Genomic DNA, 57,671 nt, shown 5'->3' on the forward strand with positions numbered 1-57,671 from the left:
GCCACCGAGCCCACCGCTGAGCCCACCGCTGAGCCCACCGCCGAACCCGCCGCCGGGTCGGCCGCCGGACGCAGCCCCGTGGCGGGCGGTGGGCGGGCGCCGCGTACCGAGGTGGAGCGGCGGATCGCGGCGGTCTGGGCGGACGTGCTCGGCGTCGCGCGGGTCGGGCGCGACGACGGGTTCTTCGCACTCGGCGGCAACTCGCTGCAGGCCGTACGGGTGGCCGCCCGCCTCGCGGCGCAGGGTCTGCCCGCCACCGCGAGCCACCTCTTCAACGCCCCCACCGTGGCAGAACTGGCCTCCGAGCTGGCCTCGGAACCGGCCCCCGAACCCGCCGCCGAGCCGGGCGTCCCCGGAGCCGCGCGGCAGGCGCGGACAGGCGAGGAAGCGGACGCCGTGGCAGCGGCCTCGCCAGGGCCGGGCATCCCCCGCCTGCCCAGAATCCCGCGCACCCGCCCCTGAGGAGGAGCGCCATCATGGATCTCAGCGTGATGTTCTTCGGCGCGGACGACGCCAGCACCGTCGGCCATGCCACCAAATATGACGACATTCTGGCGATCACGAAGGCCGCCGACCGGCTCGGCTTCACCGCCGTCTGGACCCCCGAGCGGCACTTCCAGCAGGTCGGGCAGGTCTTCCCCAACCCGGCCCTGCTCAGCGCCGCCCTCGCCGTGGCCACGGAGCGCATCCACGTGCGGGCGGGCAGCCTCGTGCTGCCGCTGCACCACCCGCTGCGCGTCGCCGAGGACTGGGCCGTCGTGGACAACCTGTCGCGCGGCCGGGCCGGCGTCTCGGTCGCGACCGGCTGGCACTCGAAGGACTTCGTGCTCGCCCCCGGCGCGTACGGGGACCGCAGGGAACGAGCCTTCCGCGACCTCGCCGTGCTGCGGCGGCTGTGGGCGGGTGAGGCCGTGGAGTTCACCGACGGCGCCGGCGAGCCGGTGACGGTCACGTCGCAGCCGCGCCCGTACTCCGATCACCTGCCGCTGTGGACCACGACCTCCGGCAGCCCCGCGACGTGGGAGGCGGCCGGGCGGATGCGGACGAACATCCTCGGCGCCACCATCGGCCAGACCCGTGAGGAGCTGGCCGGGAAGATCGACGCCTACCGCGACGCCTACGACGGCGCCCCCGAGCAACCCGGCTCCCCGCCCAGGGGCACCGTCACGCTCATGGCGCACACCTACGTGGGCGAGACGGACGAGCACGCCAGGGAGCGGGCGGGCGGGCCGCTGAAGGACTATCTCAGGTCGTACGTGGCGCAGACCGCGGCGAACAGGGGCGGCGCCGGCCGCGCGGCCGCGCTGAGCGACGAGCAGCTCGGCACGCTCGCCGAGTTCGCCTTCCAGCGCTACCTGACCTGGGGCAGCCTGCTCGGCTCGGCCGGGACGTGCCGCAAGAGCCTGGCGGACCTGGCCGACCTGGGCTGCGACGAGGTGGCCTGCTTCGTCGACTTCGGGCTCGGCGTGGACGAGGTGCTGGCCGGGCTGGAACGGCTCGCGGAGCTGCGGGAGGACATGTGACAACGGCAGGGGGACCCACGAGATCCGCGTCACGCGGCAGTAGCGCGGAGCGGTTCGCCGCCCTCGACGGGGAGCGGCGGGTGGAGCTGCTGCGGCGGCTCGTCGCGGCGGGCAGGCTGGAGGCGATCCCCGACGTCGTGCCCCCGCGCGACCCCTCCGTGCCGGTGCGGCTCAGCCCGGCGCAGGAGGATCTGTGGGTGTTCGAGTCGCTCTATCCGGACACGGCGGCGCTCAACCTGTGCTGCTCGTACCACTTCGACACGCCCGTGGACCCCGCCGACCTGGAGGCGGCGCTGACCATCATGCAGGACCACCACGACGTGCTGCGCATGCGGATCAAGGGCGAGGTCGGCGACCTGCGGGTGGAGTTCCCTCCGGCGGAGCCGTTCGAGCTGGAGCGGCTGGACCTGCGCGGCACGGGTGTCGGCCTGCGGGAGGCGCTGCACACGTTCAGCCGCCGCACGTTCGACCTCGACGGCGGGCGGCTGATCAGGGGCCGGTTCATCACCGTGGACGACACGCGCTCCACGCTGGTGCTGGCGCTGCACCACATCGCGACCGACTGGTGGTCGTTCGACGTGCTGCACGGCGAGCTGACCGAGGCCTACCGCGCCGTACGCGACCGCACCCGGGCGCGGCCAGGGCCGCGCCTGAGCCGCCCCGCCATCCAGTACGCCGACTTCGCCGGCCGGCAGCGTGAGCTGGAGGCGGCGGGGGTGTTCGACGCCCAGCTCGCCTGGTGGAAGCGCTACCTGGCGGACCCGCCGCGGCCGCTCACCGTCGGCTCGGCCGTCCCCGGGGGCGAGGCCGGTGGCGAGGGCGGTGGCGAGGGCGGTGGCGAGTTCGGCGTCGAGCAGATCGCCTTCCGCATCGGCCGGGACACCGAGGCCGCCGTACGGGCGCTGGCCAGGGAGCGCGGGGCCACCGTGTACGGGGTGCTGATGACGGCGTTCGCCGTGTTCGCGCACCGGATGACCGGCGAGCGCGACCTGATCACGGGCACTCCCGTCGCCAACAGGTCCGCCAAGGGCCTGGACCGGGTCATCGGCTACGTCATGAACTCCGTGCCGATCCGCTGGCGCTTCGGCGAGGACACCACGTTCGCGCGGCTGCTGTCGGAGTTCACCGTCGGCTTCCCCGAGGTGCTCGCGCACGCCGACGTGCCCGTCGGCAGGATCGTGCAGGCGGTCGACCCCGAGCGGGTGGCCGGGCGTTCGCCGCTGTTCCAGTGGGTGTTCATGCACCTGCCGCGCCAGGAGAGCGTGGCCAGGCTGCGCGAGATCGCCGACCCCGAACGGGTGCACACCGGCGGGGAGCACGACCTCATCGGGATCGTGCGCGACGCCGACGACGGGTTCGAGGCGAGCCTGGAGATCCGCACCGACCTGTACGCGCCCGAGGTCGTCAGGGCCTGGGCGGAGGCGTTCACGACGCTGCTCGCCTCGCTGGTGGCCGAGCCGGACGCACCGGTGGCCGCAGCGGACCTGGTAGCCCCCGGCCGACTGCCGTGGCCCACACACCCCGGCGACACCCCAGCCGACACCACGGGCGGGAGAACCGGCCGCGCAGGCGGCACCGCGTCCGGCCCCGCGTCCGGCCCCACGTCCGGCCCCACGTCCGGCCCCACGTCCGGCAGGGCGGGCGGCAGGGCGGGCGGCACCACGACCGGCGGCGTGATCGGCAGTGTGGGTGGTTTCCTGGCCGGTGGGGGTGTGGAGCTGCCCTTCACGAGCTTGCCCGAGCTGGTGGCCGGGCAGGCGGCGCGCACGCCGGACGCGGTCGCCGTGGAGTCGGACTCCGAACGGCTCACCTACCGGGAACTGATGGAGCGGGCCGACGGCCTGGCGGGCGCGCTGCGCGAGCGCGGAGCAGGAACCGGGTGGGTGGTGGCGCTGGCACTCGGGCGTTGCGTGGACCTGGTGGTGGCGATCCTGGGGGTGCAGCGGGCGGGCGCCGCGTACCTGCCGCTCGACCTGGACCATCCGTTCGAACGGCTCGCGTACCTGGTCGCGGACGCGGACGCGAGGCTGCTGGTCGCCGAGCCCGGCGTACTGCCGAACCTGACGATCGAGCGCCTGCCGCCCAGAGCGTCCGCACCGAGCGGGACGTCCACGCCCGGTGGGACGACCACGCCCGGTGGGACGCTGCCCGCGGTCCGGCCGTACGACGCCGCCTGGGTGATGTACACCTCCGGCTCCACGGGCCGTCCCAAGGGTGTGGTGGTCGGCCACGCGGGCATCGCGAGCCTGACCCACACCCTCGTGACGGCGTTCGGGCTCGACGCCGGCAGCCGTGTGTTGCAGCTGGGAGCGCCGTCCTTCGACATCTCGGTGGCCGAGCTGTGCATGGCGTTCGGCTCGGGCGGCACGCTCGTCGTCCCGCCTCCGGGGCCGCTGGCCGGCGACGACCTGGCCGAGGTGCTGCTGCGGCGGAGGGTCACGTTCGGGCTGATCCCGCCGGCGGTGCTGGCGACCGTGCCGCCCGGTGACTATCCCGACCTGCGCGGGCTGGCGTCCGGTGCCGACGTGTGCCCGGCCGGGCTGGTGTCGGCGTGGGCGGGCGTACGGTTCTGGAACGCGTACGGGCCGACGGAGACCACGGTCGCCGCCAGCGTCAGCGACCCGCTCACCCCCGGCGGGGGGCTCCCGCCGATCGGCCGTCCCCTCGCCGGCTACCGCCTGTACGTCCTGGACGCCCGCCTGCGGCCGCTGCCCGTGGGGGTGCCCGGCGAGTTGTACGTCGCCGGCCCTGGCGTGGCCAGGGGCTACCTCGGCCGGCCCGGGCTGACCGCCGAGCGGTTCGTCGCGGACCCGTACGGCCCGCCCGGCGAGCGCATGTACCGCACCGGGGACCTGGCGCACGTGCGGGCCGACGGCCAGCTGCAGTTCCTGGGCCGGGCGGACGACCAGGTGAAGGTACGCGGCCACCGGATCGAGCCGGCGGAGATCGAGGCGGTGCTGGCCGGGCACGAGTCCGTCGCCAGGGCGGCGGTCACGCCCCGCGGAGGCCGGCTCGTCGGCTACCTCGTACCCCGCGAAGGCGGCTCGTGCGACACCGCGGACGTCCTGGCCCGCGCCGTGGCGTCGCTGCCCGCGCCCATGGTGCCGGCCGACCTGGTGGTGCTGGACGCGCTGCCGGTCACGCCGCAGGGCAAGCTGGACCGGGCCGCGCTGCCCGACCCGCCCGCGCCGGGGTCCTCCCGGGCGTCGCGCGGACCGGCCACGGACCGCGAGGCCACGCTCTGCGCGCTGTTCGCCGAGCTGCTGGGTGTGCCCGAGGCGGGGGCGGAGGACGACTTCTTCCGGCTCGGCGGCGACAGCATCACGGCGATCCAGCTCGTCAGCCGGGCCAGGGCGGAGGGCCTCGGTCTCACGCCGCGCGAGGTGTTCGTCGCGCGGACCCCGGCCGCGCTGGCGGCCGTCGCCCGGGTCAGCGCGGGAAGCACCGTGACCGACCGCCCCGAGGGCCGGTTCCCGCTCACGCCGATCATGCACTGGTGGCGCGAGCACGGGGGCTCGCTCGGCACGTTCACTCAGTCGCTGACCGTGCCCGTACCCGCCGGGGTGGACGAGGAGCGCATCCGGGCGGCGCTGCGCACGCTGACGGTCAGGCACGCGGCGCTCCGCACGCGCCTGCTGCGCCACGCGGACGGCGGCTGGGAGCTGGAGGTCCTGTCCCCGGAGGAGGCACCGGAGGTCCCGTTCAGCCGAGCGGACGGAAGCCGAGCAGACCGAAGCCGGTCCGATCCGGACCCTGCCTCCGGTACGGATGCGGTCTCCCGGCCCGACGCGGACTCCGGTCCGGGCGCGGTCCCGCCGGTCGACCCCGGGAGCGGCCGGATGTTGGCCGCGGCCTGGCCCGCGCCGGACCGGCTGGTCGTCACCGCGCACCACTTCGCCGTGGACGGCGTCTCGTGGCGCCTGCTCGGCCCCGAGCTGGAGGCACTACTGCGCTCCCCCGGCTCCGGCGGGCCGGCGCAGGGCACCTCGTTCGCCCGCTGGGCCCGCCTGCTGGCCGCCGAGGCACGGCGTCCGGAGCGGGTGGCGGAGCTGCCCTTCTGGGAGGCGACGGCGGCGGCCGGCGCCACGCTGCTGGCCCCGGGGTGGAAGGGACGCGGCGGCCCGCGCACGACCCTGACCACCCGCCTGCCCGCCGACCTCACCCAGCAGGTGCTCACCCACGTGCCCGCCGCGTTCGGCTGCGGGCCCGACGAGGTCCTGCTGACCGCGCTCGCCCTCGCCGTCGCACGCTGGCGCGGCGGCACGGACGTGCTCGTCGACGTCGAACGGCACGGCAGGGACGCCTTCACCAGCGACTTGCCCCGCGACCCCACCGGTGAGGTCGATGTCTCGGCCACCGTCGGCTGGTTCACCGTCCAGCACCCCGTGCGGCTGGACGCCTCGGGAGAGCCCGCCGCCGCGCTCAAGCGCGTCAAGGAACGCCTGCGCGCCGTCCCGTCGGGCGGGCTCGGCCACGGGCTGCTGCGCCACCTCAACCGGGACACCGCGCCGAGGCTCGCCGCGCTGCCCGCGGCCGACCTGCGCTTCAACTACCTGGGCAGGTTCGACGGCGAGCTGGCGGGCATGCCGGACGCGCCGATGGCGTACGCGGTGGAGCTGGACGCCGTCGCCCAGCAGGGCGGGGACGGCGTCCGGCTGGTGGCGAGCTGGTCCTACGCCGCCGAGGCGATCAGCGAGGAACGCGCCGGGGAGCTGGCCGGGCACTGGTCAGGCGCGCTCGCCGAGCTGGCCGGCAAGGTGGGCGAGGGCGGCGCGACCAGCTCGGACTTCCCGCTGGTCGAGCTGACACAGAGCCAGATCGAGGCGCTCGAGGCCGACCTGGACGGCGACTGGTGAGCCGCGCGCTGGCCGACGTGCTGCCGCTCTCCCCCGCGCAGGAGGGCCTGCTCTTCCACGCCCTGTACGGCGGCGACGACGTGTACGTCATCCAGGCCAGGTTCGCCGTCGACGGGCCCGTGGACCCGGCCCGGCTGCGGGCGGCCGTCGAGGCCCTGCTCGACCGGCACCAGAACCTGCGCGTCTGCTTCCGGCACAAGGGCCTGGACCGCCCGGTGCAGCTCGTACCGCGGCGGGTGCGCCTGCCGTGGACGGAGGTGGACCCGCCGTCGGACGCCGAGCTGGAGCGCATCCTGGAGGCCGACCGGCTGCGCCCGTTCGACGTGACCCGGCCGCCGCTGGTCCGCGCCACGCTGGTGCGGCGGCGGGAGCTGGTGCTGACCCTGCACCACCTGCTCGTGGACGGCTGGTCGATGCCGATCCTGGCGCGCGAGCTGGCCGCTCTCTACGCGGGTGGGGGCCCGCTGCCGCCCGCGCCGCCCTACCGGGACCATCTGGCCTGGCTGCGCGCCCAGGACGGCGAGCGGGCGGCGCGCGAGTGGCGGGCCGCGCCCGCGGACCTGCCGGGGCCGACCCTGCTGCGGCCCGGCAGGTCCGCGAACGCCGGCGCGGCGAGCATGCGGCAGGGCGCGGTGGAGACGGAGCTGACGGCGGAGCTGAGCCAGGCGCTGCGCCGGCGGGCGCGCCGGTCGGGCGTGACCGTCAACACGCTGGCGCAGGCGGCCTGGGGACTGGTGCTGGCGCGGCTGACCGGGCGCTCCGAGGTGGTGTTCGGCACGGTGGTCTCGGGCCGCCCGCCGGAGCTGGCGGGCGTCGAGTCGATGGTGGGGCTGTTCATCAACACGCTGCCGGTCCGCGTCAGGACGGGCGAGCCCGGCCTGCTGGAACGCCTGCAGGACGAGCAGGCCAGGCTCTCGGCCTTCCACCACGTACGCCTCGCCGACGTGCGACGCGGCGGCGGCGAGTTGTTCGACACGCTGCTGGCCTTCGAGAACTACCCGCGCGACGGCCTGGACTCCTCCGGCGTGCGCCTGACCGAGGTGCGCGACGCCACCCACTACCCGCTCACGGTCACGGTCGTCGCCGGCGAGCGGTGGTGGCTGCGGCTCGGCCACCGCGCCGACCTGGTCGGCCGCGCCGAGACGGAGGCCGTCGCGGCCCGCCTGACCAGGGCGTTCGAGCTGCTCGCCGAGGGTACGGAGCACGGCGACGTGCTTCCCGAGCCGGAGAGACGGCGGCTGCTGGTGAGCTGGAACGGCGCCGCGCGCGAGCGGGCGGGCGGATCGGTGCACGAGCGGTTCGCGGCGCAGGCGGCCCGCACCCCGGACGCCGTGGCCGTCGAGCACGGCGGGCACACCCTCACCTACGCGGAGCTGGACGCCCGCTCCGGCCAGGTCGCGGCCGGGCTCGACGTGGCGCCGGAGACGCCGGTCGCGCTGCTCATGGAGCGCTCGCCCGACCTGGTGGTCGCCCAGCTGGCGGTGCTCAAGGCGGGCGGCTGCTACGTCCCGCTCGATCCCGGGCAACCGCGGGCCCGCCTCGACCGGCTCATCGCCGACAGCGGCGCCCGGATCGTCCTGACGAGCCCGCCGGCCACGGGCGGCGGATTCACGCCGAGGCCCGCGCATCCCGGATCGGCCGCCTACGTCATGTACACCTCCGGCTCCACCGGCGCCCCCAAGGGCGTCGTCGTCACCCACGCGAACATCGCGGAGCTGGCCGCCGACCGACGCTTCGCCGGGCACCGGCGGGTCCTGCTGCACAGCCCGCACACGTTCGACGCGGCCACGTACGAGGTGTGGGCGCCGCTGCTGAACGGCGGCACCGTCGTCATCGCCCCGCCGGGCCCGCTGCGGCCGGAGACGGTCCTGCACGGCCGGCTGGACGCGGTGTGGCTGACGGCCGAGCTGTTCCGCACCGTGGCCGACCTGGCGCCCGGCGCGCTGGCCGCGGCGGGCGAGGTGTGGGCGGGGGGCGACGTGCTGCCGCCCGACGCGGTCCGCCGGGCGGCCCGGCACGGCGTACGGGTCGTCAACGGGTACGGGCCCACGGAGACGACGACGTTCGCCACCGCCCATCCCGTGGGCCCGGAGCCCGGGACAGGACCGGTGCCGATCGGCCGGCCCCTGGACAACACCCGCGTGTACGTCCTGGACGCCCGCCTGCGCCCGGCCCCGGCCGGCGTCGTCGGCGAGCTGTACATCGCGGGAACGGGCCTGGCCCGCGGCTACCTCGGCCGGCCGGGACTCACGGCGGAGCGGTTCGTGGCGGACCCGTTCGCGCCGGGCGAGCGGATGTACCGGACCGGTGACCTGGCGCGGTGGACGTTCGACGGGGAGCTGGAGTTCGCCGGCCGGGCGGACGGCCAGCTGAAGATTCGCGGCCACCGCATCGAGCCGGGCGAGGTGGAGTCCGTCCTGGAGAGCTCGCCCGGCGTGTCCCGCGCGGTCGTGACCGCCGCCGACGCGCCCGGGGGCGGCCGGCGGCTGATCGCGTACGTGGTGCCCCACGGGACGCTGGAGCGGGTCCGCGCGTACGCCGCCGCCCGGCTGCCCAGGTATCTGCTGCCCTCGCAGTACGTGCCGCTCGAGAGCCTGCCGCTCACCCCCCACGGCAAGGTCGACCGCGCCGCCCTGCCCGCCCTCACGCCGCCGGGGACCCGCGTGGACACCTTCCCGCACGGCCGGTCCCAGCAGGGTCCCGCGCGGGAGAAAGAGCTGTGCGGCCTGTTCGCCGAGGTGCTCGGCCTGCCGGAGGCGCACGCGGGCACCGACTTCTTCGCCTCGGGCGGGGACTCGCTGCTGGCCATGCGGCTCACCGCCGCGATCGAGTCGGCGCTCGGCGTCCGCACCTCCATCGCCGCCCTGTTCGAGGCTCCCACGCCCGCCGAGCTGGCCGTCCGGCTCGATCGGGCGCCGGCCGAGCTGGACCTGTCGCCGCTGCTGACGCTGCGGGACGGCGGCGAGGGGACGCCGCTGTTCTGCGTGCACCCCGGCCGCGGCATCGGCTGGTCGTACACCGCGCTGCTCCCTCACCTCCCAAACGACCGGCCGGTGCACGCGCTGCAGTCGCCGGTGCTCGGTGCACCGGACTGGCGGCTGCCCGGCACCATGCGGGAGCTGGCCGACGACTACCTGGCGCGGCTGCTGGAGGTCCGGCCCGAGGGGCCGTACCTGCTGCTGGGCCACTCCTTCGGCGGGCTGCTCGCGTACGAGATGGCCGCCCGCCTCAGGGAGGGCGGCCGGCGGGTGGGGCTGGTCGCCTCGCTGGACGCGGTCCCCTGGCCGCCGGGCGAAGACCCCGACCCCGACGCCGTCGAGCAGGAGGCGCTGACCATCCTGCTGCGCACCCGCACGCTGCACCCCTACGCGCAGCCCGGCCGGCTGGAGCCGGAGCGGGTGTTCGCCGCCGTGCGCGGCAGCGAGGGCCCGCTGTCGGGCCTGACGGACGGGCACCTGTCGGCCGTGGCCGGCACGGTGGCCGGGCATCTGCGACTGGCCGTCACCTACCGGCCGCCGCCGTACGACGGGACGGTGCTGCTGTTCTCGGCCACCGCCCAACCCGGCGGCCTCGACTCGCCTGTCAAGGCGGAGCGCTGGAGCCGCTGCGCCCGCCACGTGCGGGTGCACGACCTCGGGTGCGGGCACAGCGACCTGCTCAGGCCCGGACCCGCCGCCGAGATCGCCCAAGTCGTCGAGCCGATCCTCCGGGAGTCGTGATGGAGCAGTACGAGTTCCCCGTGTCACCGGCGCAGGCCAGAATGCTGGTGCTCGACCAGCTCAACCCGGGCACCGCCCAGTACAACGTGCCCGCGGCCTTCGACGTGCGCGGGCCCTTCGACATCGAGGCGTTCCGCGCGGCCCTGGAGGCGGTGGTCGCCGCGCACGAGTCGCTGCGCACGGTGTTCCAGCCGCACGACGGCGGCTATGTGCAGGTCGTCGCGGAGCAGGCGCGGGTCGTGCTGCGCGTCGAGCGGGACGTGCCCGGGGCGCGGGCGCACGCGCGGCTGAAGGCCGAGGCGGCGCGGCCGTTCGACGTGGAGGCCGGGCCGCTGCTGCGCTGCGTGGTCCACGTCCTCGCCGACGAGCACCACCTCGTGCTGCTGACCGTCCACCACCTGGTGTGCGACGGCTGGTCGCTGCGGCTGCTGCTGGAGCAGGTGTCCGGCGCATACCGGCGGCTCACCTCGACGGGCGGGTCCCCGGAGGTGGAGGCGGGGCCTGTGCCGCAGTACCCCGACTACGCCGTCTGGCAGCGGGAGCGGCTGCACACCATGGACGGGTCCGTCGCGTTCTGGGCGGACACCCTCAAGGACGCCCCCACGACGCTCGCCCTGCCCACCGACCGGCCACGCCCCGCCGTGCAGTCGCCGGCCGGCGGCGTCGTGCGCGTCCCGCTGCCTCCCGGCACGCGCGAGCGCCTGGCCGAGGTCGCCGCCGAACGGAACGTGACGCCGTACATGGTGATGTTCGCGGCGTTCGCCGCGTTCCTCGCGAGGATCAGCGGCCAGCGGGACCTCGTCATCGCCGTCCCGGTGGCCGGCCGCGACCACCCGGACGTGCAGCCCATGATCGGTCTGCTGGTCAACACGATCGCCGTCCGCGCCGACCTGTCGGACGACCCGGCGTTCGCGGACCTGCTCGCCCAGGTGCGCGACCGCCTCCTCGCGGCCCGGCCGCACCACGAGGCCCCGTTCGAGGCCGTGGTGCAGGCCCTGGCCCCCGGCAGGCAGCTGAGCCACGACCCGCTCGTGCAGGTGATGCTGGCCTACGACGACGACACCGTGCTCGCTCTCGACCTGCCCGGTGCCACGGCGGAGCGCGTCGAACTGCTGCTGGACGACGCCAAGTTCGACCTGCTCATGAACGTCGAACGCCAGGGAGACGAGCTGGCCGCCCACCTCGTGCACCGGGCGGACCTGTTCGACCGGGAGACCGTGCGCCACTGGGCACGCGCCTTCGGGACGCTGCTCGACGGCCTGCTCGCCGAGCCCGGCGGGCCCGTGAGCACCGCCGGCCTCCTTCACCCCGCCGACCAGCGCCTCATCGTCGACGGCTGGAACCGTACGGCCGCCGCCACCGCCACCCGCCTGGTGCCCGACCTGGTGGCCGAGCGCGCCGCCGAGCGTCCCGGCGCCACCGCGCTCGTCTGCGGCTCCACCACGCTCACGTACCGTGAGGTGCTGCGGCGCGCCGACCGGCTGGCGGACCGGCTGCAGGCGGCGGGCGTCGGGCCGGAGATCCCCGTGGGGCTCTGCCTGCCCCGAGGCGCGGACATGGTGGTGGCGGCGCTCGCCGTGCTGCGCGCGGGCGGCGCGTACGTGCCCCTCGACCCCGGGCATCCGCCCGCCCGCCTCAAGTTCATGATCGCCGACGCGGGGGTGCGGCTGCTCATCGCGGACGGGCCCGTGGACCTCGGCGTGCCCGTCGCCACCCCGGGCGGCGAGGAACCCCTCCCGCCGGTCGGGCCCGAGCTCACGGCGCGGCCCCGGCCCGCCGACACGGCCTACATCCTCTACACCTCCGGCTCCACCGGCACCCCCAAAGGCGTCGCCGTGGAGCACCGGGCCCTGCTGAACCTGGCCACCGCCGTACGCCACCAGTTCCCCGTGACCGGCGACGACCGGGTGCTGCAGTACGTGTCGTTCGGATTCGACGTGGCCGTGTCCGACGTGGTCTTCTCCCTCGTCGCGGGCGCGGAGCTGCACATCGCCGCCGAGTGCGAACGGCTCGGCGAGGACCTGTACGCCCGCCTGCGCGACTCCCGCATCACCTACGCCTTCCTGCCGCCGTCGGCCGCCATGTCACTGCCCTGCCCGCCGGATGCCCGCGAGACGCTCCTGCCGGACCTGCGCACGCTGGCCGTCGGCGGCGAGGCGTGCCCGGCCGAGCTGGTCGAGCGCTGGGCGACGCCGCGGCGGCGGATCGTGGACGCGTACGGGCCGAGCGAGACCACCGTCTACGCGACGACGGCCGACCTGTCGCCGGGGCGGCCCGTGGTGATCGGGCGGCCGGTCGCCAACGGGCGGGCGTACGTGCTGGACGAGCGGCTGCGTCCCGTGCCCGTGGGCGTGACCGGGGAGATCTACCTGGCGGGGTCGGGCCTGGCCAGGGGCTACGCCAACCGGCCGGCGCTGACCGCCGAGCGTTTCGTGGCCGACCCGTACGGGCCGCCGGGCGGGCGCATGTACCGTACGGGCGACCTCGGCAGGTACGACGCCGAGGGGGTGCTGTCCTACCTGGGCCGCGTCGACACGCAGGTCAAGCTGCGCGGCTTCCGCGTGGAGCTGGGCGAGATCGAGACCGTGCTCGCGGCCCACCCCGGCGTGTCGGTGGCGGCGGCGTCCGTGCGCGGTGACCGGCTGGCGGTGTACGTGGTGGCCGGCGGCGAGCCGCCCGCCGCCGCGGAACTGCGGGCCTGGCTCGGCGACCGGCTGCCCGGCTACATGGTGCCCGACTCGGTGGTGTTCCTGCCGGAGCTGCCCGTCAACAGGTCGGGCAAGGTGGACAGGTCGCTGCTGCCCGAGCCGCCGCCGACCCGCCCCGACCTGGGCCGCCCGTACGTCGCCCCGGCCACGGGCACCGAGCGGCTGCTGGCGGAGGTGTGGGCCGAAGTGCTCGGTCTCCCTCCGGCGGGGGCGCAGGTCGGCGCGCAGGACAACTTCTTCGACCTGGGCGGCAACTCGATCAGGCTGCTGGCCGTCCTGGCGGCGCTGCGCGAGCGCGGCAAGGACGGCGGGCTCGGGCTGGTCGACCTCTTCCGGCATCCGACGGTCGCCGCCCTCGCCGACCGGCTCGACCACCCCGAGGGCACCCGCCACCCGGCGGACGCCGGCGAGGCCAGACGGCGCGGCCGGAACAGGCGCGAACGGCTCGCCGCGCGCAGGAACGCACAGAAAGGCGGTAACGCATGACCGACGCACCGGCCGTGGCCATCGTGGGGATGAGTGGCCGCTTCCCCGGAGCCCGCGACGTGGCCGGGTTCTGGACCAACCTGCGCGACGGCGTCTGCTCGATCACCGACTTCGACGAGGAGGAACTGCTGGCCGACGGCGTACCCGCCGACGAGCTTCGCCATCCCGGCTACGTGCCGTCCAAGGGCTACCTGGCGGACGCCGGCCGCTTCGAGCACGAGCTGTTCGGGTTCGGGGCGGCGGAGGCGCGGGCGCTGGATCCGCAGGTGCGGCAGTTGCTGGAGACCGCGTGGTCGGCGCTGGAGGACGCCGGGTACGACCCGCGCGCGGCCCCCGACAGGACCGGCGTGTACGTGGGCGGCGAGCCCAGCGAGCACGCGCTGGCCGCGCAGCTCGATCCCGGGCTGCGGGCCAGGCTCGGGCCCATGCAGGTGCGGATGTTCACCGACAGGGAGTTCATGGCCGGGTGGGTGTCGTACCGGCTGAACCTGACCGGGCCCAGCATGACCGTCCAGACGGCCTGTTCGACGTCGCTGGCCACCGTGCACCTGGCGGTCCAGGCGCTGCTGCTCAGCGAGTGCGACCTTGCGCTGGCCGGCGGCGTGTCGATCGACACGCCGTACAAGCGGGGATACCTGTACGAGCCCGGCGGCATCTTCTCCCCCGACGGGCGGTGCCGGCCCTTCGACGAGAAGGCGGCGGGCACCGTCGGCGGCAACGGCGTCGGGCTGGTGGTGCTCAAACGACTGGAGGACGCCCTGGCCGACGGCGACCCGATCCACGCGGTCGTCCGCGGCACGGCGCTCAGCAACGACGGCGCGGGACGGGTGGGGTTCACCGCGCCCGGCGTGGACGGGCAGATCGCCGCCATCGTCGAGGCGTGGGCGGCGGCCGGGCTGGAACCCTCGGACGCGCGGTTCCTGGAGGCGCACGGCACCGGCACGGACCTCGGCGACCGCATCGAGGTGGCGGCCGCCGCCGCGGCCTTCGCCGACGCGCCGCGGTGCGCGATCGGCTCCGTGAAGTCCAACGTCGGCCATCTGAACGCGGCGGCGGGCGTCACGGGGCTGATCAAGGCCGCGCTGATGCTGCGTCACCGGACGATGGTCCCCACGGTGAACGTCAGCCGCCCCCACCCCGACCTCGACCTCGACTCCACCCCGTTCCACCTGCTCACCGCCACCACGGAGTGGGCGCCACCCCCGAGCGGCCCGCGCCTGGCCGGGGTCTCGTCCCTCGGCATCGGCGGCACGAACGTCCACGTCGTCCTGGAGGAACCACCCGCTCGCCCCTCGAGCACGGGGACGCGCGCGGCCACCCTGCGGCGCTCGGACGATCCCGCCGTGGGCCACGGGACGGACGGACCCGGCCAGGATCGCGGGGACGGGCCGCCGCTGGTGCTGCCGCTGTCGGCGCGGACGCCCGCCCAGCTCGCCACGGCGGCGGGACGGCTGGCTCAGGCGCTGCGCGCGCCCGGCGCGCCGTCGCCGGCCGACGTCGCCTGCACCCTGGCCACGGGCCGCGCCGCCCTGGACGCCCGCGCCTACGTGACCGCCACGACCCGCGCCGAGGCCGCCGCCGCCCTCGACGCGCTCGCCGCACGCGGAGAAGCGGCGGCCGGAGGAGCAGCGGCCGGGGAAGCGGCGGTGACGGGCGGATCAGCAGCGGGAGGACTCCGTTCCGTGCTGGGTGAGGCGTGGCTGCGGGGTGAGGACGTCGTCTGGCCGCGGACGGGCGGGCGGCGGGCCCACCTGCCCACGTACCCGTTCGCGGGCGAGCACCACGGCGCGCTCACCGTCGGAGCCCCGCCGCCACCCCGACCACCGGAACAACCGCAGGACACGAGGACCGCGGTGACCGGCCTGTTCCTCACCACCCTGGACCTGACCGGCACGCAGGACCTGAGCAGGACGTACTTCGCCGTCGGCGGCGACTCCCTGACCGCCGTCTTCCTGGTCGGCGAGCTGCGCGACCGCTTCGGCCTGGAGGCTCCCATCGAACTGTTCCTCGAGGAGCTGCCCCTGGAGGAGCTCATCTCGCGCGTGCTCGCCAAACCGGACGACGACCCGCTCGGCGACCTCCTGGACGAGTTCGACGCATGAGACCCAGCCCCGACCCGGCCGGCATCGACGCGCTCGACCTGCTCGATCCCGAGCTGCACGCCACGCACGACCTCACCCCGGTGTGGCGCTGGCTGCGCGCCCACGACCCGGTGCGCAGGCACGAGCGGTTCTGGAGCGTGACCCGCCACGCCGACGTGCTGCGCGTCGTACGCGACCCGGAGACGTTCAGCTCGCTGCGGGGCAACATGCTCCGCACCCTGCTGCGGGGGCACGACCCCGGCGCGGGGAAGATGCTGGTCGTCACGGACGGGCCCCGGCACGCCCGGCTGCGCCGCCTGCTGACGCCCGGCTTCGGCCCGCGTACGCTCGGCCCGGTCACGCGCTCGATCGAGGAGGCCACCCGCGACCTGCTCGGCGCGTTCGTACGCCGCGGCGGCGGCGACTTCGTGGCGGAGGTGGCCGCGCAGGTGCCGCTGCGGGCCATCTGCGAACTGCTCGGCGTCCCCGAGGCGGACCGGCAGCGCGTGCTGGAGCTGACGGGCGAAGCCATGCTGGGCGAGACCCCGGCGGCGGGCCGGACCGGCAGGACACCGCCGGCGGCGATGGTCGCCCAGAGCGAGATCCTGCTCTACTACACGCGCCTGGCCGCCCGGCGCAGGACGGCGCCGGGCGACGACGTGATCAGCCTGCTCGTCGGCAGCGACCTGACCGAGGAGGAGGTGCTGCTCAACTGCTACAACCTCATCATCGGCGGCGACGAGACGGCCCGGCTGGCGATGGCCGGCGGGCTGCTGGCGCTGGCCACGTACGACAAGGAGTGGGCGCGGCTGCGCGAGGACCCGGCGCTCGTGGACCCGGCCGTCGAGGAGATCCTGCGCTGGACCACCCCGGCCGCCCACGTCGGGAGGGTCGCCACGCGGGACGTGGAGCTGGCCGGGCGGCGGGTCGCGGCCGGTGACGCGGTGGCGCTGTGGACGGTGTCGGCCAACCGTGACGAGGCCGTCTTCGACGCCCCCGACCGGTTCGACGCCGGCAGGACGCCGAACCGGCACCTGACGTTCGGGCACGGCCCGCACTTCTGCCTGGGCGCCCAGCTCGCCCGCGCCGAGCTCCGCGCGCTGCTGGCCGAGCTGCGGGCGAGCGTGTCGTCGATCGCGGTGACGGGCCCGGTGACCTGGCTGCCGTCGAACTTCGTCAACGGCGTCGGCACGCTCCCCGTGGCGCTGGAGTAGCCTGCGGATATGGCTGTCCACCTTAACCACACCATCGTGGCGGCGAAGGACAGGGACGCGACGGCCGCGTTCCTCGCCGATGTCCTGGGGCTGGAGCCGCCGACGGTCTACGGCCCGTTCCGCGTCGTCTCGCTCGGCAACGACGTCTCGCTCGACGTCGCCGAGGCCGGCGGGCCCGTGCATCCGCAGCACTACGCGTTCCTGGTCGGCGAGGAGGAGTTCGACCTGATCAAAGGACGCATCGAGGAGCGCGGCCTGACCTACTGGGCCGATCCCCACCACCGCCGGCCGGGCGAGATCAACACCAACGACGGCGGCCGCGGCCTCTACTGGGAGGATCCCAACGGCCACAACCTGGAGATCATCACGGTGCCGTACGGCGGCTAGGGCGCCAGCGCCTCCAGGGCCTCCTCCGCGCGCCGCATCGCCTCCTCGGGGTCGGCGGTGACGATCTCGCGGTCGAAGTTGAGATCGTGGAAGACGTCCGTCACCCCGCGGGCCGCCAGGGCGGCCACGTCGGCCCTGATCTTGTCGTACGTGCCCGTCAGCGCACGGTCCTCGTCGCCGGGCCGCACCTGGGTGACGCCCCTGCACACGAACCGGAACCCGCTCGCGTCGCGCCCCGAGGCCGCCAGCTCCCTCCTGATCAGCTCCACCCTGCCCGCGATGGCGGACAGATCCTCCCTGCTGGAGCTCACCCACCCGTCGGCCAGCCGGGCGGCGCGGCGCAGCGCGACCTCGGCGGTGCCGCCCAGCAGGATGCGGGGCGGGACCGGCGCCGGCTTGGGGTCGATGTGGGAGGGCGGCACCCGGTAGAAGGCGCCGTCGTGCTCTACCACCTCGTCGCGCCATGCCTTGCGCAGCACCTCGACGAACTCCTCACCCCTGCGGCCGCGCCCCTTCATGCCGGTGCCCGTGGCGGTGAACTCCTCGGGCAGCCAGCCCAGCCCGATCCCGGCGGTGAGCCGGCCGCCCGCGACCGTCTGCAGCGTGGCGAGCTGCTTGGCCATCAGCACCGGCGGCACGTAGGCGTTGACCACGGCCACGCCGAGGTCGATCCCGCTCGTCACCCCGGAAAGGTGCGCGAGCGTGATCAGCGGATCGTGCACGGCGCGGTAGGTCGGCCCCATCGGATGCCCCACGGGGTACAGCAGCCGCTGGAACGTCCACAGCTCGTGGTAGCCGAGCTCCTCCGCACGCGTGGCGATGCGGCGCATGTGGGCCGGGGTGGCCCAGGCCCCTGACTGGGGTACTGCGAAACCGACTCTCATGCCCTCTAGTCTGTACTGGTGACTCTGAAGGCGGAGCTGGCGGGCGTCGCCGCGGCGTACGGCGGCACGGGCACGCCCGAGTTACACCCGACCCGCACCGATGTGATGGTGTTACGCCGGGGCGAGGTCGTGGTGAAGGCTCATTCGGCGCGCGACGAGGCCGAGGCGTTGCGCCCGAGGGTGCGGGCCGCCGCCTCGGCCGCGCTGAGCGGCGTGATGCTGGCCCCGCTGGAGCCCGAGGTGCTGACGGTGGCCGGGCGCGCGGTCACGGTCTGGCCCGCGGGGCGGCCGGTCGCGCACGACGACCCCGACTCCGCCCCGTGGGAGGAGGGCGCCAGGCTGCTGGCCCGGCTGCACGCCGTCCCTCTCACGCTGGTGCCGGCGCTGCCCGGGGCCGGAGGTCCCGCCAGGGCGGCCCGGGCGGTGGAGCGCATGTCCGGTGACGGGCCCGTCGAGCAGCTCGTCAGGCGCACGTTCAAGGAGCTGCCCGAGACCGACCCGCAGCCGGGGCTGCTCACGCACGGCGACTGGCATCTGGGGCAGCTGGTCCACCGCGGCGGGTGGCTGCTCATCGACGTCGACGATCTCGGCGTCGGCGATCCCGCGTGGGATCTGGCCAGGCCGGCCGCCTGGTACGCCGCGGGGCTGCTCGACCCGGACGTGTGGGCCAGGTTCCTGGGCGCCTACCAGGCCTCCGGCGGGCCGGCGCTGGGTCAGGGCGACGACCCGTGGCAGCGCCTCGACGTCCCCGCCAGGGCGCTCACCGTCCAGCTCGCCGCGGTCGCGGTGGTCAACGCCGAACGCGAGAACCGGGAACTGGACGAGGTGGAGTATTCGTTGGTCGAGGCGTGCAACAGAATCGTCCGGGCGTGACGGGGTTGCGCGAGATAGGTTTCAGCCTGGAGACCTCACAGTCAAGGAGAGCGACTTAGATGCAATGCCCTAAGTGCCGCGGAAGCATGCGGACCTATGAGCGCAACGGCGTCCACATCGAGCAGTGCGACAACTGCCGTGGGATTTTCCTCGACTACGGCGAGCTCGAGACGCTGACCCGGATGGAGACGCAGTTCCACTCCGCTCCGCCTCCCGCCCCCGGTCACGGTCCCGGTCCCGGCCCCGCGTGGGGCGCGCCGCACGGCGGCCACTACGGGCACAAGGGCCACCGCCAGCGCAGCTGGGTGGGCATGCTGTTCTCCAGCTGACGCTCGCACCGGCAGGTCGAGGGCCGCGCACCGGCGGGGTGCGCGGCCTTCGCGGCCTCTCGGGGCTCCGGCGCGGCCTCTAGAGAGGCTCTTGTCGCCGCCCGTCGCCGCCCGTCGCCGCCCGTCGCCGCCCGGGGGCCGCGCGGGTTCAGCCGGGGAAGTCGTCCGGGTCCACCGGGGAGGTGCGGGCGTTGCCTCCGGAGATGGCGTGCAGGGTGACCCGCCAGTCGTGCCAGCGGACCTGCGTCGCGGTGTAGGTCGTCCTGAACTTCACCGACTTCTGGAACCTCTCGAAGCTGCAGTCGCGGGTGAACGCCTTGCGTTTGCCGTCCCAGTCCACGCCGTGCGTGAAGTAGATCCGGTACGTGCCGTCGCGCACGCCCCGCACCTTGAACCGCGCGTTCTTGCGCACGTAGACGCTGAACGCCTTGCTGCCGCCCCGCACGGCGGTGACCACCGCGTCGCGGTCTCCGCCGTTGTCGATCTCCAGCGAGCTGCGGCCGTTGAGCGTGCTCCTGCGCACGTACGAGCCGTTGCGCAGCCGCCTGCTCTGCTTCTTCTTGACCGTCACGCCGACGACGTCGGCCTTGTAGTCCCCGGCGCTCTCCAGGGCCTCCCCGGCTTCGTCGAGCCGGTCCAGCGTGTCGTCGAGGTCGGTGAACACGGCCGAGGAGGTGCACAGGTCCCGGCCGCCGACCTTGTCGCCGGTGGAGGCCAGCGCGGCGGCGACGGCGCGTAAACCGGCGACATAGGCGTCGTGCTGGGCGCGTACGGACTCGGGCGGGGTGAGGCCGGCCAGCTGGTCGGCGCCGTCGCTCAGGGCGGACCGGGCGCGGCCGAGCTTCTGGTCGAGCGACTTGAGCCCGCGCGCGCCCGCCAGGGCGTCGAGCGCGGCGCGCATCGTCTTACGCTCGCCGCCGAGCTCGTCCTTGTACGCCTCGGGCGTCAGTGCGGTCGCGCTGGGGGCGGCGGGTGTGCCGCCGCTGACCGAGGGAGCGCCGTCCTGGCCGCCGGCCACACCGGTGACCTTGCTCTCGCCCCCTGTGGGCGAGGCCGGGCCGGCCGAGCACGCGCCGAGTGTGAGCGTTGTCAGGGCGAGAACGCAGGGGATCAACCGCGGTGCTGCCACCTGCCACACTATCGCCCGGTTGATCCCCGAACGTCAATCACGTTTCCGCCAGTCCGGCCTCCCTGTCCTGGTGCAGCCAGCGGGTGATCCCGAGCGTCTCCAGGAACGGCACGTCGTGACTGGCCACGATGAGCGCCCCCCGGTAGGCCGACAGCGCCTGCGCGAGCTGGGCGGCGCTGGCCATGTCGAGGTTGTTGGTCGGCTCGTCGAGCAGGAGCAGCTGCGGCGGCGGCTCGGCCGACAGCAGCGCGGCCAGCGTCGCGCGGAAGCGTTCGCCGCCCGAGAGCGTGCCTGCCGCCTGATTGGCCCGATCGCCCCTGAAAAGGAAGCGCGCCAGGCGGGCGCGTACCTCGTTCACCGAGGCGGAGGGGGCGGCGGCGCGCACGTTGTCCACCACGCTCAGCGAGTCGTCGAGCAGGTCGAGCCGCTGCGGCAGGTAGCGCACGGGCACGTGGGCGCCGTGCGCCAGGATGCGCCTGAGCAGCGTGGTCTTGCCCGAGCCGTTGCGCCCGAGCAGCGCGATGCGCTCCGGCCCGCGCACGACCAGGGTCTCCAGCACGCCCTCCTGCGCGTCCTCCTGCGCGGGGGGTGCGGCTCCGGGCGGCGGGCCGAGCGGCAGGGTCAGCACCGTACGGCCGGCCGGCACCTCCGTGCCCGGCAACTCGATGCGGATCTCCGCGTCGTCGCGCACCGACTGCTCGGCCTCGCTCAGCCGCTCGCGGGCCTCCTCCAGCTTCTCCAGGTGCAGGGTGCGCTGCTTGCCCGCGCTGACCTGGGCCTTGCGCTTGAGCCCGTTCGCGACGATCTTCGGCACCTTCTTGTTCTCGAACGCCTTCCTGCCCGCGCGCAGCCCCCTGTCGATCCTGGTGCGGGCCTCGACGAGCTCGCGCTGCTGCCGTCTCACCTCGCCTTCGGCGGTGCGCACCGTACGTTCGGCCGCCTCCTGCTCGGCGGCGACCTGCTCCTCGTAGGCGCTCACGTTGCCGCCGTACATGCGTACGGCGCCGTCGCGCAGCTCGGCGACCTGGTCGACGAGCTCCAGCAGCGCCCGGTCGTGGCTGACGAGCAGCAGCACGCCCTGCCAAGCCGACACGGCGGCGTAGAGCCGCCGCCTCGCCTCGAGGTCGAGGTTGTTGGTGGGCTCGTCGAGCAGCAGCACGTCGGGCCGTTTCAGCAGCTGGGCGGCGAGCGCGACCATGACGGTCTCGCCGCCGGACAGCGTGCCGACGGTGCGGTCCAGGCCGATGTGGCCGAGGCCGAGCCGGTCGAGCTCGGCCCGCGCACGTTCCTCGACGTCCCAGTCGTCGCCGACCGCGGCGAAGTGCTCCTCGGCCACGTCGCCGCTCTCGATGGCGTGCAGCGCCGCCCGGGTCGCGCTGATCTCCAGCAGGTCGGACACGGTACGGCCGGCCACGAGCGGCAGGTTCTGCGGCAGGTATCCCACCTCGCCCGTGAGGGAGACGGACCCGGACTGCGGGGCCAGCTCACCGGCGATGATTTTGATCAGCGTGGACTTGCCTGATCCGTTGAGCCCGATAAGCCCCGTACGCCCCGCCGGGAACGCGGCGTCGAGCCGGTCGAGCACCTTGCTGCCGTCGGGCCAGGCGAAGGAGACATGATCGATGACCAGCGAGAAAGACATAAAGGCGGCTCCCCATCACAAACGTCGAAATGTCATGACGTGGCGGGAAATCACCGCATAGACGCGCAACCCAGGGGAACTCGTACGGAGTCCGCGATCGAGGCGAGGATGTCGCCTGAGGTCAGGTGTGCGCGCGGCGCCCAGGACAGGGCGGAACGGCGCGGTGCCCGCGACCTCAGATCCTCACGTCGGCTGCCCTCACGGATCGGCGACAGAACGACGGAAGTGTATGCGACGTGCAGATCACCTGGCAAGGCTGCGCGCCCGGTGCGCCGCGACGTTCACCCTGTTGGCGCAGGCCGGCGTGCAGAACCGGCGGCGCCCGTTGCGCGAGGTGTCGACGTAGACGACACCGCAGCCGTCCCTGCCGCAGCGCCCCAGCCGCCGGCCGCCGGCGAACGACATGGCCATGGCCAGCCCACCGGCGGTGGTGTCCTTCGCCCTGGCCACGATGTCGGCGTCCACCGAGAAGAAGTGCAGGTGGGGCTCGCGGCCGTCGTGGGCGCTCACGTACGGCTTGGACGCGGTCACGTCGAGCAGCCCGTTGACCAGCCTGATCTGGGTGTCCTGGTCGAGCTCGCCGAACACCGGGTCGAGCCGGCGGGCCCACGCCCGCAGTTCCCCGGCCTCGTCCGGGGTGACGGCGGCGCGCAGCAGGCGGTGCTCGGTGAGCATCGCCTCGACCGCCGCCGGGCTGAAGTCGGTCGCGTTGACCAGCGCCGCCGCGAGGGCCGCCCCGTTGCCGCCGTAAGCGTTGAAATGCATAAGGCCATTACATCAGGTTGGAATCATGCACTCAGCAGATCTGCACGACCCTCTCGCCCTGACTCTCGTCTCCTCCCATCGCACGTCCGAGGGCCTGGTCTCCTACCTGAGGTGCGCCTGCGGCGTCTGGGAGGTACGGACTTCGCGCATGGTCGCGACCTCCGCCTCCGGAGGACCGTCGATCAAGACCATCGACTGAGACACCGCCGTGGTCCTAGAGTCGGCCACACACCCTCCAGGAGGTCAGGCATGTCCAGCATTCCGTCCTTGCTGCGCGACAGGATCACGGCGACCCCCGACGCCGAGGCGTACCGGGTGCCCTCCGACGAGGGCTGGAGCTCACTGTCATGGCGGGAGGTGGGCGAGCGGGTCCGCGGCCTGGCTCTGGGGCTCGCCCGGCTCGGCGCCGGGCCCGGCACCCGCGTGTCGATCCTCTGCTCCACCCGGCTCGAATGGATCCTGGCCGACCTGGCGGTGTTGTCCACCGGGGCGGCCACGACGACGATCTACCCGTCCAACACGGCCGAGGAGTCGGCGTTCGTCATCACCGACTCGGGCAGCACGATCGTCATCGCGGAGAACGACGACCAGGTCGCCAAGATCAGATCCGTGCGGAAGGAACTGCCCGACGTCGCCCACGTCGTGGTGATCGACGGCTCGCCGGGCGACGACGGCTGGGTGATCACGTTCGGCTCGCTGACCGAAGGCACACCCGACGCCGGGGGCGGCTACGACGACATGGTCGACGCCATCGCCCAGGACGACCTGGCCACGCTCATCTACACCTCCGGCACCACCGGCCGGCCCAAGGGCGTGGAGCTGACGCACGACAACTGGCTCTACGCGGCCGGCGCCGTACGCGAGATCAACCTGATCTCCGAGGCCGACCTGCACTTTTTGTGGCTGCCGCTGTCGCACTCGTTCGGCAAGCTGCTGGAGGTGGTGATGATCGACGCCGGCGTGCCCACGGCGATCGACGGCCGCCTCGACAAGATCGCCGACAACCTGGGCGAGCTGCGGCCGACGGTCATGGCGGCCGCGCCGCGCATCTTCGAGAAGATCCACAACACGGTCGTGGCCAACGTGCGGCGCGAGGGCGGCGTGAAGGCCCCCATCTTCGCCTGGGCGAAGCGGACGGGCATCAGGGTCGTACGTGCCCGCCAGCGCGGGGTCTCCGTCCCGATCACCACCAGGATCGAGTACGCCCTCGCCGACCGCCTGGTCTTCGCCAAGCTCCGCGACCGGTTCGGCGGCCGGATCCGCTTCTTCATCTCGGGCGCCGCCCCGCTGTCGCAGGACATCGCCGAGTTCTTCGACGCGGCCGGCCTGACGATCCTCGAGGGGTACGGCCTGACGGAGTCGTCGGCGGGCAGCTTCCTCAACCGTCCCGGCTCGGTGCGGTTCGGGACGGTCGGGCAGCCGTTCCCCGGCACCCAGGTCCGCATCGCCGACGACGGCGAGATCCTGATCGGCGGGCGCGGCATCATGCGCGGCTACCACGGCCTGCCGGAGGAGACGGAGGCGGCGCTGAAGGACGGCTGGCTGCACACCGGCGACATCGGCGAGCTCGACGAGGCCGGGCGGCTGCTCATCACCGACCGCAAGAAGGAGCTGATCAAGACGTCGGGCGGGAAATACGTCGCGCCGACCTATCTGGAGGGCCGGATCAAGGCGGCCTGCCCGTACGCCTCGCACGTGTTCGTGCACGGCGACCGGCGCAACTACGTGACGGCGCTGGTCACCCTCGACATGGACGTCGTCGGACCGTGGGCGCAGGCCGAGTCGCTGCCGGCGGACCCGCGCGAGCTGCGCGAGCACCCCCGCGTGCGCGCGGAGGTCGAGAAGGCGATCGAGCAGGTCAACGCCGGCCAGGCGAGCTACGCGACGGTCAAGAAGTTCGCGATCCTGGCGGAGGACTTCACGGTGGAGACGGGTGAGCTGACGGCCAGCCTCAAGATCAGGCGCAAGGTGGTGGAGGAGCGTCACGGCGACGTCCTCGACTCCTTCTACGACTCGCCGGCATGATCTCCCACCTCCCGGTGCGCCCGCGGCACTGCGACGCCCAGGCCATGATGCACGCGATTCGCTACTACGAGTTCTTCGAGGACGCGTTCCTCGACTGGCTGGACGCCAGGGGCGGCTACGGGCGGCTCCGGGAGGGCGGGGCCGACCTGGTGATCAGGGCGAGTGGCTGTGAGCACCACTCCCCCGCCCGCCTGGGCGACGTGCTGGCCGTGGAGAGCGCTCCGGCCAGGGTCGGCACCACGTCCCTCACGATGAGGTTCACGATGCGACGGGAGGGCGATCCCGCACGCGGCCCGGCAGGCGGCCCGGCAGGCGGCCCGGCAGGCGGCCCGGCAGGCGGCCTCGTGGCGATCGGCACGATCACGTACGTGTGCGTGGCGGGCGGCCGGGCCGCCCCGCTGCCGGAGCTGCTCACAACACCCGCTTGACCCCGGGCAGCGACCGCACCGCGTAGGCCAGGGCCCAGCACGCCGGCAGCGCGATGGCGAGCATGATGGCGAACTTGACGATGGCGATCGCCTCGATCGGCCGCAGCGCGTAGCCGAGGGCGACCAGCACGAGCGGGTGGATGATGTAGACGGTGAAGGCATGGTCGGACAGGAATCTGCCGCGCGGGTGACGGCCACGTGGTGGGCGACGACCAGCACGGTCAGCACGATCCTCAGGTTGTCGACCGCGTGGAGGCGGTCGCCGGCCTGAGCTCGGTCTTCATGAGCTGCATGCCCTTTCGAAGATGTCGGCCAGTTCCCTGGCGTGTGCGTCGAGGTCGTGGCCGGGATGGGCGACCCAGTAGGCGAACATGTTGTCGATGGCGGAGGACTGCGTGACGGCCATGACCCGGCGGTCGAAGGGCCGGAACTCTCCGCTCTGCTGGCCCAGCGCGTAGATCCCTTCCAGCCCGCGGAAGATCTCCTCGTTGGCCTTGATCCCGTAGCGCGGGCGCCCGCCGGCGTCCCGGAGGTTGGCGAAGATCTCGCCCAGCGCCGCCAGCTGGGTGCGGTGGCCGCGCATGTGCTCGGCGACGCCCAGGACGTACGCCCTGAGCAGGTCGCCGGCCGAGCTCAGGCCCTGCATCCTGGCCGCCACGGCTTCGGCGACGAGGCCGTACGCCCGCTCGACCACCTCCACCATCAGCTCGTCCTTGCCGGCGAAGTGGTAGGAGATGACGCCCTTGCTGATGCCCGCGTGCTGGGCGATGCGCGCCAGCGAGGCCTGGGCGAACCCGACCTCGGCGATCACCTCCACGGCGGACGCGACGATCTGGGCACGCCTGGCCTCCTCGATGAAGGAGCGGCGCTTCTGGCCGTCCGACTCATTTTCTGACCGCATGGCCAAAATCTAGTACATGCGGCTAATCGCCTACCGTCCGGACAGGCCACGTGACAATGTGACATGTGCTATTACCGATCATGCAGACCGGAAGGACTCCGATGGAGAGCCCGCTCGGCAACTTCGCGCACATCGATGTCGAGGCGTTACTGCGAGATTCCCGCAAACGCGCGGCCGCCTTCGAAGCCGCACAGAAAGAGGTGGCAGCGGCGGTCGGCCGGGCCACGGCGGCCAACGGCCACATCGTGGTCGAGTGCACCGCGCAGGGCGGCGTGACCCGGCTCGAGATCGATCCGCGCGCGAAGCGGATGAGCGTCAAAGACATGTCGGCAGCGATTCTCGCCGCTCTCCGTAAGGCCGACGCCGACCTCCAGCGCCAGGTGTCCACGATCATGGGCGACTCGTTCGGCGGCATGGATGATGCCATGGCCGACCCGGACACCGCGCTGGCGAAGGTCGCCGAGGCGCAACAGGCGTTCGACGGGATGATGAGCGACGCCATGGGCGAGCTCGATCGCCTGCGCAAGAAACTCGGTCACTGAGGGACGTCACCGCGGGGCGGTCAGGTGGCCGCAGCGTGCCTTGCCGCCCCGTCGGACGGTTTGAGTCCGTCGGTGAGGGTGATCTCCGCCGCGATGGCGCCGGCGGTCGCCAGGCCGAGCCCTGCTCCGGCTGTGACGAGAAGATCCTTCAGCCGTTGGGTCCCGTGCTCGATGGACCTCCCCGCCGAATACGCTTGGAGCTGGCCGTACATGTGCCCTCCCGGCCCCATGAGCAGGGACCTCATCGTGATCGCGGACAATATTGCCGCCTGCGCGAAGTGAAGGTACTGACCTACCGTCTGAATGTTGGCGACCCACCTCAAGATGGTCGAAACGTCTCGCGCGGAGTCGGCCGCGGTGTCGGACGCCACACGGTAGGTACCGATACGCTCTCCGTAGAGTTCACGCTCCGGCGCCTGCCAGTTGCCCTGGGGAACGGTGTCGTGCTGCTGCTGCGCCGTCCGGCCCGCGGTGTAGACGCCCTCGCCGAGGGCACTCCAGCCGTCCGCTGCCTTGTGCACCCTCTGCGGATCGGTCGGCAGCGTCAGCCCGTATGAGAGCACCGTGTGTCGCAGACCCGGGAAGACGGCCGCGCTGAACGTCAGCATGCCGAGGGTGAGGTACTGCAGATCTCTCAGGTCGACGCTCCCGTCGATGGGCGTCCACGAGCTCGGACCACCCGGGGTGGGGATCTCAAATCCGCCGGACATGCTCTTCGTTCCCCGCTTCCGCGCTCTCGTTGTTATGGGCGGTCAGGTGCAGCCCATCCCGGTGCTCGTACAGGCCGTCCACGGTGCTGCGGACCGTCTGCTCGGCGTAGCCGACGATGGTGTCGTGCTGGAGCGCGAAGGGGGCGCCGAGCACGCCCATGGCGAACGCTCCTATGCGCATGCCCTCGGGCAGGCGACCTGCCGCCTCCAGGTGTGACACCGGAGAGGTGCCGTCGCGCTCGTCAGTGAGAGCGTCGCCCAACCCTCTGATCGACGTCGGATGATGGATACGTGGCACTTCGTCGCCTGACAACACCTACTCCTCGTACACGTACGATGACTGTTTGGGCAGCAATAGTAACGACCTGGTACGAGAAGTGCACGGGGTAGTGGTGGCATGCTCGTGGCTGCTCGACGGGGTCGCAAGCCGGCGGCTTCCACGACGCCGTTCGCGCCGTCGGGCCGGGGGTCAGAGACGCCGGGGGTCAGAAACGCAGCCAGTCGATGCGGCCGTACCAGGTGCCGCCGGAGGCGAGGTGGTCGGCTACGGCTCTCTCCAGGCGGGTGCGGCGCGGCAGCCGGGCCGGGTCCGCGAAGTCCGCGCCGAAGACGAACGGCACCGTCTCGGCGTTGTCGAACCTGTACGGCCTGGCCAGCCCAATACCGCCGGAGGTCACGGACGCTTGAACACCGACAGCAGGCGGTCGGCCGCGAGCGCGGGCGTGAGGTCGCCCGCGAGCACGTCGCGCTCCACCTCCTCGGTGATCGCCGCGACCCCGGGATCGTGGCGCAGCTCCGCCAGCAGCCGGTCCTGCACCAGGGTCCAGGTCCACCGCACCAGTTGACGCCGGCGCTTGGCGGGCAGGTCGATCGCCTGCTCGTGGGCCAGGATCTGGTGCCACAACTTGTCCAGCCCGTCACCGGTGAGGGCGCTGCAGGTGAGCACGGGCGGCGGCGGCGAGTCGGAGCGGAGCATGCGCAGCGCTCCCGCCAGCTCGCGCGCGGCCTTCCTGGCGGGGAGCTCGTGTTCCCCGTCGGCCTTGTTGACCGCGATCACGTCGGCCAGCTCCAGCACACCCTTCTTGATGCCCTGGAGCTGGTCGCCGGTCCGCGCCAGCGTGAGCAGCAGGAACGTGTCGACCATGTCGGCGACGGCGGTCTCCGACTGGCCGACCCCGACCGTCTCGACCAGGACGACGTCGAACCCGGCCGCCTCCACCACCACCATGGCCTCCCTGGTCGCCTTGGCGACGCCGCCGAGGGTGCCGGAGGTGGGCGAGGGGCGGATGAAGGCCGAGGGGTCGGCCGACAGCCGGGCCATGCGGGTCTTGTCGCCGAGAATGCTGCCGCCCGTCCTGGTGGAGGAGGGGTCCACGGCCAGCACCGCCACCTTGTGGCCCTCGCCGGTGAGCATGGTGCCGAAGGCGTCGATGAACGTCGACTTGCCCACCCCCGGCACACCGGAGACGCCCACCCTGCGCGCGTGCCCCGCCTGCGGGGTCAGCTCGACGAGCAGGCGTTGGGCCAGGGCCATGTGGTCGGCTCTGGTCGACTCGACGAGCGTGATCGCCCGGCCGATCCACGTACGCGAGCCGGCGCGTACGCCGCGGGCGTAGTCCTCCAGCGAGTGCACCCGACTTACCCCTTTCTTCCCAGTTGATCAGCCTAATGTCTTACAAGGCTTGACATTTGCCAGTAGGGTGCTGGAGTTCTGATCTCAGCCGTCACAGGAGTCACTCCCCTCATGCCCAACGTCGAACCCCTTCACGAGGGCGACCCGGCAGCGGTGGGGCCGTACCGGCTGGTCGGGCGGCTCGGCGCGGGCGGGCACGGCGTCGTCTACCTCGGCCAGGCACGCAACGGAACCCCCGTCGCCGTCAAAGCGTTGCGCGAGGGCATCGTCATGGGCGGCCGGCTGGTCAAGGACGTCGCCACCGCGCGCATGGTCCAGCCCTTCTGCATCGCACGGGTGCTCGACGCGTCGACCAGCGGCAGGGCGTACATCGTGTCGGAGTACGTGGACGGGCCCTCGCTCGAACAGGCGGGCCGGCACACCGGCGTGGACCTGCAGCGCCTCGCCGTGGCGACCGCCACCGCGCTGGACGCGATCCACCAGGCCGGCCTGATCCACGGGGACTTCAAACCGGCGAACGTGCTGCTCGGGCCCGAGGGGCCGAAGGTGGTGGACTTCGGCATCGCGGCGGCGCTCGGGTCGGGCATGAAGGCGACCAGCACCATTGTCGGGACGCCCGCGTACATGGCTCCCGAGCAACTCGCGGGCAGGCCGGTGGGCGCGCCCTCGGACGTGTTCGCGTGGGCGTCGGTGATCGTGTTCGCGACCACGGGGGTGCCGCCGTTCGGCGATGACTCCCTGCCCGTGGTGATCAACCGCATCGTGAACGAAGAGCCGGAGATCGGCGAGCTGCCACGGCCGCTGCGGGAGGTCGTGCCGGCCTGCCTGACCAAGGACCCGTCGGCCCGCCCCCCGATCCGCGACGTCCTGCTCCACCTGACCGCGCCCCAGCGCAAGGGCAGACCCGCCACCCAGAGCATCCCCTCCGCTCAAGCCGCCGCCTCTCCGCGTGGTTCCGCTCCCCAAGACGCCGGTTCCTCGCGTGGTTCCGCCGCCTCTCAAGACGCCGCCTCTCAAGACGCCGCCTCTCAAGACGCCGCCTCCCCGCACAGTGGTCCTGCCCCTCATGGTGGCGCCTCCCCGCAGGGTGCGCCCGTCCCCGTGGCGGAGGGCGGGCCGCAGACTCCCGCGTACGACGCGCCGTACCAGACGCCGGTGCCTCAGCCCGCAAGCCGGCCGGCCGCGAACGACACCCCGGACTGGCTCTGGGAGCAGACACCTGAGCCGGCCTCCGCCGAACCCGCACCGGGCCCCGGCGGGTCGACGGCCGCCCGGCAGGGGCCCGGCCAGGCGTATGGCGAGACGTCCGGGCAGGCGTATGGCGAGGCTCCTGGGCAGGCGCGGCCCGAGGCGGCCGGGTCCCCGGCTTGGCAGCGCACCGACGATTCCGCAGCCTGGCAGCAGACCGCCGACCAGACCCTCGATCAGGACGTGTCCACGCCCCTCGGCAGAGTGGTCGGTGAGCCCCTGCCCAGGCGCAGGACCAGATCGCCACAGCAGGGTGCGGCGTCCGGGGACTCCGGTTACCACCAGGGTCCCGGGCAGGCCGCGTACCCGTCGCATGAAGCCCATCCGGGCGGCGGCCCGCACGGACCCGGCCACGAGATCCAGGATGCGCATCCAGGCCCGGCGCAGGCAGGCCCGCAGGCAGGCCCGCAGGCAGGCCACGCGCAGGGACGCCTCGCTCAGCCGGCTCAGCCGGTCGACGCGCAGAGCGGCCTCGCAGAGGCGGGCCCCGGGCAGACGGGTCCCGAGCAGGCTGATCACGGACAGGCAGGTCGCGGACAGGCAGGTCGCGGACAGGCAGGTCACGGACAGGCAGGTCACGGGCAGGACGGGTCGCCGCTTCAGGCGTTGTTCGATCTGTCGCAGCCGGTCGAGTCGCCGTCCGCGCACGACGCTCGGCCGCCGTTCGGGCAGGACAGCCCGCCCGAGGCGTCCGCCGGGTTCGGAGCGCCGCCCGGGGCGCAGGACGAGGGCCACAGCCGGTACGGCGGGCAGGCGCCCGAGGTGCCGGCCTGGTCGGAGCCGCCCGCTCCGTTCGCCGCCAGGCAGGGCCTCGACTCGGCGCCGTTCGAGTCCCAGCCGTACGCCTCCGCGTCTCCGCACACGCCCGAGCCGACACACCTCGAGCCGACACACCCCGAGCCGACGCACCTTGAGTCGACGCAATCGGTGCCGGCCGCGCAGTCCTCGGCGCTCGTCGATGCCCTGGTCGCCGGCGGGAGAACGGCCGAGGCCGCGCCGCCGCCGCGCAAACGGCGTACGGCGAAGAAAGTGCTCATCGCCTCCGTCTCCGGCGTGTGCGTGCTCGCCCTCGGCGGCGCCATCGTGTGGCTCACCCCCACCACGCCCACCCAGAAGGCGACGCGGCTCGCCGTCGCCAGCAATGCGCCGACGGCCTCCCCGTCCGCCACCACGACCCAGCGGCAGCGGCGCAGCCGTAACGCCGAGCCCCAGCCCGACGAGTCGACCGGCACCGGCCGCGCCACGAAGGGGCGGTTGAGACTGCTCTACGTGCGGGCCGGGGGCACGAGGAACGGCGACTGCTGGGCCGGAGGCGAGGCGACGCTCCAGGCGCTGGTCGAGCGGACCGGCGGCGCGGTGAGGTTCGACTACACCTGGTACGTCGACGGTTCCGCCGTGGGCCGCGCGAAGGCGGGCATCTCGCGGAACGGCCGGCGTTATCTGGCCGCGCCGCGCACCCTGACGAGCTCGGGCGGCGTCCACAAGGTCACGTTGCGGATCACCTCTCCCCTCACCACCCAGCGGACCGTCTCCGTCACCATGTGCCCGGTGTAGCCCTATGGACGCCTCCTCAGCTGGTCGATGAGATCGAGGGCGGCGTCGGCGATCACGGTGCCCGGCGGGAAGATCGCGGCGGCGCCGGCGGCCCGCAGCGCGTCGTGGTCGTCCGGCGGGATGACGCCGCCGACCACGATCATGGTCTCGCCGGCGTCGTGGGCGGCGAGGGCCTCGCGCAGCGCGGGCACCAGCGTGAGGTGGCCCGCCGCCAGCGACGACACGCCCACGATGTGCACGTCGGCCTCGACCGCCTGCCTGGCGACCTCTTCCGGCGTCTGGAACAGCGGGCCGACGTCGACGTCGAAGCCCAGGTCGGCGAAGGCCGTGGCGATCACCTTCTGGCCGCGGTCGTGACCGTCCTGGCCCATCTTGGCGACCAGGATGCGCGGGCGGCGTCCTTCCGCGCGCTCGAAGTCGGCGCAGGCTTGGCGGGCGCGTTCGATGGCGTCGGAGGGGCCTGACTCGTCGCGGTACACGCCTGAGATGGTACGGACCTGCTCGGCGTGCCTGCCGAAGACCCGCTCCAGCGCATCGGAGATCTCGCCCACGGTGGCCTTGGCGCGGGCGGCGTCGACGGCCAGCTTGAGCAGGTTGTGCTCCAGACCGGGCGCGGGGTTGTCGGCGGCCTTGGTGAGCGCGTTGAGCGCGTGCTGGACGTCGGGCTCGTGGCGTTCGGCCCGGAGCCTGGCGAGCTTGTCGAGCTGCTGGGCGCGTACGGAGCTGTTGTCGACCTTGAGCACCTCGATGTCCTCGTCGCCGGTCGCGCGGTATTTGTTCACGCCGATGACGGGCTGGCGGCCCGAGTCGATGCGGGCCTGGGTGCGGGCGGCCGCCTCCTCGATGCGCAGTTTGGGCAGGCCCGCCTCGATGGCCCTGGCCATGCCGCCGGCGGACTCGACCTCCTGGATGTGCTCCCAGGCCCGTGCGGCGAGGTCGTGGGTGAGGCGTTCGACGTAGTAGGAGCCGCCCCAGGGGTCGATCACCTGGGTGGTGCCCGACTCCTGCTGCAGCAGGAGCTGGGTGTTGCGGGCGATGCGGGCGGAGAAGTCGGTGGGCAGGGCGAGGGCCTCGTCCAGGGCGTTGGTGTGCAGCGACTGGGTGTGGCCCTGGGTGGCGGCCATGGCCTCGACGCAGGTGCGGGCGACGTTGTTGTAGACGTCCTGCGCGGTCAGGGACCAGCCGGAGGTCTGGCTGTGCGTACGCAGGCTCAGCGATTTCGGGTTCTGGGCGCCGAATCCGGAGACGAGTTTCGCCCACAACAACCGGGCGGCGCGCAGTTTGGCGACCTCCATGAAGAAGTTCATGCCGATGCACCAGAAGAACGACAGGCGCGGCGCGAACCGGTCGATGTCCATGCCCGCGTCGACCCCGGCCCGCAGGTATTCGACGCCGTCGGCCAGCGTGTAGGCCAGCTCCAGGTCACAGGTGGCGCCGGCCTCCTGGATGTGGTAGCCAGAAATGCTGATCGAATTGAATTTCGGCATCTTCTCGCTCGTATACGCGAAAATATCCGAAATAATTCGCATCGACGGCGCCGGGGGATAAATGTAGGTGTTGCGTACCATGAACTCTTTGAGGATGTCGTTCTGGATCGTCCCCGCGAGCTGCTCCGGCGCGACACCCTGTTCCTCGGCCGCCACGATGTACAGCGCGAGAACGGGCAGCACGGCGCCGTTCATGGTCATCGACACCGACATGCGGTCGAGCGGGATCCCGTCGAACAACTGCCGCATGTCGTAGATGGAGTCGATCGCCACCCCCGCCATGCCCACGTCGCCGGCGACGCGAGGGTGGTCGGAGTCGTAGCCCCGGTGCGTGGCCAGGTCGAACGCCACCGACAGGCCCTTCTGCCCCGCGGCGAGGTTGCGGCGGTAGAAGGCGTTGGAGTCCTCGGCCGTGGAGAAGCCCGCATACTGGCGGATCGTCCACGGCTGGTTGACGTACATCGTGGGGTACGGGCCGCGCAGGTAGGGGGCCGCGCCGGGATAGGTGCCCAGGAAGTCGAGACCGTCGAGGTCGCCGGCGGTGTAGAGCGGCTTGACCTCGATGCCCTCGGGCGTCTCCCACACCTCTTCCGACGGCTCGGGGGCGTCCGTCGCCGGCTTGGGCCCGCCGTCGAGCGGGATGCCGGAGAAGTCCGGGATCATCGGGTCACCTCCAGGTCGTCGAAGGTCGTGCGGAGCACGGCCAGCGCGTCACAGCCCGCGTGCAGGGTGGCGTCCACGCCGTCGTAGTCTCCCTTCCCCGCCAGCCACACCTTCTTCGCCCCCGCCTTGCGCAGGGCGGCGGCGACGGCCGTGGCGTGCTGGGCGTACAGCTTGTCGCTCGAGCACAGGCAGGCGACCGTCGTGCCGCTGACGGCGAACGCGGTGGCGATCTGCTCGGGGTCGGTGCCCGGGCCCGCGGTCTCGGTCCGCAGGCCGCCCGCCTGGAACAGGTTCGCCGCGAACGCCGCCCTGGCGGTGTGGACGGCCACGGGGCCGATCGTGGCGAGGAACACCTTGGGCCGTTCGGCCTGCGCGTCGGCCAGGTCGCGCAGTTCCTCGAAGGGTTCGGCGTAGCGCACCCGGGGCAGCGCCGTGCTCCCGCCGTCGTCCGGTGCGGGTGTGCCGGAGGCCGGGCCGGGGCGGAGGGGTTTCTCGTTGAGGTCGGGATATTCGCTCACGCCCGTGATGGGCAGGCGCCGGTGGGCGATGTCGTCGGCGCGGCGGGCACGGGTGGCGGCGATCCGCTCGGACACCAGTCCGGCCGCCGCCGTGATCCCTCCGGCCGCCTCGATCTCCTGGAACCAGTCCCACGCCCGCTCGGCCAGGTCGGCGGTGCGGCGTTCGACGTACCAGGAGCCGCCCGCGGGGTCGATCACCCGCCCCGCACCCGACTCCTCGAGCAGCAGCGCCTGCGTGTTGCGGGCGATGCGGCGGGAGAAGGCGTCCGGTGGCCGCAGGCGGGCGTCGAACGGCCGGACCGTGACCGCCTCGGCTCCGCCCACGCCGGCGGCGAAGCAGGCGAGCGTGGTGCGCAGCATGTTGACCCAGGGGTCGCGGGCCGTCATCATGGCCGCGCTCGTCACGGCGTGCTGCGCCTGGCCTCCGTACCCGGCCGCGCCGCAGACCTCGGCGATCCTGGCCCAGAGCCGGCGTGCCGCGCGCAGCTTGGCGATGGTGGCGAACTGGTCGGCGGTGGCGGCGTACCGGAACTCGATCTGCCCCAGCGCCTCCTCGACGGAGAGCCCGCCTCCGGTGAGCGCCCGCAACTCGGCGACGCCCTGCGCCATCGAGCAGCCCAGTTCCTCGGCGTCGCTCCCGCCGGCGTCGTGGTAGGGCGTCGCGTCGGCGACGACGGCCCGCAGCCCGGGGAAGTCCGCGAGGCAGCGCCGCGCCAGACGGGCGCCGAGCTCGCCGGAGGCCCCCAGATTGCCGCTGAGCGGGGTGCCGCGGGCGGCGGCGAGCCCGAACAACGCCTGCGCGGCCTCCTCCGCCTGCTCACCGGCCTCCAGCACGACGGGCGCCAGGTCGAGATAGACGTCCTTCAGCATCGTGCCCAGCTCGCCCACCGGGACGGCGTCCGGCCCGACGACCAGCCACAGCGAGGTGACGCCGTTCTCCAGGTCGGCCAGCACGGCCTCGGGGTCGGCCACGGTGTGCCGCTGCCGCACGTCCCACCCGGCCACGGCCCTGGCCCCGCGCACGTAAGGGGCCGCCCCTGGCAGGCCCGGATCGCCGGGCAGGTCGCCGGCGTCGTAGAGCGGCGCGACCGTCACCCCGTCGTAGGTCAGGGTGGACAGCGCCTCCTCGGGAGAGTCCGCCTCGATCCCGGATTTGCGCAGGACCGCCACCGCCAGCGCCCGCCAGTCGTCGCGCGACACAGGCGCGAACCCCGCTGCCAGTTCCATGTTCGGATAGTAGGCGGAAGGCCGCGAACCCAGTAACCCAGGGTCCACCCCTACACGAGATCAGCTGGTCGGGGCCTCCCACGTCAGCCGCCACGTGACCGGGCCCACGATCCCGTCGTCGTCGATCCCCTGCACGCGCTGGAAACTGCGGCACACGTCACGCGACTCGGGGCCGTACGCGCCGTCCACGTCGAGGTCCCAGCCTCGTTCGCGCATCTGCGCCTGCCACATGCGTACGTCATCGCCGCGCGTCACCGGCGGATACCGCAGCAGCCGCCCGGGGAACTCCGGCGCCGAGGGAGGCTGCGTGGGAGGCGGCGCGGGCGTGTCGCCGGGACGCGGGGCGCCGCGCCTGACCCAGGCGTAGAGCGGGTCGCCGGGGCAGTCGGTGGCGTAGCCGTCGCGGTGCCCCTTGATCTCCTTGCCGGCGCGACCACGGGTGCGCAGGTGCTCGATCGCGTCGAGGACGGCGTGCAGGACGCCGTCGGGCGGCTGGATGAGCCCCGTGCTGCCCACCAGCCCGAGCACGGCGTAGTGGCCGGAGTTGAGCCCCGGGCCGTTGGCGGCGGGCAGATGGTGCGGCCCGCGCCCCTGGAACACCTTGCGGTGCGGGCAGGCGATCATGGTGTTGCCGGTGAAGTACACGGTGCCGTCCCTGCGCGCCAGCCAGCTCTGGTTCTCGGTCCTCGGGCACCAGATCCGGCCGTCGTACGTCTCCTTCCTGATGGTGAAACCCGCGTCGCCGCCCCGCGCGGCCGGTCGCGGCACGACGTGCCGCCGGCCGCCGACGGAGACCCTCCACCCGCCCGTGGCGTTGCCGCCCGCCGGCGGCACCCGGTGCAGCGACGCCTCCGACCCCGACAGCAGCACGGCGAACATGAACGCCTCCGCCGCCGTACGGCCCTCGCGCACGAACCCGTCCGGCCCGTCCCCGCCCGCCAGGCAGGTCGCCACGTACAGGTCGAGCTGGGCCCTGGTCAGGCAGAGGAGGAAGCCGGGCGCTGGCACCCCGCCGGGCGCCGCCTCCAGCAGCAGCCGGCCCGCGCGGGCCCGCAGACGGAACCCGGCGCGACCGCCCGAGATCGTCTCCCGCCACGCCCCGCCCCGGTGCAGCCGATCGGCGGGAGGGCCGAGGAGCGCGTGGAGCGCGGCGCGGATGCGCATGAGGTGCGCCTCGTCGTCCGGCGGCCGGTGGATCGCGACACCGCCACCGGCACGGTCGGCGTCCCAGGCGCGGTCGGCGGCCCCGGCACGGTCGGCGGCCCCGGCCGTGCAGAACCACGCGACCAGTTCGACGAAGGCGTCGGACCATTTCGGCTCGGCCGGCAGGTCGGCGCAGGGAGCGGCGATCGTGATGCGGTCGTCGCCGGCGATGGTCTCGGTGGTGACCCACTGGCGCTCACGCACGGTGAGCGTACGGCCCGCCCTCGCGGCGGGCAGCCACGTCGCGCCCTGCCCCGTCCATCGCAGGGAGCCGGGCACGTGGCGGCGGCGCTCCACCGGCCAGCGGTGATGGGGCGTGGTCAAGGAGGAGTGACCGGGGCCGCTCATGCGGATCATCTCCCGCTCGCGCGCGGGGAACACGCACACCTCCAGCACGGGCTGCCACACCGACATGCCGGTGTCGTGGTCGAGGGTGAGCACGATGTCGCCGGGACGCAGCTCGCGCCAGGACCGCCAGCCCTGCCGGGTGAGGATCTCGGTCTCCTCGTCCACGCAGTAGCCGATGTCGATCCAGCCGTTGCCGTCCATGTGGTGGCCCTGGATGGAACGTACCAAGGCCGTGCAGACCTGGTGGTCGGAGACGATGCCGGGGTCGACCCTGCCGCCGGTGTAGTGGACCTTCACGCCTTTGGTGGAGTCGAGCTGCGTGTAGTCGCCGCGGGGGGTGCGAGCGTTCCAGTCGCGCCTTGGTACCAGGTCGATGGCCACAGGTGAGCTCCGGGGGTCGCTGTCGGTGACGACCGAGCGTAACGCGGGTGGCGCGGGCAGGTCTGGGAGATGGGGGATTTGGTCAGGGGCGGATGACCCGCTGGTCCGTCACGATCGCGGTGATGAGGTCGTGCGGTGTCACGTCGAACGCCGGGTTCGCCGCGCGGGTGCCCTCCGGGGCCACGCGCACCCCTCTGAAGGCAAGGATCTCGTCCTCGTCGCGGTCCTCGATCGCGATGTGCTCGCCCGACGGGGTGTCCTGGTCGATCGTGGACTCGGGCGCGACCACCACGAACGGCACCCCGGCGCGTTCGGCGCCGAGCGCGAGCGCGTACGAGCCGATCTTGTTGGCGGTGTCGCCGTTGGCGGCGATGCGGTCGGCGCCGATGAGCACCGCGTCCACCTCGCCCCTGGCCAGCAGGTAGGGGCCCGCGGAGTCGGCGACGAGCCGGTGCGGCGCGCCCATCCTGGCCAGCTCCCACGTGGTGAGCCGGGCGCCCTGCAGCAGGGGGCGGGTCTCCAGCGCCAGCACCTCGGCCAGCCGCCCGCGCTCGTGCAGCGTCTGGACGACGCCCAGCGCGGTGCCGCGTTCGACGGCGGCGAGCCCGCCGGTGTTGCACACGGTCATGATCCGCAGCCGGTCGCCGTCGAGGAGGTCGGCGCCGCGCTCCCCCATGGCCCTGCAGGCGGCGAGGTCGTCGTCGCGGACGCGCAGCGCGGCGGCGAGCACCGCGCCGGGGCCCTCGGGCAGGTGCTCGGCGACCTGGTCCACGCCCCACGCGAGGTTGACGGCGGTGGGCCTCGCGGCGCGGAGTCTGGCGATCAGGCCGGGGTCGCCGTCGGCCAGCACCACGCCCAGCGCCCCGGCCACGCCGAGCGCGGGGGCGCCGCGCACCGCCAGCCGCCTGATGGCGTCGACGAGCTCGTCCACGGTGTGGATGCGCAGCATCACGCACTTGTCGGGCAGGAGAGTCTGGTCCACGAGCTCGACAGCGCCGTCCACCCAGTCAATGGTCCTCACGGGGCACACGGTAACCCACGGCGGCGTGGAGGTCAGCGTTCGGCGAGCACGATCACCGAGTCCGCCTCCTCCAGGACGATGGGCTCCGTCTTGTCCGGGTTGAGGACGATGCCGTAGTGCGGGGGGTCGTTCCTCGCCGTGTTCTTGCGGTAGCCGATGGCCGTCTCGCCCCTGCGCCTGGCGGACTCCACGACCGTGGAGAAGGAGACCTTCGCCCCCGTCCTGATGTACGAGGCGGCGGGGCGCGGGTAGATCTCCGAGCCGCGCGAGTCGAACAGGTAGGCGAACACGTCCGCCAGGTGCCGGTTCTCGGCGAGCTGGGCGAGGAGCAGGCCGATGACGGTGTCGCTGATGACGATGTCGTCGGCCTGGGTGACCTCGGCCAGCGAGCGGTTGTTCTCGTCGTGCATCTCGCTGACGATCGAGTAGCGCTCGCCGAGCACCTTCTGCATGTCGCGGAGCTGCAGCAGCGTCATGAGCGTGCGCGTGTCGGAGTGGCGCGGGTCGAAACGGTCGTCGCTGAGCACGATGACGTGCTGGAAGAGGCCGACGCCGAGCGATTCGAGCGCGTAGCGGTCGGTGGTGTCGCAGTCCTTGACGTTGACGGTGAGGTTGCGCAGGCCGGCCAGGCCTGTGCCGGCCTTGGGGTGGTCGGAGGCGATCTCCAGGACCGCGCCGGGGGCGACGTACCCGTCGAGGTAGCGGACGATCTGCTCGGCCCTGCCGTTCCAGTTGAGCAGCAGCGTGCGCTCCGGCTCGGCGGGCGGGGACTCGGCCTCCACGATGGCGCCGTCCTCGATGGACGGCATGCCGGCGGCGAGCCGTACGTGGGAGTCGTCGTGCGCGATGACGACGACCTGGTCGTGGGCGTTGATGACGGTGTCGCCCGGCGGGTTCAGCACGACGCCGGACGGCCGGCGCAGGCCGATCAGGGAGGCGGTCTGGTACGCGTGCAGCGCCTCGCCGTACGTGACGCCGACGAGCTTCTTCGGGGTGCGCAGGTAGATCTCGCCGCCGTCGAAGTTGAGCAGGTCCATGCAGACCACGGACATGCCGGACTGACGCGAGGACTGCACGATGAGCCGGGAGGCGGTGTCGTCGGAGTCGACCAGGTGCACCTCGTCCCCGCCGGCCAGGCGGGCGGCGGCCATGTTGCGGCTGGAGGCCAGCGCCGCGACGGCCGGCGGGTGCACGCCCTCGCGCTTGGCCAGCGCGAGCAGGATCTTGATGACGTGGGCGTCGGGGTCCTCGCGCTCGGGCGAGAGCACGACGACGGAGCGGGCCGCCCCCAGGTTCATCAGGTCGAGGTCGTGCGGCTCGGTGGGGCGCCCGGTGCGGCAGACGATGCGCGTTTTCCCCAGGTCCCCGGCCTGCTCGCGAATCTGCTCTTCCATCTCCGGTTTGTCCTGCTCCGCCAGGATGGCGATCACCGAGCTGCGCTCGCTGGCCTGCGCCTTGGCCAGCTCGGCCACGATCGTGGAGATCTGGTCGGACCAGCCGAGCACCACCGTGTGGCCGGACTCGACGATCCGCGAACGGCCCTTGCGCAGGCGGTCGACCTTCTGCTTGAGCCCGTTGGAGAGCAGACCGACGAGCATGCTGACGATGAAGATGCCGCCGAGCGAGCCGGCGAACATCACCGTCATGTAGGCCGTCGAACCTTCGTCGCTGGAGATCTTGCCGGGGCTGAGCGCGTGCATGAGCGCGAGCCAGAGCACGTGTCCAGGACCGGTCACGCCCTCCGGCTCGTTGGGCGCGAGCCAGAGCGTCAGCACCGTGACCACGACGATGAGCGCGAGCGACACCAGGGCCAGCCAGCCGATCAGCGACGCCGTTCCCCTGGTCATGGTGTTGTCGAACCAGTACCGCGCCCGTTCGCGGACCGTGATCTTCGACACTTCCCCTGATACCTCCGCCTAAGGAGTGATTTGACCAACGGTCCAAGGTACCGGGCGATCTTGGCTTTCGCATGGCGAAGGGATCTTTGCCGCGTGCTGGACGACGGTAACGTATCGCCCATGGTGACCCCCCTGACACCGGACGACCCGGCCTCACTGGGCGACTACCGCCTGGCCGGCCGGCTCGGCGAGGGCGGTCAGGGCGTGGTCTACCTCGCCCACTCCGCCTCCGGAGAGCAGGTCGCCGTCAAGCTGCTCGGCACCGGCGACCCCGAGACCAGGGCCAGGCTCGCGCGGGAGCTCGACGCCCTGGCGGGCATCGCCTCCTTCTGCACGGCGCGGGTGCTCGACGTCTCCACCAGCGGCCCGCGTCCCTACGTGGTCAGCGAGTACGTCGACGGCCCCTCCCTGTCCGACCGGGTACGCGATCGCGGCCCGCTGCGCGGCGGCGACCTGGAACGCCTGGCGGTGGGCACGGCCACGGCGCTGGCCGCCATCCACGCGGCCGGGATCGTGCACCGGGACTTCAAACCGTCCAACGTGCTGCTCGGTCCCGACGGACCCCGGGTGGTCGACTTCGGCATCGCCAGGGCGGAGGGGGCGGCGACCATGACCTCCGGCCTGATCGGCACGCCCGCCTACCTGGCACCCGAGCAGATCAACGGCACGCCCGCGACCGCGGCCTCCGACGTCTTCGCGTGGGCGGCCTCCATGGTGTTCGCCGCCACGGGCACGAGCCCGTTCGGGGCCGACACGGTCCCCGCCGTGCTGCACCGGGTGCTCCACGCGGAGCCGGACCTGTCACCGCTGCCGCCGCGCCTGCGCGAGCCGATCGCGTCCTGCCTGTCGAAGGACCCCGCGCGCCGGCCCTCGGCGCAGCAGCTCATGGTGTCCCTCGTCTCCACCGGGCCCACCACCGGCCCTGCCACCGGGCCGCGGGGCGGCGGGGAGGACACCCGCGAGACCTCGGGCGCCCGTAAACGCGGGTGGCTGATCGGCGCGACGGCGGTCGCGGTCGCCCTGGCCGCGGCCACGACCACGGCCCTGTTCACCGACGGCGCGCCGTTCGTGACGGGTGACCGCTCTCCCACGGCCGCCCCTCCCACGAGCTCGCAGGCCGCCGGCACCCCCTCGCCGACCGGCCCGTCGGACTCGCCGTCACCGGACGCCTCCCCCACCGGGTCCGAGCCCACAGCGTCCGAACCCACAGCGTCCGAACCCACAGCGTCCGAACCCACAGGGTCCGAGCAGCCCGGCCGAAACCTGAAGATCCCGGCCCGCTTCGAGGGCGACTGGAGGGGCCGCACCACCAGCACCAACCCGATGGACCCCGACGACAACGAGAACAGGGTGGAGCTGAGGGAGGGCGAGTCCACCGCCAAGTGGTCGGAACGTGACGGCGACGACGACTGCAGGGGCACCATCACGCTGACCGAGGTGGCGCAGAGCCGGCTGACGTTCGCCCTCGGCCAGAACGAGGGCGGCTGCGTCCCCGGCACCATCGTGCTGGAGCTGCGGGGCGACTCGCTCATCTACACCTGGCGCGACGTTCCCGGCCTCGGTCTCATCACGCAGACGGGTACGCTCGACAAGGAATGAGCACCGTACCTCCAGGAAACCGTTCGACATCCGACGACCCCGCGGAGATCATTACCGATATGTCTGTGATCAGGGAGGTGCCGTTCCCCAGCCCGGACGCCTCGGCGCTGCCGATGAGCATCTGCGTCGACGACGCCGACTCCGCCATCGACCTCATCGACGCCCTGGCGCTGTCGCCGTTCGCGACGGGCGCGCAACCCTGGTCCCGGCTGGCCAACCTGGAGCGCGTACGCCCCGAGGCCGCGCTCAGTCCCGCCGGGGGCCGCGTGGTGCGCACGGCGCGGGTCGAGGACGGCCCGGAGTCGCGGCTCATCAGCGGCGACGGCTGGACCCTGCGCGTCGTGCGCCACCGCGACCGCACGGCCACGGTCAGCGTGACGGCCGTGAGCGAGGAACTGGCCAAGTCGGTGCTCCACGAGACCATCGAGGGCGCGGAAGAGGCCGTGCCGGACGTCGACCACGTCGAGATGGGCTTCTGGTGGCGCGGCACGCACGGCGGCACCCGTTCCGAGCGGCCGATCACGGCCCAGTCGTGGGACGAGATCAGCGCCAACTACTCCGGCCAGGTGCGCGCGTCCCTCGGCAAGCTGATGGCCGTGACGCCCTCCGACGTGAACGGCCGGCTCATCCTCCTGCACGGGCGGCCGGGCACCGGCAAGACCACGCTGCTGCGCACGCTGGCCAAGCAGTGGCGCGACTGGTGCCAGGTCGACTGCGTGCTCGACCCCGAGCGGCTGTTCAACGAGCCCGGCTACCTCATGGAGGTGGCGGTCGGCTACGACACCGACGAGGACGCCCAGCGCTGGCGGCTGCTCGTCCTGGAGGACTGCGACGAGCTGATCAGCGCCGGAGCCAAGGCCCAGGCGGGCCAGGGGCTGTCGCGCCTGCTCAACCTCACGGACGGCCTGCTCGGCCAGGGCCGCGACGTGCTCGTGGCGATCACCACCAACGAGGACCTCGCCCGCCTGCACCCCGCCGTCGTGCGCCCGGGCCGCTGTCTGGCGCAGCTCGAGGTGGGGTCGCTGAGCCGGGACGAGGCGATCGCGTGGCTCGGCACCTCGCAGGGCGTGGGCCCCTCCGGCGCGACGCTCGCGGAGCTGTACGCGCTGCGCTCGGGCCGTGAGATCCCCCACTCCTTCGGCAACGACTCGACCGGCCTGTACCTCTGACCACCGGCGCCGCGCCCGCTCGGGACGGACGGGCGGGCGCGGATCCCCGGCGCCGACCCCGGGCCGGTACGTAAACCATCCGATGTGCGACACGGAGTGCGAAAGCACAATATGGGTGGTGCTCACCGTCGACCTGTCCTCCGTGGCCTTCGCCCGCTTCGCGGTGCCCGGCGACGGCCCGGGCACCTGGACCGGCGAGGAGCACCCGATCGGCTTCGCCGCCACGCAACTCGTCCCCTCGTGGACCGCCCGCACCCCGCCCGGCGCCTGGATCGAGATCGAGCTGCGCGCCAGGACGGCGTCCGGCACCCGCACCAAGTGGTACGTCATGGGCCGCTGGTCCGAGCACGGCCGGCCCCGTACGTCCGTCCCCGGCCAGGGCGACGGGGACGGCGACGTGGCGGTGGACACGTTCGTCGCCCGGCGTCCCGTCGTGGCCTGCCAGCTCCGGATCACCCGCCACGGCGAGGGCGCCCACGTCACCGGCCTGGGCGTGATGGCCTCGGCCCTCCCCCGTCGTCCGGCCGCGCCGCGCCCCGCGCGTGCCGCCGCGCACGCGGGGGCCGTCGAGCTGGCGGTGCCCCGGTACTCGCAGTACGCGCACACCGGGCACCACCCCCGCTGGGACGGTGGCGGCGCGAACTGGTGCAGCCCCGCTTCCGTGGCCATGGTGCTCGGCTTCTGGGACCGCGGCCCGGATCCGGGCGAGCTGGCCTGGGTCGGCGCGGACGATCCCGCTCCCATGGTGGATCACGCGGCCATGGGTGTGTACGACGAGAGCTACCAGGGCACCGGCAACTGGGCGTTCAACGTCGCCTACGCGGGCCGGTACGGCCTGGCCGGCTTCGTGACGCGGCTGCGGTCGGCGGCGGAGCTGGAGCGGTTCGTACGGGCGGAGATCCCCGTGATCACGTCGCAGTCGTTCACGGCGGGCGAGCTGCCCGGCGCCGGCTACTCGACGAACGGGCACATCCTGGTCGTGACGGGTTTCACCGCCGGCGGCGACGTCGTCGTGAACGATCCCGCCGCGCCGGTCGAGGCGGAGGTCCGCCGGGTCTATCCGCGGTCGGCGTTCGAGCGGGTGTGGCTCGGGAGCCGGAGCAGCGGCGGGATCGTGTACGTCCTCCACCCACCCGAACACCCCCTTCCACCCTGTACGAATGGCAATTGGTGACGTGATGAGTATTCGACCGATCGACGTAGCCCGTACCGACGGCGGCCCCCAGTGGGTGGAAGCCGTGGCCACGCCCTCAGGCACCGAGGTCTGGTGGGACGAGCCGCGCCCGCATGAGGGCGGCCGGCGCTGCGTGGTGCGCCGCCTGCCCGACGGCTCCCGTGTGGACGTCCTGCCGCCCGGCTGGAACGCGCGCAACCGGGTGGTCGAGTACGGCGGCCGCTCCTGGCGCCCGCTGCCCGGCGGCGGCCTCGTCTTCACCAACTGGGCCGACCAGCGCCTTTACCGCCTCGACGCGGATGGGGCCCCGGTGGCGATCACTCCTGTGGGTACGTACCGCTACGCGGACCTGTACCTGCCCCCGGGACGTGAGGAGGTGTGGGCGGTCAGGGAGACGGACGACGTGCGGGACCTGGTGGCGGTGCCGCTGGACGGCGGCCAGGTCAGGGTCATCGTCAAGGCCCACCATTTCCTGATGAACCCGCGGATCTCCCCCGACGGCCGCTCGGTCGCCTGGATCGGCTGGGACCATCCGAACATGCCCTGGGACGGCACCGAGCTGTGCGTGGCGGAGCTGCGGCCGGACGGCACGGCGGGCCCGCACCGGGTGGTGGCGGGCGGCCCGCGCGAGTCGGTCGCCCAGGCCGAGTGGCGCGACGACACCGCCCTGTACGCGGTCACCGACCCCACCGGCTGGTGGAACGTGCACCTCGTGCCCTCCGGCGGAGGGCCGGCCCGCAACCTCACCCCGATGGAGCTGGAGTTCGGCGGCGCGGCGTGGAAACCCGGCATGACGTACATGGCGCTCGCGGACGACGGGAACCTGGTCGTCGTGTACGGCACCGCCGACCGCCGCCGCCTGGGCGTGCTGGACCCCGGGACCGGCGACCTGCGCGAGATCGGCGGCACGGCCACCCACTGGTCCTCGACCGTGTCGGTGGCGGACGGCCGGGTGGCGGCGGTGCGCGCGACGCCGTACACACCGCTGGAGGTCGCGCTGGTCGGGCTCGACGGCGCGTACGAGATCGTGTCGGCGCCCAAGCCGCTGCCGGACCGGGACCTGCTGCCCACGCCGGAGGCCATGACCATCGAGGACGTGCACGCGCACCTCTACCCGCCGTCGGGGGCCACCGGCCCGAGCCCGTACGTGATCTTCGTTCACGGCGGGCCGACCGGGCACATGCCGATCGTGCTCGACCTGGAGATCGCGTACTTCACCAGCAGGGGCATCGGCGTGGCCGTGGTCAACTACGGCGGCTCGACCGGCTACGGCCGGGCCTACCGGGAGCGGCTGCGCCACCAGTGGGGCGTGGTCGACGTGCAGGATTGCGCCAAGGTGGCCCGCGGCCTGGTGGAGCTGGGCCGGGCCGACGCGTCGAGGATCGCCGTGCGCGGCGGCAGCGCAGGGGGCTGGACGACGGTGGCGGCGCTCGTCCACAGCGACGTGTTCGCGGGCGGGGTCGCGCACTACGCGATCACCGATCCGGAGAGCTGGGCCGCGGAGACGCACGACTTCGAGTCCCGCTACCTCGACGGCCTGGTGGGGCCGCTGCCCGAGACGCGGCAGCGCTACACCGAACGTTCGCCGCTGCTGAACGCCGCCCGCGCGTCCGGCCCGTGCCTGATGCTGCACGGCCTGGAGGACGCGATCGTGGACGTCGGGCAGGCCGAGCGGTTCACCGCCGAGCTGGACCGGCACGGCAGACCGTGGGCCCTGCTGACGTTCCCTGGCGAGCAGCACGGCTGGCGCAGGGAAGAGACCATCGTCGCGGTGCTGGAGGCCGAGCTGGCCTTCTACGGGCTGATCTTCGACCTGGAGACGCCCGAGGTGCCGCCGTTGACGCTTAAGGGGAGAGCATGAAGAGCGTTGCCGAGATCTGCTCGGATCTGATCAGGTTCGACACCACCAATCCGGGTTCGGGTGAGCGGCCCGCCGCCGAGTACGTCGCCACCCTGCTGGCCGACGCCGGGCTGGAGCCTGTGGTGTTCGAGTCGGCGCCGAAGCGGACCACCGTCGTCGCCAGGATCGACGGCGACTCCCCCGACGCGCTGCTCATCCACGGCCACCTCGACGTCGTGCCCGCCGACCCGGCGGAGTGGCGGATGCATCCGTTCTCCGGCGAGATCGTGGACGGCTGCGTGTACGGCCGGGGCGCGGTCGACATGAAGGGCTCGTGCGCGATGACGCTCGCGACCGTGCTCGACCTGGTGGCGCGGGGGGTGCGCCCGAAGCGGGACCTGGTGCTGGCGTTCCTCGCCGACGAGGAGGCCACGGGCGACTTCGGCTCGCGGCACGCCGTGACCGAGCACCGTGAGCTGTTCGACGGCGTGACGGAGGCGATCAGCGAGTCGGGCGGCTTCAGCGTGGCCTCCGGCGAGCACCGCGTCTACCCGATCGCGGTGGGCGAGCGCGGCACCGCCTGGATGACGCTGACCGCGCACGGCGTGGCCGGCCACGGATCCAAGCCCGCCGTGGACAACCCGGTCGCGACGCTCGCGCACGCCCTGTCGCGGGTGGCCTCGCACCAGTGGCCGGTACGCCTGACGCCGCCGGTCGCGGCGCTCATCGAGCACCTGTCGGAGATCACCGGGCAGCGCATCGACCTCGACCGCCTGGACGAGGAGGCCGCCCGCCTCGGCCCGCTCGGCAGCCTGTTCAAGGGCCAGATCCGCAACTCCGCGAACCCGACGATGCTGGACGCCGGCTACAAGGTCAACGTGGTGCCCTCGACCGCCGGGGCGCACGTGGACGGGCGCTACCTGCCGGGGCTGCGCGAGGAGTTCCTGGAGACCATGGACGCGCTGCTCGGGGCGAAGATCACCCGCGAGTTCGTCAACCTGGAGGACGCGCCCGCCGCGCCGTACCCGTCGGCGTTCTTCGACGAGCTGGCGGGCTCGCTCGTCGCCGAGGACCCGCTCGCGCGGCCGGTGCCGTACGTGATGTCCGGGGGCACGGACGCGAAGTCGTTCGCGCGGATCGGCATCAAGGGGTACGGCTTCGCGCCGCTCATGCTCCGGCCGGACCTCGACTACTTCGGGATGTTCCACGGCAAGGACGAGCGGGTGCCGGTGGAGGGGCTGGAGTTCGGCACCCGGGTGCTCGCCCGCCTGATCACCTGAACCGCCCGGCGCGTCCCTCCTCCTGAGCTCAGGCGGTGTGACGGAGGGTGCGGCGGACGGTGAGGCCGGCGAGGGCCGCCGAGACGAGCACCAGAATGCCCGCCTCCGTCCACTGGAAACGCCAGAACCGGGACGGCGGATGGTAGTACACCGCGTACCGGTAGCCCTTGCCGAACAGGCACGCCTGCCACGCCTCCGCGTTGCGGCTGCCGCGCCCATGGTCCACCCGGCGCGGGCAGCCGCTCGCGGCGCCCGGCTCGGCCACCTCCCGCCCTGACGGGTCGACCCACGACGCGCGGACCAGCCGGGCGTCGGGGTCGCCGAGGACCACCGTGCCGGCCAGCTCCACGCGCGCGGGCTCGGCGTAGTGGTCGCTGAGCCCGAACAGCGTGAACATGGTCGCCGCCACCGCGGCCACGGACAACGCCATCGCCGGGAGCGTACGCCGGAAGAAGGCCCCCGCCGCGGTGCCGAGCATGAACGCGAACAACCACCACGCGGCGGGCGCCACCCCCACCATGTTGAAGACGCCGATGTTCCCGAACGACGAGTCGATCCCGTCCCTGAACACCGGCCGCCACAGGCTCACCATGAGCGACAGCACCAGACCGCCCGCCACGACGGCCCCGCCCAGCACCGACAGCTTGACGGCCAGCCACCGCCACGCGGGCACGGACTGGGTCCAGGCGAGCCGGTGGGTGCCGCGCTCGTACTCGCGGCCGAGCAGGGGCGCTCCCCAGAACGCGCCGATCAGCGCGGGCAGCACCAGCGGCATCCAGCCGAACACCGAGTAGACCGCGTCGTAGCGCCGGCCCAGCGCCACCTCCAGGTCCGCGCACGCCACGCCGGGGCCGGGGCAGCCGGGCGGGGCATGGCCGGCGACGTACAGCCTGGCCTCCACGGCGGAGCCCAGCAGGAGCAGCCCCAGCAGCGCGAGGAAGCCGGCCGTCACCAGGAGGTGCGCCCGGTGCTGGCGCCAGGTCAGCCAGATCACGCGCCCACCCCCGCGAGCCCTGGCAGGGCGGCCGACTCGGGGCTGCGCAGGTAGGCCATGACCAGCTCCTCCAGCCCCGCCGGCCGTGCCTGCCAGCGCGGGTCGAGCGCGGGCGTGCCGCGTACGAGCAGCGTGACCTGCCGTCCCGCCTGGCCGCCGCCCACCAGCACCGCCCCGCCGGACGGCTGCGCCGGCGGCGCCCCGGACGGCCCGGCGGGGCCCGTGAGCACAAGGTGACCGGCCAGCAGGTCCTCGATGTCGCCGCTGACCTGCAGCCGCCCGCCGTTGAGCACGATGAGCCAGTCGCAGGTCTCCTCCAGGTCGGAGACGACATGGGAGGACAGCAGCACCGTCAGCTCCCGCTCGGCCACCTCTCCCATGAGCGTGCGCATCACGTCGTGCCTGGCGAGGGGGTCGAGGTTGGCCAGCGGCTCGTCCAGCACGAGCAGGTCGGGCCGCCTGGCCAGCGCCAGCGTGAGCGCCACCTGGGCGCGCTGCCCGCCCGACAGGCGTCCCGCCTTCCGGTCCAGCGGGATGCCGAGCGCGCCGAGCCGGTCGCGTGCGCCCTGATCGTCCCAGCGGGTGTTCGTCCTGCGGCCGAAGGAGAGCATCTCGGCGACGGTGAAGCCTTCGTACAGCGGCTTGTCCTGAGCCACGAACGCCACCTCGCCCGCCACGCCGACGCTCCCCCGCGCCGGCCGCACCAGCCCGACGGCGGCGTGCATGAGCGTGGACTTGCCCGCGCCGTTCGGCCCCACGAGCGCGGCCACCCGCCCGGCCGGGACCGCCAGCGAGCAGTCGCGCAGCGCCCATGTGCGGCGGTAACGCACGCCGAGCCCGGTCACCTCGAGCGCGGGCCTCATGCCGCCCCCTCCTTGGCGGCGTCGGCCAGGACCACGGTGAACAGCGCCCGCAGGTCGTCCTGGTCGAGCCCCGCGGCCCGGGCCTCGCGCACCCATTCCTCCAGGCCGCGCCTCAGCCTGGTGTGCTCGGCGAGCGTCGGGCCCGCGATCCCCCGGCGCACGAACGTCCCCATGCCGGGCCGCCCCTCGACCAGCCCCTCGCGCTCCAGCTCGCGGTAGGCCTTGAGCACGGTGTTGGGGTTGATGGCCAGGCGCTCGACCACCTCGCGCGCGGTCGGCAGCTGGTCACCGGGCCGCAGCGTGCCGAGCCTCAGCGCCTGCCTGACCTGGTGGACGAGCTGCAGGTACGTCGACACCCCCGACCCTCGGTCGAGCTGAAAGTCGATCACGACAACACCCTTTCACTAATCAACTAGTGAAAGGGTGTTGTACGGGGTGACGACCTGTCAACTCACGCGAACTTGGTCTTGGGACGCTCCTGCAGCTCGCCGTCGAGGTAGATGTCGAGCTTCTCGTCGTAGAAGGCGACCAGCCCGGCGATCCGCTCGCTCTCGGGCAGCGGTGTCCGGTAGGACCAGGCGAGGTCCTCCTTGCCGTTGACCGACCAGTATTCGGCCGACCCCTTGTACGGGCAGTGCGTGACCGTGCCGGTCGGCTCCAGCAGGTCGAGCCGTACGTCCGGCTTCGGCAGGTAGTAGCGAGCCGGCAGCCCCGTCTCGAAGAGGATGTGCGGGCTGCGGGAGTCGGCCACGGTCACCCCGTCCACCTCGACCCGCACGTGCCGCGAGCTCGGGAGGATGTCCACCCGGGTGTACGGGTCGCGCGGGTGGAAGAAGACCTCCTCGTCCTCCTCGAACCAGGCGTCCATGGCGTCCCACTCGAAGCGGACGTGGCCGCTGATCTCCTCCAGCGGGGAGTCGCGGTAGACCAGCGCCGCGCCGGGAGCCTCCTTGGCGCCCGCGGTGACCGTGTGCACCAGGCCGTCGCCCCTGCTCGGCGAGTGCCCGGACGTGCCGGTCGGCTTGAGCGCCGACCCGTCGACGTCCGCCTGCGGGAAGTAGTAGGCCGGATAGTAGGGAACCTCCCACACCAGCAGGGCGGAGGTGGTGTCGGCCACCGCCCGGCCTCCGAGGTAGGTCCGCACCCGTTTGGCCGTGCGCTCGACGCGTACCCGGCCGCGTTTCGTGGCATCCATGCTCGCGGCAACCGCCGCGCGCACCCCGCTATTCCGTGATCACCCCAGGCCGAACGCGGCCAGCGTGGCCCACGTCACCAGCGCCCCCACCGCCGTGCCCGCCACCACCTGCGGCCAGGTGTGGTGCGTCAGGCGCACCCTGGCCCAGCACACCAGCGCCACGACGGCGGCCCCGGCGACGGCGGCCGGCCAGGAGGGCAGCACGTGGGCGAACACCACCACCGTGCCCGCGCAGACGGCGGCATGGAAGGAGATCTTCCAGCGCAGCGTGATCGGCACGGTCACCGCCAGCGCGGCCAGCATCGCCGTCACGGTGGCGACGAGCAGCGTCGGCGCGCCCATGAGGACCAGCAGCGCCAGCGCCACCAGCACGGCCGCCACCGCGGCCAGCAGCGGGCGTGTACGGCGGGCGCGGTCGACGATGTGGTGCGAGTCGAGCCGTCCCGAGCGCACCCCGACAGCGATCACCGCCGCCGGCACGCCGCCGCAGAACGCCGAGGCGACCAGTCCCCACGCCGCGCCGCTCCAGCCCTGCGCGAGCAGGCCCACGACCGGCGGCATGACGATGACCAGCACCTGCGGTGCCAGCAGGTTGGTCACCTGTCTCGCCACGAGGTCGCCCGTCATGACAGCCAAGATTACGCGATCATGGCACGCGACCCCCGCGACATGCCTGGCCGGGTGCCCGGTCCGGGCGTGGAAGCAGATCTGATCGAGGGGCCGGGTGGTCAGCCCTTGCCCGCCGCGTTGACGATGCGGGTGGTCGAGCGGCCAGGAACGGCGTCCATCTCCCAGCACTCCGCCCCGAGGATCGCCGCCGCGGCCGCCCGCGCGCCCGCGTGCGGGTCGCCCGTCGTGTGCGCCAGCGCGCCGGGCCGCATCGGGGCGAGCAGGTCGATGTAGTCCTCAGGACCGTGCGCCTCGGGCGGCCCCGTCACGATGAACACCCCGGTCACGAAGCGCAGCGCCGCCAGCACCTCGGCGCGTTCGGCCGCCGGGTTGAGCGGCCGGCTCGGGCCTTTCCACGCCCGCACCCGCGGATCGTCCTCGACGCCGACGACCAGCGGCAGGCCGCGCTCGGCCACCGCCCCCAGATAGCGCACATGACCCACGTGCAGGATGTCGAAGACGCCGGTCACGACCGCCGCGCCCGGCCGGTCGAACGGCCGCACCCAGACGGCCTCCAGGCTGCTCACGCCACCTCCTCGCACGCTCCGCTCCCCCCGGGGTATGGACGACTCGTCGATCGCAGCGTACTCGGTCGCCGTGGGACACAGCGCAGGCGACCTTGGGAAAGCCCATTCCTACCTTTTCGCGATAATCTCCAGCACCCCTCTGGCGCGTCTCATAAGGTCACCGGATTTTGGGGGAGGTCGCCGTGGCAGCGCCGGACTTGCACCGCGTCGATGGGACCGAGCAGAGCGATCCGCCCGCCGGGCACGACCTCGTGGCCAGGCTGCCGGGAAGCCCCTCCCAGGTGTCCAGGGCCAGAAGCCTCGTGACGGACGCGCTCGGCCGCGACCACCCCCTCCACGACGACGTCGTGCTGCTCACCAGCGAGCTGGCCACGAACGCGGTGCTGCACAGCCGGTCCGGCGCCGGCGGGTCGTTCACGGTGACCGTGACGCGCTCGGACACGCTGGTGCGGGTGTTCGTGGCGGACGCGGGGTCGGAGGGGCCTCCGTGCGTGTGCCGTACGAGTGCGCAGGCGACCAGCGGCCGGGGGTTGCCGCTGATCGAGGCGCTCAGCCACCGGTGGGGCTTCACCCGCGAGGACGGGTCCACGACCGTCTGGTTCGAGCTGCTCCAGGGCCGCGTGGCCGCGGGACTGGCCGTCTAGGCTCCGGCTTCGGAACGATCCCCTCAGTTTCCGGGGACTGCGGGGTGGTGCTGCCAGACGAGTTCGAGCCAGGGCGGCGCCACCGTCATGAAGTGCTCCCAGCTTCCCGGTTCGGCGTCGCGGCGGTCGCCGCGGACCTCGGAGAGAAACCTCAGCACGAAACCCTCCCCGGTCAGGGCGGCGACGATCCGGCCCAACGTCTGGGTGTACTCCCTCGGCGCGGGGACGGCGCGGCCCGGCGGTGTGCGGTCGTAGACCCACTCCTGGTCGGGATAGCTGGTCATGACCTCATCGGCGTAGGGCTGCCGCAGCGTGTAACCCTCCCCGTTCCACGACTCGTGCGTGAGCCCGGCGAAGAACGGGTTGGCGCACATCAGGTAGTAGTGGCCGCCCGTGGCGACGACCTTCGCGACCTCACGGAAGACGATCCGGGAGTCGGGGACGAACGTCAGCGAGTACGGATGCCAGACCAGGTCGAACGAGGCGTCACCGAGGACCGACAGGTCGCGCATGTCCCCCTGGACGGTGCGGATGGCGACGCCGTGGTGCTCGGCGGCCGAGCGGTCGCGCGCCAGTTGCCCAGGGGAGATGTCGAGCACCGTCACGTCGGCTCCGAGCAGGGCGAAGGCCGCGGACTGCTGCCCTCCTCCCCCCGCCAGGCAGAGCACCTTCCTGCCCGCCAGGTCGCCGGGCAGGCCCAGCCGCTCAAGGCCCAGATAGGCGCGGGCCGCGTCCGCGTCCAGGCCGAGCATGGGCCGGGTGAACAGCGCATCCGCCTCCACCAGGGCTTCCCAGCGTTCGCGGTTGTAGCGGTGGACGTCGTCCTGCACGGCGATCACCCTTCCACGGCGCCCCGGCGATCGCCACTTCTTTACCGCCCGGCCGCGCCGCGCACGTCGAGTCGGCACAACCCCTCGGCGAGGGCCTTGGTGGTGAGGCGGGTGCGGCTGTCGCAGCCCAGCTTGGCGAAGATGTGCTCCAGGTGAGTGGTGACCGTGCGGACGCTGAGCACGAGCGCGGCGGCGATCTGCGGGTTGGAGTCGCCCGCGGCAACCCTGGTGAGCACGTCCACCTCCCGGCCGGTGAGGTCGTAGGGCAGCGGGCACGGGCGCTCGGCGGCGACGGCGCCCTGAAGCGTGCCCTGGAACCCGACGCCCGCCCTGAGCAGGCGCAGCTCGTGCCACCCGCCGGCACCGTCGTGCCAGAGCCCGTGCCGGCTCAGCTCGCGCGAGTCGATGAACGCGCGGGCGAAGGCGGCCATCGCCGGGTCGTCCCACAGCGCGGGCGAGAGCTCGTGCCCCGGCACCTCGCGGCGGGTGCCGAGCCGGTCGAAGGCGACCGCGCGGAAGCCGGGCGGCAGCCCCACCGGGTCGATGACGCAGCGGGTCAGGTCGGTGACGTGGGCCAGCATGGGGCTCGCGGCGGCGACGAGCGCCTTCGCGCGGCGCGGGAAGGCGCCGCGGGAGACCAGGTGCAGCAGCCCGGTGTAGCGGTCGCCGCCGAGGAACAGCGGCGTGGTCAGCCCGGAACGCCACCCGTAGGGGGCAAGATGGCGCCGGAAATAGCGCTCGGTGCCCGGCTCCGGCATGCCGACCGGCGCCCTGGTGGCCAGCGCCCTGCGGTAGACCTCCAGCCCGGCGTACTCCTCCGCCGCGTCGCGGTCGATGCGCGGGTGACCGTCGGACACGACGCTCTGGTGCCGCCCGGTGGCGGGGTCGTAGGCGACGAACTCGTAGGCGTCGAGCGGAACCACGCGGCGCAGCGCCGCCATCGCGGCGTACGCGCCGCCACCCCCGGCGACCTGGTAGCCGACCTCCGCGAACACCTGCAGCTGGCGGACGTCCAGGGTGATCTCGGCCACCGGCTCTTTATATCATTTGCCATTCCTTGGACCCGGCTTGAAAGTTTTCTTCGCCGCCGCGCCGGATGTTACGGTGATCCCATGCAGCGCGCACTCGTCACGACGACGCCGGACCTCGTCCAGGCGCGCTGATTCCATGCTCCCGGGCGAACGCCCGGGAGTAGCGGTCGTTCGCCCTTTCCATGCAAAGGACGATCATGAACGACCACCGCAACGACCACCGCAGGCTCGGCCGCGAGCTGGGCATCTTCGACACCGACCCGCTGATCGGCTCCGGCCTGCCCTGCTGGCTGCCGGCGGGCGCGGCCGTGCGCAAGGCCATCGAGGACTACGTGTACGAGCTCGAACGCCGCAACGGCTACCAGCACGTCAACTCCCCCGTGCTCGGCAAGCGGGAGCTGTACGAACGATCGGGGCACTGGGCCCACTACGCCGAGGACATGTTCCCGCCCATGAACGTCGGCGGCGAGGAGTTCGTGCTGCGGCCCAGCCTGTGCCCGCATCACGCGCTCATCTACCGTTCGCGCGGGCGCAGCCGCCGCGAGCTGCCGCTGCGCCTGGCGGAGCTGGGCGGGATGTACCGCTCGGAGCTGTCCGGCGTGCTCGGCGGGCTGACCAGGGTGCGCGCCATCCAGCTCAACGACGGCCACGTCTTCTGCGCTCCCGAGCAGGCCGCCGCCGAGGTGTCGGCCTCACTCGACCTGATCGAGGCCGCGCACGCCCAGCTCGGCATCAGGGCCGCCCGCTACCGGCTGTCGCTGCGCGGCGACGGCGCCAAGTTCGTGGACGACCCCGCCATGTGGGCCCGCTCCGAGGCGGTGCTGCGCGAGGTGCTGAAGGAGCGCGGGCGCGACTACGACGAGGAGCGGGGCGAGGGCGCCTTCTACGGGCCGAAGATCGACATTCAGATCACCGACCCGGCGGGCCGCGAGTCCACTTTGTCCACCGTCCAGGTCGATTACTTCCAGCCGGAACGCTTCGACCTGAGCTACGCCGGCGGCGAGCGGCCCGTCATGGTGCACCGCAGCGTCGTGGGCGGCATCGAGCGCCTGGTCGCGCACCTCATCGAGGTGCACGGCGGCGCGTTCCCCGCCTGGCTGGCGCCCGTGCAGGCCGTGGTGCTGCCGCTGTCCGACACCGAGCAGCCCGCCGCCGAGTCGGTGCTGCGGCGCTGCCTGGCCGCCGGGCTGCGGGCGGAGCTGGTGGCGGCGGGCCGGGGCAGTCTCGGGGCGCGGATCCGGGCGCACCGGCTGGTGCCGTACCAGCTCGTCGTGGGGCCCCGGGAGGCGGCGGCCGGCGGGGTCGCGGTGCGGCGGCGGGACGGCAGTCAGGCCGGTGACGTGCCCGTCGAACAGCTCGCGGCCGCTTCGCGCCCCTTGTACTGATCTCGGAAACCAAATAGGTAACGGGCTCTTCCCAGATCAACTAGGGGACTCGTACAGTCCGTGCAACGCGCCGTGTCGGGAGGACGACTTGACCGAGCTGAGCGACCGCGAGGCCGACCTGGTCTCCGCGCACGAACAGGAACGCCCGGCACGTCGGCTCGGCGGCGCCCTCCGGCTCGGCGTGTGGGTCCTCGGCGGACTGTTGTCGGCTTATTCGCTGATGGTGGTGTTCCGGCCGGTCGAGGCGCTGCAGCACCGGATGACGTTCCTGGCCGTGGCGCTGCCGCTGGTGTTCGTCTGCTACCGCTCGGGCCTATCGGAGTTCCTGCGGCGGAAGGCGTGGCTGCTGCGGCTGGAGTGGCGGACCCGGCACCGCCGGGCCGACGACCGCCTGTCCGCGATCGGCCGCACCTCCGCCGGCGCCACACCGCCCGAGCCCGGCACCGGCGCGCAGCCGCCCGAATCCGATGCCGGCTCGCACCCGCCCGAGGCTTCCGACGTGCGGCCGTCCGAGGCTCCCGACGTGCGGCCGTCCGAGGCCAAGGCGGGCGCGCTGCGGTCGGAGCGGCCGAGCGTCATGGACTGGGTGCTGGCCGCGGCCTCGCTCGCCGTCCTGCTCTATCCGCTGGCCGCCATCGACGACTTCCGCGACCGGGGCTCGGGCGCGGCGCTGACGGAGCTCGACATCGTGGCCGGGCTGGCGCTGACGGTGCTGCTGCTGGAGGCGGTACGCCGGACCGTCGGCATGACGCTGAGCGTCATCTGCCTCATCTTCCTGTTCTATGCCCATTACGGCTCATGGCTGCCGATCGACTGGACCATCGGTCACCGGGGCTTCGATCTCAGCCAGATCGTCTCGCAGCTCTACACCGGCACGGAGGGCTTCTTCGGCGTCCCGATGCAGGTGGCCGCGAGTTACATCATCCTGTTCACCATCTACGGCGCCGTGCTGGACTTCTCGGGCGCGAGCCGGTTCTTCATCGACCTGAGCTTCGCCGCCTTCCGCAGGTCCCGCTCGGCGCCCGGCCGCACCGTCGCCACCGCGGGCTTCCTGCTCGGCACCGTGTCGGGCTCGGGCGTGGCCACCACGGTCAGCCTCGGCAGCGTCGCCTGGCCGGTGCTGCGGCGGGCCGGCTACCCGAAGGAACCGGCCGGCGGCATCCTGGCCGCCAGCGGCATCGGCGCCATCCTGTCGCCGCCCACGCTCGGCGCGGCTGCGTTCATCATCGCCGAATACCTCCGGGTCAGCTACCTCGAGGTGCTGCTGTACGCGACGATCCCGACCCTGCTCTACTACCTGGGCATCTTCCTGGCCATCGAGATCGACTCGCGCCGTTTCGGCACCCGCGCCGTGGAGGTCGACGGGCCCCGGGCGGGCCGGCTGCTGCTGCGCTTCGGCTACCACTTCAGCTCGCTGATCCTCATCGTCGTGCTGATGGCGCTCGACCGGTCGGCGTACCAGGCGGTGGTGATCGCCACGGCGGTCGCGTTCGGGCTGTCGTTCTTCGACCCGCGGCACCGGATGGGGCCGAAGCGCCTGGGCCAGTCGCTGGCCAAGGGCGCGCTCGAGGTGCTGCCCGTGACGGCCGTGTGCGCGGCGGCGGGCATCATCGTCGGCGTCATCACCCAGACCGGCCTGGGCCTCAACCTCAGCGCGATCATCGTCGACTTCGCGGCGGGCCACCTGATCCTGACCACGCTCATGTCCGCCGTCGCGGTCATGCTGCTGGGCCTGGCCGTGCCGGTGACCGCGAGCTTCATCATCGCGGCCGTCATCATCGGCCCGGCGCTCACCGCGCTCGGGGTGACGCAGGCCGAGGCGTACATGTTCGTCTTCTACTACGCGGTGTTGTCGGAGGTGAGCCCGCCCACCGCGCTGTCGGCGGTCGCGGCGGCGGCGATCACCGGCGGCAACACGTACCGCACGATGATGATGGCCTGGCGCTACACGCTGCCGGCCTTCCTGGTGCCGTTCGCCTTCGTGCTGACGCCCAACGGGCAGGCGCTGCTCGGGCAGGGGCCGATCGGCACCGTGCTGCTGATGGCCGCGGTCTCGGCCGTCGCCGTGGCCGCCCTGGCCCTGGCGAT

General features: G+C 73.1%; 46 protein-coding genes (1 of these 46 running past the window's edge). 23 read left to right on the forward strand and 23 right to left on the reverse strand.

The window, feature by feature from the left end; translation table 11 throughout:
* From E1295_RS13180 to E1295_RS13215, 8 genes are all read left to right on the forward strand, one after another.
* Positions 1-462: phosphopantetheine-binding protein (locus E1295_RS13180; protein ID WP_132630551.1), on the forward strand; the 462-nt coding region annotated here is incomplete at its 5' end.
* 14 nt (positions 463-476) lie between these two features.
* Positions 477-1,523 carry a MupA/Atu3671 family FMN-dependent luciferase-like monooxygenase gene (locus E1295_RS13185; protein WP_132630552.1) on the forward strand — a complete coding sequence of 349 codons (1,047 nt, stop codon included), beginning with the start codon at positions 477-479 and terminating at the stop codon, positions 1,521-1,523.
* On the forward strand, positions 1,520-6,379 hold the full coding sequence (locus E1295_RS13190) for a non-ribosomal peptide synthetase (RefSeq protein ID WP_166427203.1): 4,860 nt from the start codon (positions 1,520-1,522) through the stop codon (positions 6,377-6,379). The genes E1295_RS13185 and E1295_RS13190 overlap by 4 nt, the downstream gene beginning before the upstream one ends.
* A complete protein-coding gene (locus E1295_RS13195) occupies positions 6,376-10,098 on the forward strand; it encodes an AMP-binding protein (RefSeq protein WP_132630554.1) in 3,723 nt (1,240 codons plus the stop codon). The genes E1295_RS13190 and E1295_RS13195 overlap by 4 nt, the downstream gene beginning before the upstream one ends.
* Entirely contained in the window at positions 10,098-13,292 is a 3,195-nt protein-coding gene (locus E1295_RS13200) for a non-ribosomal peptide synthetase (protein WP_132630555.1), read from the forward strand. Before E1295_RS13195 ends, E1295_RS13200 begins: the two co-directional genes overlap by 1 nt.
* Positions 13,289-15,394 (forward strand): type I polyketide synthase, encoded by a 2,106-nt coding sequence (locus E1295_RS13205; protein WP_132630556.1) that lies wholly within the window; start codon positions 13,289-13,291, stop codon positions 15,392-15,394. The genes E1295_RS13200 and E1295_RS13205 overlap by 4 nt, the downstream gene beginning before the upstream one ends.
* The gene (locus E1295_RS13210) at positions 15,391-16,587 is read left to right on the forward strand and encodes a cytochrome P450 (RefSeq protein WP_132630557.1); all 1,197 of its coding nucleotides are present in this window, start codon (positions 15,391-15,393) and stop codon (positions 16,585-16,587) included. The genes E1295_RS13205 and E1295_RS13210 overlap by 4 nt, the downstream gene beginning before the upstream one ends.
* 9 nt (positions 16,588-16,596) lie before the next feature.
* Entirely contained in the window at positions 16,597-16,974 is a 378-nt protein-coding gene (locus E1295_RS13215; RefSeq protein WP_132630558.1) for a VOC family protein, read from the forward strand.
* Here the strand turns inward: E1295_RS13215 and E1295_RS13220 are convergent.
* Positions 16,971-17,858 (reverse strand): TIGR03619 family F420-dependent LLM class oxidoreductase, encoded by an 888-nt coding sequence (locus E1295_RS13220; RefSeq protein ID WP_132630559.1) that lies wholly within the window; start codon positions 17,856-17,858, stop codon positions 16,971-16,973. The two genes, E1295_RS13215 and E1295_RS13220, sit on opposite strands and share 4 nt — an antisense overlap.
* 18 nt (positions 17,859-17,876) lie before the next feature.
* Between E1295_RS13220 and E1295_RS13225 the strand changes: the two genes are divergently transcribed.
* Positions 17,877-18,731, forward strand: coding sequence for a phosphotransferase family protein (locus E1295_RS13225; RefSeq protein ID WP_132630560.1), 855 nt, complete (start codon positions 17,877-17,879; stop codon positions 18,729-18,731).
* A gap of 59 nt (positions 18,732-18,790) precedes the next feature.
* Entirely contained in the window at positions 18,791-19,060 is a 270-nt protein-coding gene (locus E1295_RS13230; protein ID WP_132630561.1) for a TFIIB-type zinc ribbon-containing protein, read from the forward strand.
* A gap of 148 nt (positions 19,061-19,208) precedes the next feature.
* Here the strand turns inward: E1295_RS13230 and E1295_RS13235 are convergent, their stop codons facing one another.
* From E1295_RS13235 to E1295_RS13245, 3 genes are all read right to left on the reverse strand, one after another.
* Positions 19,209-20,189 carry a hypothetical protein gene (locus E1295_RS13235; protein WP_132630562.1) on the reverse strand — a complete coding sequence of 327 codons (981 nt, stop codon included), beginning with the start codon at positions 20,187-20,189 and terminating at the stop codon, positions 19,209-19,211.
* Positions 20,190-20,226: 37 nt separating this feature from the next.
* On the reverse strand, positions 20,227-21,831 hold the full coding sequence (locus E1295_RS13240; protein WP_132630563.1) for an ABC-F family ATP-binding cassette domain-containing protein: 1,605 nt from the start codon (positions 21,829-21,831) through the stop codon (positions 20,227-20,229).
* Positions 21,832-22,074: 243 nt separating this feature from the next.
* Positions 22,075-22,596, reverse strand: a complete 522-nt coding sequence (locus E1295_RS13245; protein ID WP_132630564.1) for a CGNR zinc finger domain-containing protein — start codon at positions 22,594-22,596, stop codon at positions 22,075-22,077.
* Positions 22,597-22,621: 25 nt separating this feature from the next.
* On the opposite strand from E1295_RS13245, the gene E1295_RS48655 reads away from it, so the two are divergent.
* Genes E1295_RS48655 through E1295_RS13255 form a run of 3 tightly spaced genes read left to right on the forward strand, consistent with a single transcriptional unit; the run spans position 22,622 to position 25,049 of the window.
* A complete protein-coding gene (locus tag E1295_RS48655; protein WP_166427204.1) occupies positions 22,622-22,795 on the forward strand; it encodes a hypothetical protein in 174 nt (57 codons plus the stop codon).
* A gap of 50 nt (positions 22,796-22,845) precedes the next feature.
* Positions 22,846-24,621 (forward strand): AMP-dependent synthetase/ligase, encoded by a 1,776-nt coding sequence (locus E1295_RS13250; RefSeq protein WP_132630565.1) that lies wholly within the window; start codon positions 22,846-22,848, stop codon positions 24,619-24,621.
* Entirely contained in the window at positions 24,618-25,049 is a 432-nt protein-coding gene (locus tag E1295_RS13255; protein ID WP_132630566.1) for an acyl-CoA thioesterase, read from the forward strand. The genes E1295_RS13250 and E1295_RS13255 overlap by 4 nt, the downstream gene beginning before the upstream one ends.
* Here the strand turns inward: E1295_RS13255 and E1295_RS48660 are convergent.
* The gene (locus tag E1295_RS48660) at positions 25,033-25,179 is read right to left on the reverse strand and encodes a hypothetical protein (protein ID WP_166427205.1); all 147 of its coding nucleotides are present in this window, start codon (positions 25,177-25,179) and stop codon (positions 25,033-25,035) included. The genes E1295_RS13255 and E1295_RS48660 overlap by 17 nt on opposite strands.
* A 150-nt stretch (positions 25,180-25,329) precedes the next feature.
* Positions 25,330-25,950 carry a TetR/AcrR family transcriptional regulator gene (locus E1295_RS13260; protein ID WP_132630567.1) on the reverse strand — a complete coding sequence of 207 codons (621 nt, stop codon included), beginning with the start codon at positions 25,948-25,950 and terminating at the stop codon, positions 25,330-25,332.
* Between the two features lie 101 nt (positions 25,951-26,051).
* Here E1295_RS13260 and E1295_RS13265 point away from each other — a divergent pair, with 101 nt between their 5' ends.
* Positions 26,052-26,492, forward strand: a complete 441-nt coding sequence (locus E1295_RS13265) for a YbaB/EbfC family nucleoid-associated protein (protein ID WP_166427206.1) — start codon at positions 26,052-26,054, stop codon at positions 26,490-26,492.
* Between the two features lie 20 nt (positions 26,493-26,512).
* Here E1295_RS13265 and E1295_RS13270 read toward each other — a convergent pair whose 3' ends face one another.
* From E1295_RS13270 to meaB, 4 genes are all read right to left on the reverse strand, one after another.
* Positions 26,513-27,100 carry a hypothetical protein gene (locus E1295_RS13270; protein ID WP_132630569.1) on the reverse strand — a complete coding sequence of 196 codons (588 nt, stop codon included), beginning with the start codon at positions 27,098-27,100 and terminating at the stop codon, positions 26,513-26,515.
* An 85-nt stretch (positions 27,101-27,185) separates the two neighbouring features.
* On the reverse strand, positions 27,186-27,515 hold the full coding sequence (locus tag E1295_RS13275; protein WP_132630570.1) for a hypothetical protein: 330 nt from the start codon (positions 27,513-27,515) through the stop codon (positions 27,186-27,188).
* A 172-nt stretch (positions 27,516-27,687) separates the two neighbouring features.
* A complete protein-coding gene (locus E1295_RS13280; RefSeq protein ID WP_132630571.1) occupies positions 27,688-27,879 on the reverse strand; it encodes a hypothetical protein in 192 nt (63 codons plus the stop codon).
* Positions 27,876-28,835 carry a methylmalonyl Co-A mutase-associated GTPase MeaB gene (gene meaB / locus E1295_RS13285; protein ID WP_132630572.1) on the reverse strand — a complete coding sequence of 320 codons (960 nt, stop codon included), beginning with the start codon at positions 28,833-28,835 and terminating at the stop codon, positions 27,876-27,878. The genes E1295_RS13280 and meaB overlap by 4 nt, the downstream gene beginning before the upstream one ends.
* Positions 28,836-28,946: 111 nt before the next feature.
* Between meaB and E1295_RS13290 the strand changes: the two genes are divergently transcribed.
* Positions 28,947-31,637: a serine/threonine-protein kinase gene (locus E1295_RS13290; RefSeq protein WP_132630573.1), complete on the forward strand. Its 2,691-nt coding sequence runs from the start codon at positions 28,947-28,949 to the stop codon at positions 31,635-31,637.
* Between the two features lie 2 nt (positions 31,638-31,639).
* On the opposite strand, the gene scpA is transcribed toward E1295_RS13290, so the two are convergent.
* The 5 genes from scpA to E1295_RS13320 all read right to left on the reverse strand — a co-directional run bounded on the left by scpA (position 31,640) and on the right by E1295_RS13320 (position 40,383).
* Positions 31,640-33,787, reverse strand: a complete 2,148-nt coding sequence (gene scpA / locus E1295_RS13295; RefSeq protein ID WP_132630574.1) for a methylmalonyl-CoA mutase — start codon at positions 33,785-33,787, stop codon at positions 31,640-31,642.
* Positions 33,784-35,532 (reverse strand): methylmalonyl-CoA mutase family protein, encoded by a 1,749-nt coding sequence (locus tag E1295_RS13300; RefSeq protein WP_132630575.1) that lies wholly within the window; start codon positions 35,530-35,532, stop codon positions 33,784-33,786. The genes scpA and E1295_RS13300 overlap by 4 nt, the downstream gene beginning before the upstream one ends.
* Positions 35,533-35,592: 60 nt before the next feature.
* Positions 35,593-37,464, reverse strand: a complete 1,872-nt coding sequence (locus E1295_RS50850) for a peptidoglycan-binding protein (protein ID WP_246080014.1) — start codon at positions 37,462-37,464, stop codon at positions 35,593-35,595.
* 82 nt (positions 37,465-37,546) lie between these two features.
* Positions 37,547-38,485 (reverse strand): S-methyl-5-thioribose-1-phosphate isomerase, encoded by a 939-nt coding sequence (mtnA, locus tag E1295_RS13315; RefSeq protein ID WP_132630576.1) that lies wholly within the window; start codon positions 38,483-38,485, stop codon positions 37,547-37,549.
* Positions 38,486-38,517: 32 nt separating this feature from the next.
* A complete protein-coding gene (locus tag E1295_RS13320; protein ID WP_132630577.1) occupies positions 38,518-40,383 on the reverse strand; it encodes a CASTOR/POLLUX-related putative ion channel in 1,866 nt (621 codons plus the stop codon).
* A gap of 120 nt (positions 40,384-40,503) precedes the next feature.
* Between E1295_RS13320 and E1295_RS50855 the strand changes: the two genes are divergently transcribed.
* The 5 genes from E1295_RS50855 to E1295_RS13345 all read left to right on the forward strand — a co-directional run bounded on the left by E1295_RS50855 (position 40,504) and on the right by E1295_RS13345 (position 47,445).
* On the forward strand, positions 40,504-41,982 hold the full coding sequence (locus tag E1295_RS50855; protein ID WP_246080015.1) for a serine/threonine-protein kinase: 1,479 nt from the start codon (positions 40,504-40,506) through the stop codon (positions 41,980-41,982).
* Between the two features lie 59 nt (positions 41,983-42,041).
* Positions 42,042-43,151, forward strand: a complete 1,110-nt coding sequence (locus tag E1295_RS13330) for a DUF5925 domain-containing protein (protein ID WP_132630578.1) — start codon at positions 42,042-42,044, stop codon at positions 43,149-43,151.
* Positions 43,152-43,269: 118 nt separating this feature from the next.
* Entirely contained in the window at positions 43,270-44,325 is a 1,056-nt protein-coding gene (locus E1295_RS13335; protein WP_246080016.1) for a C39 family peptidase, read from the forward strand.
* A gap of 4 nt (positions 44,326-44,329) precedes the next feature.
* Complete coding sequence (locus E1295_RS13340; RefSeq protein ID WP_132630579.1) at positions 44,330-46,186, forward strand: dipeptidyl-peptidase 5; 1,857 nt, start codon at positions 44,330-44,332, stop codon at positions 46,184-46,186.
* Positions 46,183-47,445, forward strand: a complete 1,263-nt coding sequence (locus E1295_RS13345) for a M20/M25/M40 family metallo-hydrolase (protein WP_132630580.1) — start codon at positions 46,183-46,185, stop codon at positions 47,443-47,445. The genes E1295_RS13340 and E1295_RS13345 overlap by 4 nt, the downstream gene beginning before the upstream one ends.
* A gap of 28 nt (positions 47,446-47,473) precedes the next feature.
* Here E1295_RS13345 and E1295_RS13350 read toward each other — a convergent pair whose 3' ends face one another.
* From E1295_RS13350 to E1295_RS13375, 6 genes are all read right to left on the reverse strand, one after another.
* Positions 47,474-48,439 carry an ABC transporter permease gene (locus E1295_RS13350; protein WP_132630581.1) on the reverse strand — a complete coding sequence of 322 codons (966 nt, stop codon included), beginning with the start codon at positions 48,437-48,439 and terminating at the stop codon, positions 47,474-47,476.
* Positions 48,436-49,302 (reverse strand): ABC transporter ATP-binding protein, encoded by an 867-nt coding sequence (locus E1295_RS13355; RefSeq protein WP_132630582.1) that lies wholly within the window; start codon positions 49,300-49,302, stop codon positions 48,436-48,438. The genes E1295_RS13350 and E1295_RS13355 overlap by 4 nt, the downstream gene beginning before the upstream one ends.
* A complete protein-coding gene (locus E1295_RS13360; protein ID WP_132597728.1) occupies positions 49,299-49,691 on the reverse strand; it encodes a GntR family transcriptional regulator in 393 nt (130 codons plus the stop codon). The genes E1295_RS13355 and E1295_RS13360 overlap by 4 nt, the downstream gene beginning before the upstream one ends.
* A gap of 62 nt (positions 49,692-49,753) precedes the next feature.
* Positions 49,754-50,497: a DUF427 domain-containing protein gene (locus tag E1295_RS13365; RefSeq protein ID WP_132630583.1), complete on the reverse strand. Its 744-nt coding sequence runs from the start codon at positions 50,495-50,497 to the stop codon at positions 49,754-49,756.
* A gap of 39 nt (positions 50,498-50,536) precedes the next feature.
* Positions 50,537-51,124, reverse strand: coding sequence for a hypothetical protein (locus E1295_RS13370; RefSeq protein ID WP_132630584.1), 588 nt, complete (start codon positions 51,122-51,124; stop codon positions 50,537-50,539).
* Positions 51,125-51,225: 101 nt separating this feature from the next.
* Positions 51,226-51,693: an adenylyltransferase/cytidyltransferase family protein gene (locus E1295_RS13375; RefSeq protein WP_132630585.1), complete on the reverse strand. Its 468-nt coding sequence runs from the start codon at positions 51,691-51,693 to the stop codon at positions 51,226-51,228.
* A 182-nt stretch (positions 51,694-51,875) separates the two neighbouring features.
* On the opposite strand from E1295_RS13375, the gene E1295_RS13380 reads away from it, so the two are divergent.
* A complete protein-coding gene (locus tag E1295_RS13380) occupies positions 51,876-52,337 on the forward strand; it encodes an ATP-binding protein (protein WP_132630586.1) in 462 nt (153 codons plus the stop codon).
* A gap of 23 nt (positions 52,338-52,360) precedes the next feature.
* Here E1295_RS13380 and E1295_RS13385 read toward each other — a convergent pair whose 3' ends face one another.
* The gene (locus E1295_RS13385) at positions 52,361-53,167 is read right to left on the reverse strand and encodes a class I SAM-dependent methyltransferase (protein WP_132630587.1); all 807 of its coding nucleotides are present in this window, start codon (positions 53,165-53,167) and stop codon (positions 52,361-52,363) included.
* Positions 53,168-53,208: 41 nt separating this feature from the next.
* Entirely contained in the window at positions 53,209-54,198 is a 990-nt protein-coding gene (locus E1295_RS13390) for a helix-turn-helix transcriptional regulator (RefSeq protein ID WP_132630588.1), read from the reverse strand.
* Between the two features lie 197 nt (positions 54,199-54,395).
* Between E1295_RS13390 and thrS the strand changes: the two genes are divergently transcribed.
* Positions 54,396-55,583: a threonine--tRNA ligase gene (gene thrS, locus E1295_RS13395; protein WP_132630589.1), complete on the forward strand. Its 1,188-nt coding sequence runs from the start codon at positions 54,396-54,398 to the stop codon at positions 55,581-55,583.
* Between the two features lie 88 nt (positions 55,584-55,671).
* Positions 55,672-57,671 carry the 5' portion of a TRAP transporter permease gene (locus tag E1295_RS50075; RefSeq protein WP_220448683.1) on the forward strand. Its footprint extends 157 nt past the window's final position, so the window shows 2,000 of its 2,157 coding nt (coding positions 1-2,000); the start codon lies at positions 55,672-55,674; its stop codon lies off the right edge, out of view.

The organism is Nonomuraea mesophila (assembly GCF_004352805.1).
GTDB classification, from domain to species: domain Bacteria; phylum Actinomycetota; class Actinomycetes; order Streptosporangiales; family Streptosporangiaceae; genus Nonomuraea; species Nonomuraea longispora.

Excerpts from the sequence above, each read along its gene's own strand:
- E1295_RS13250 (WP_132630565.1), top strand. The coding sequence starts at position 22,846 with ATGTCCAGCATTCCGTCCTTGCTGCGCGACAGGATCACGGCGACCCCC.
- thrS (WP_132630589.1), top strand. The coding sequence starts at position 54,396 with ATGAACGACCACCGCAACGACCACCGCAGGCTCGGCCGCGAGCTGGGC.
- E1295_RS13245 (WP_132630564.1), bottom strand. The coding sequence starts at position 22,596 with ATGCATTTCAACGCTTACGGCGGCAACGGGGCGGCCCTCGCGGCGGCG.
- E1295_RS13370 (WP_132630584.1), bottom strand. The coding sequence starts at position 51,124 with ATGACGGGCGACCTCGTGGCGAGACAGGTGACCAACCTGCTGGCACCG.
- E1295_RS13230 (WP_132630561.1), top strand. The coding sequence starts at position 18,791 with ATGCAATGCCCTAAGTGCCGCGGAAGCATGCGGACCTATGAGCGCAAC.
- scpA (WP_132630574.1), bottom strand. The coding sequence starts at position 33,787 with ATGATCCCGGACTTCTCCGGCATCCCGCTCGACGGCGGGCCCAAGCCG.
- E1295_RS13255 (WP_132630566.1), top strand. The coding sequence starts at position 24,618 with ATGATCTCCCACCTCCCGGTGCGCCCGCGGCACTGCGACGCCCAGGCC.
- E1295_RS13290 (WP_132630573.1), top strand. The coding sequence starts at position 28,947 with ATGCCCAACGTCGAACCCCTTCACGAGGGCGACCCGGCAGCGGTGGGG.
- E1295_RS13205 (WP_132630556.1), top strand. The coding sequence starts at position 13,289 with ATGACCGACGCACCGGCCGTGGCCATCGTGGGGATGAGTGGCCGCTTC.
- E1295_RS13300 (WP_132630575.1), bottom strand. The coding sequence starts at position 35,532 with ATGGAACTGGCAGCGGGGTTCGCGCCTGTGTCGCGCGACGACTGGCGG.
- E1295_RS13365 (WP_132630583.1), bottom strand. The coding sequence starts at position 50,497 with ATGGATGCCACGAAACGCGGCCGGGTACGCGTCGAGCGCACGGCCAAA.
- E1295_RS13200 (WP_132630555.1), top strand. The coding sequence starts at position 10,098 with ATGGAGCAGTACGAGTTCCCCGTGTCACCGGCGCAGGCCAGAATGCTG.
- E1295_RS13185 (WP_132630552.1), top strand. The coding sequence starts at position 477 with ATGGATCTCAGCGTGATGTTCTTCGGCGCGGACGACGCCAGCACCGTC.
- E1295_RS50855 (WP_246080015.1), top strand. The coding sequence starts at position 40,504 with ATGGTGACCCCCCTGACACCGGACGACCCGGCCTCACTGGGCGACTAC.
- E1295_RS13265 (WP_166427206.1), top strand. The coding sequence starts at position 26,052 with ATGGAGAGCCCGCTCGGCAACTTCGCGCACATCGATGTCGAGGCGTTA.
- E1295_RS13240 (WP_132630563.1), bottom strand. The coding sequence starts at position 21,831 with ATGTCTTTCTCGCTGGTCATCGATCATGTCTCCTTCGCCTGGCCCGAC.
- E1295_RS13340 (WP_132630579.1), top strand. The coding sequence starts at position 44,330 with ATGAGTATTCGACCGATCGACGTAGCCCGTACCGACGGCGGCCCCCAG.
- E1295_RS48655 (WP_166427204.1), top strand. The coding sequence starts at position 22,622 with ATGCACTCAGCAGATCTGCACGACCCTCTCGCCCTGACTCTCGTCTCC.
- E1295_RS13260 (WP_132630567.1), bottom strand. The coding sequence starts at position 25,950 with ATGCGGTCAGAAAATGAGTCGGACGGCCAGAAGCGCCGCTCCTTCATC.
- E1295_RS13355 (WP_132630582.1), bottom strand. The coding sequence starts at position 49,302 with ATGAGGCCCGCGCTCGAGGTGACCGGGCTCGGCGTGCGTTACCGCCGC.
- E1295_RS13210 (WP_132630557.1), top strand. The coding sequence starts at position 15,391 with ATGAGACCCAGCCCCGACCCGGCCGGCATCGACGCGCTCGACCTGCTC.
- E1295_RS13220 (WP_132630559.1), bottom strand. The coding sequence starts at position 17,858 with ATGAGAGTCGGTTTCGCAGTACCCCAGTCAGGGGCCTGGGCCACCCCG.
- E1295_RS13215 (WP_132630558.1), top strand. The coding sequence starts at position 16,597 with ATGGCTGTCCACCTTAACCACACCATCGTGGCGGCGAAGGACAGGGAC.
- E1295_RS13345 (WP_132630580.1), top strand. The coding sequence starts at position 46,183 with ATGAAGAGCGTTGCCGAGATCTGCTCGGATCTGATCAGGTTCGACACC.
- E1295_RS13330 (WP_132630578.1), top strand. The coding sequence starts at position 42,042 with ATGTCTGTGATCAGGGAGGTGCCGTTCCCCAGCCCGGACGCCTCGGCG.
- E1295_RS13270 (WP_132630569.1), bottom strand. The coding sequence starts at position 27,100 with ATGCTGACGTTCAGCGCGGCCGTCTTCCCGGGTCTGCGACACACGGTG.